At 64.2% G+C, this 57,671-nt stretch carries 49 protein-coding genes and 2 pseudogenes (2 of these 51 only partly in view); 42 read left to right on the top strand and 9 right to left on the bottom strand.

The features are described 5' to 3' along the window. A protein-coding gene (locus APZ15_RS14045) for an endonuclease/exonuclease/phosphatase family protein (RefSeq protein WP_027787231.1) crosses the window boundary here: on the bottom strand, window positions 1-192 show its start. The gene continues 663 nt to the left of window position 1, outside the view; 192 of the gene's 855 nt are visible here — the first part of the coding sequence; its start codon is at window positions 190-192; its stop codon lies beyond the left edge, outside the window. Between the two features lie 151 nt (window positions 193-343). Here APZ15_RS14045 and rlmD point away from each other — a divergent pair, with 151 nt between their 5' ends. Then, entirely contained in the window at window positions 344-1,798 is a 1,455-nt protein-coding gene (rlmD, locus tag APZ15_RS14040) for a 23S rRNA (uracil(1939)-C(5))-methyltransferase RlmD (protein WP_034195763.1), read from the top strand. Between the two features lie 65 nt (window positions 1,799-1,863). Here the strand turns inward: rlmD and APZ15_RS14035 are convergent, their stop codons facing one another. Beyond that, entirely contained in the window at window positions 1,864-2,562 is a 699-nt protein-coding gene (locus APZ15_RS14035; protein ID WP_006761414.1) for a Bax inhibitor-1/YccA family protein, read from the bottom strand. A gap of 249 nt (window positions 2,563-2,811) precedes the next feature. Here APZ15_RS14035 and ndk point away from each other — a divergent pair, with 249 nt between their 5' ends. The 17 genes from ndk to APZ15_RS13950 all read left to right on the top strand — a co-directional run bounded on the left by ndk (window position 2,812) and on the right by APZ15_RS13950 (window position 21,539). Further along, the gene (gene ndk / locus APZ15_RS14030; protein ID WP_011352265.1) at window positions 2,812-3,237 is read left to right on the top strand and encodes a nucleoside-diphosphate kinase; all 426 of its coding nucleotides are present in this window, start codon (window positions 2,812-2,814) and stop codon (window positions 3,235-3,237) included. A 55-nt stretch (window positions 3,238-3,292) separates the two neighbouring features. Next, window positions 3,293-4,432: a dual-specificity RNA methyltransferase RlmN gene (gene rlmN, locus APZ15_RS14025; protein ID WP_027787233.1), complete on the top strand. Its 1,140-nt coding sequence runs from the start codon at window positions 3,293-3,295 to the stop codon at window positions 4,430-4,432. A gap of 165 nt (window positions 4,433-4,597) precedes the next feature. After that, a complete protein-coding gene (locus APZ15_RS14020; protein ID WP_027787234.1) occupies window positions 4,598-5,626 on the top strand; it encodes a helix-turn-helix domain-containing protein in 1,029 nt (342 codons plus the stop codon). A gap of 112 nt (window positions 5,627-5,738) precedes the next feature. Beyond that, window positions 5,739-7,043, top strand: coding sequence for a flavodoxin-dependent (E)-4-hydroxy-3-methylbut-2-enyl-diphosphate synthase (ispG, locus tag APZ15_RS14015; protein WP_027787235.1), 1,305 nt, complete (start codon window positions 5,739-5,741; stop codon window positions 7,041-7,043). A 16-nt stretch (window positions 7,044-7,059) separates the two neighbouring features. Then, window positions 7,060-8,400, top strand: coding sequence for a histidine--tRNA ligase (gene hisS, locus APZ15_RS14010; protein ID WP_027787236.1), 1,341 nt, complete (start codon window positions 7,060-7,062; stop codon window positions 8,398-8,400). Window positions 8,401-8,455: 55 nt separating this feature from the next. Next, complete coding sequence (locus APZ15_RS14005) at window positions 8,456-9,085, top strand: tetratricopeptide repeat protein (RefSeq protein WP_027787237.1); 630 nt, start codon at window positions 8,456-8,458, stop codon at window positions 9,083-9,085. Between the two features lie 41 nt (window positions 9,086-9,126). Beyond that, window positions 9,127-10,272 carry an outer membrane protein assembly factor BamB gene (gene bamB, locus APZ15_RS14000; protein ID WP_027787238.1) on the top strand — a complete coding sequence of 382 codons (1,146 nt, stop codon included), beginning with the start codon at window positions 9,127-9,129 and terminating at the stop codon, window positions 10,270-10,272. 247 nt (window positions 10,273-10,519) lie between these two features. Continuing rightward, window positions 10,520-11,857 (top strand): ribosome biogenesis GTPase Der, encoded by a 1,338-nt coding sequence (gene der / locus APZ15_RS13995; RefSeq protein WP_027787239.1) that lies wholly within the window; start codon window positions 10,520-10,522, stop codon window positions 11,855-11,857. Between the two features lie 155 nt (window positions 11,858-12,012). After that, window positions 12,013-12,252 (top strand): RNA chaperone Hfq, encoded by a 240-nt coding sequence (gene hfq, locus APZ15_RS13990; protein WP_006399927.1) that lies wholly within the window; start codon window positions 12,013-12,015, stop codon window positions 12,250-12,252. Window positions 12,253-12,324: 72 nt separating this feature from the next. Then, on the top strand, window positions 12,325-13,500 hold the full coding sequence (gene hflX / locus APZ15_RS13985; protein WP_027787240.1) for a GTPase HflX: 1,176 nt from the start codon (window positions 12,325-12,327) through the stop codon (window positions 13,498-13,500). A 47-nt stretch (window positions 13,501-13,547) separates the two neighbouring features. Beyond that, complete coding sequence (gene hflK, locus APZ15_RS13980; RefSeq protein WP_021163120.1) at window positions 13,548-14,888, top strand: FtsH protease activity modulator HflK; 1,341 nt, start codon at window positions 13,548-13,550, stop codon at window positions 14,886-14,888. Window positions 14,889-14,903: 15 nt separating this feature from the next. Continuing rightward, complete coding sequence (gene hflC / locus APZ15_RS13975) at window positions 14,904-15,803, top strand: protease modulator HflC (protein WP_027787241.1); 900 nt, start codon at window positions 14,904-14,906, stop codon at window positions 15,801-15,803. A 36-nt stretch (window positions 15,804-15,839) separates the two neighbouring features. Next, complete coding sequence (locus APZ15_RS13970; protein WP_011352254.1) at window positions 15,840-16,031, top strand: DUF2065 domain-containing protein; 192 nt, start codon at window positions 15,840-15,842, stop codon at window positions 16,029-16,031. A 103-nt stretch (window positions 16,032-16,134) separates the two neighbouring features. Beyond that, complete coding sequence (locus APZ15_RS13965) at window positions 16,135-17,283, top strand: ATP phosphoribosyltransferase regulatory subunit (RefSeq protein WP_027787242.1); 1,149 nt, start codon at window positions 16,135-16,137, stop codon at window positions 17,281-17,283. Between the two features lie 113 nt (window positions 17,284-17,396). Next, on the top strand, window positions 17,397-18,743 hold the full coding sequence (locus APZ15_RS13960) for an adenylosuccinate synthase (RefSeq protein ID WP_011352252.1): 1,347 nt from the start codon (window positions 17,397-17,399) through the stop codon (window positions 18,741-18,743). A 6-nt stretch (window positions 18,744-18,749) separates the two neighbouring features. Then, on the top strand, window positions 18,750-19,346 hold the full coding sequence (locus APZ15_RS13955; RefSeq protein WP_021163124.1) for a phosphoribosyltransferase: 597 nt from the start codon (window positions 18,750-18,752) through the stop codon (window positions 19,344-19,346). Between the two features lie 276 nt (window positions 19,347-19,622). Next, window positions 19,623-21,539 carry a potassium transporter Kup gene (locus tag APZ15_RS13950; protein WP_027787243.1) on the top strand — a complete coding sequence of 639 codons (1,917 nt, stop codon included), beginning with the start codon at window positions 19,623-19,625 and terminating at the stop codon, window positions 21,537-21,539. Window positions 21,540-21,561: 22 nt separating this feature from the next. On the opposite strand, the gene APZ15_RS13945 is transcribed toward APZ15_RS13950, so the two are convergent. Further along, window positions 21,562-22,590 (bottom strand): terpene synthase family protein, encoded by a 1,029-nt coding sequence (locus tag APZ15_RS13945; protein WP_034195767.1) that lies wholly within the window; start codon window positions 22,588-22,590, stop codon window positions 21,562-21,564. Window positions 22,591-23,006: 416 nt separating this feature from the next. Beyond that, complete coding sequence (locus tag APZ15_RS13940) at window positions 23,007-25,331, bottom strand: Tex family protein (protein WP_027787245.1); 2,325 nt, start codon at window positions 25,329-25,331, stop codon at window positions 23,007-23,009. A gap of 160 nt (window positions 25,332-25,491) precedes the next feature. Here APZ15_RS13940 and APZ15_RS13935 point away from each other — a divergent pair, with 160 nt between their 5' ends. The 3 genes from APZ15_RS13935 to APZ15_RS13925 all read left to right on the top strand — a co-directional run bounded on the left by APZ15_RS13935 (window position 25,492) and on the right by APZ15_RS13925 (window position 28,839). Further along, the gene (locus APZ15_RS13935) at window positions 25,492-26,244 is read left to right on the top strand and encodes a hypothetical protein (protein ID WP_027787246.1); all 753 of its coding nucleotides are present in this window, start codon (window positions 25,492-25,494) and stop codon (window positions 26,242-26,244) included. A gap of 77 nt (window positions 26,245-26,321) precedes the next feature. Further along, window positions 26,322-26,537, top strand: coding sequence for an HP1242/YdcH family protein (locus tag APZ15_RS13930; RefSeq protein ID WP_006478692.1), 216 nt, complete (start codon window positions 26,322-26,324; stop codon window positions 26,535-26,537). A gap of 55 nt (window positions 26,538-26,592) precedes the next feature. Further along, the gene (locus tag APZ15_RS13925; protein ID WP_027787247.1) at window positions 26,593-28,839 is read left to right on the top strand and encodes a DNA repair helicase YoaA; all 2,247 of its coding nucleotides are present in this window, start codon (window positions 26,593-26,595) and stop codon (window positions 28,837-28,839) included. 104 nt (window positions 28,840-28,943) lie between these two features. On the opposite strand, the gene APZ15_RS13920 is transcribed toward APZ15_RS13925, so the two are convergent. After that, entirely contained in the window at window positions 28,944-29,768 is an 825-nt protein-coding gene (locus APZ15_RS13920) for an outer membrane protein assembly factor BamD (protein WP_021163132.1), read from the bottom strand. 41 nt (window positions 29,769-29,809) lie between these two features. Here APZ15_RS13920 and APZ15_RS13915 point away from each other — a divergent pair, with 41 nt between their 5' ends. The 8 genes from APZ15_RS13915 to APZ15_RS42680 all read left to right on the top strand — a co-directional run bounded on the left by APZ15_RS13915 (window position 29,810) and on the right by APZ15_RS42680 (window position 38,816). Beyond that, window positions 29,810-31,018, top strand: a complete 1,209-nt coding sequence (locus APZ15_RS13915; RefSeq protein WP_027787248.1) for an RluA family pseudouridine synthase — start codon at window positions 29,810-29,812, stop codon at window positions 31,016-31,018. 6 nt (window positions 31,019-31,024) lie between these two features. After that, the gene (gene pgeF / locus APZ15_RS13910; protein WP_027787249.1) at window positions 31,025-31,864 is read left to right on the top strand and encodes a peptidoglycan editing factor PgeF; all 840 of its coding nucleotides are present in this window, start codon (window positions 31,025-31,027) and stop codon (window positions 31,862-31,864) included. A gap of 359 nt (window positions 31,865-32,223) precedes the next feature. Further along, the gene (locus APZ15_RS13905) at window positions 32,224-34,089 is read left to right on the top strand and encodes a PHA/PHB synthase family protein (RefSeq protein WP_027787250.1); all 1,866 of its coding nucleotides are present in this window, start codon (window positions 32,224-32,226) and stop codon (window positions 34,087-34,089) included. Window positions 34,090-34,188: 99 nt separating this feature from the next. Next, on the top strand, window positions 34,189-35,370 hold the full coding sequence (locus APZ15_RS13900) for an acetyl-CoA C-acetyltransferase (RefSeq protein WP_027787251.1): 1,182 nt from the start codon (window positions 34,189-34,191) through the stop codon (window positions 35,368-35,370). A 134-nt stretch (window positions 35,371-35,504) separates the two neighbouring features. Beyond that, window positions 35,505-36,245 carry a 3-ketoacyl-ACP reductase gene (locus APZ15_RS13895; protein WP_006491801.1) on the top strand — a complete coding sequence of 247 codons (741 nt, stop codon included), beginning with the start codon at window positions 35,505-35,507 and terminating at the stop codon, window positions 36,243-36,245. Window positions 36,246-36,364: 119 nt separating this feature from the next. Beyond that, entirely contained in the window at window positions 36,365-36,931 is a 567-nt protein-coding gene (phaR, locus tag APZ15_RS13890; protein WP_006485265.1) for a polyhydroxyalkanoate synthesis repressor PhaR, read from the top strand. Between the two features lie 428 nt (window positions 36,932-37,359). Further along, window positions 37,360-38,190 (top strand): lysozyme inhibitor LprI family protein, encoded by an 831-nt coding sequence (locus tag APZ15_RS13885; protein WP_226153280.1) that lies wholly within the window; start codon window positions 37,360-37,362, stop codon window positions 38,188-38,190. A gap of 236 nt (window positions 38,191-38,426) precedes the next feature. Beyond that, window positions 38,427-38,816, top strand: a complete 390-nt coding sequence (locus APZ15_RS42680; RefSeq protein ID WP_201800275.1) for an FAD-dependent oxidoreductase — start codon at window positions 38,427-38,429, stop codon at window positions 38,814-38,816. Here the strand turns inward: APZ15_RS42680 and APZ15_RS13880 are convergent. Further along, window positions 38,755-39,009: a hypothetical protein gene (locus APZ15_RS13880; protein WP_027787253.1), complete on the bottom strand. Its 255-nt coding sequence runs from the start codon at window positions 39,007-39,009 to the stop codon at window positions 38,755-38,757. The two genes, APZ15_RS42680 and APZ15_RS13880, sit on opposite strands and share 62 nt — an antisense overlap. 509 nt (window positions 39,010-39,518) lie before the next feature. Here APZ15_RS13880 and tssG point away from each other — a divergent pair. The 8 genes and pseudogenes from tssG to APZ15_RS39240 form a co-directional block, all read left to right on the top strand. Further along, the gene (tssG, locus tag APZ15_RS13870; protein ID WP_080982084.1) at window positions 39,519-40,268 is read left to right on the top strand and encodes a type VI secretion system baseplate subunit TssG; all 750 of its coding nucleotides are present in this window, start codon (window positions 39,519-39,521) and stop codon (window positions 40,266-40,268) included. Then, window positions 40,265-41,617: a type VI secretion system-associated FHA domain protein TagH gene (gene tagH, locus APZ15_RS13865; protein ID WP_027787255.1), complete on the top strand. Its 1,353-nt coding sequence runs from the start codon at window positions 40,265-40,267 to the stop codon at window positions 41,615-41,617. Before tssG ends, tagH begins: the two co-directional genes overlap by 4 nt. Next, complete coding sequence (tssJ, locus tag APZ15_RS13860; RefSeq protein ID WP_027787256.1) at window positions 41,614-42,717, top strand: type VI secretion system lipoprotein TssJ; 1,104 nt, start codon at window positions 41,614-41,616, stop codon at window positions 42,715-42,717. The genes tagH and tssJ overlap by 4 nt, the downstream gene beginning before the upstream one ends. After that, window positions 42,714-44,051 (top strand): type VI secretion system baseplate subunit TssK, encoded by a 1,338-nt coding sequence (tssK, locus tag APZ15_RS13855; protein WP_027787257.1) that lies wholly within the window; start codon window positions 42,714-42,716, stop codon window positions 44,049-44,051. The genes tssJ and tssK overlap by 4 nt, the downstream gene beginning before the upstream one ends. Before the next feature lies 1 nt (window position 44,052). Next, the gene (gene icmH / locus APZ15_RS13850) at window positions 44,053-44,940 is read left to right on the top strand and encodes a type IVB secretion system protein IcmH/DotU (RefSeq protein ID WP_027787258.1); all 888 of its coding nucleotides are present in this window, start codon (window positions 44,053-44,055) and stop codon (window positions 44,938-44,940) included. Window positions 44,941-44,960: 20 nt separating this feature from the next. Beyond that, window positions 44,961-45,848 carry a type VI secretion system tip protein TssI/VgrG gene (tssI, locus tag APZ15_RS13845; protein ID WP_027787260.1) on the top strand — a complete coding sequence of 296 codons (888 nt, stop codon included), beginning with the start codon at window positions 44,961-44,963 and terminating at the stop codon, window positions 45,846-45,848. Between the two features lie 10 nt (window positions 45,849-45,858). Next, on the top strand, window positions 45,859-46,272 hold the full coding sequence (locus APZ15_RS41770) for a toxin VasX (RefSeq protein ID WP_138143283.1): 414 nt from the start codon (window positions 45,859-45,861) through the stop codon (window positions 46,270-46,272). Continuing rightward, window positions 46,196-47,072, top strand: a pseudogene (locus APZ15_RS39240) (IS3 family transposase); the annotation flags it as partial. The gene APZ15_RS41770 and the pseudogene APZ15_RS39240, both read left to right, overlap by 77 nt. Before the next feature lie 37 nt (window positions 47,073-47,109). Here APZ15_RS39240 and APZ15_RS13830 read toward each other — a convergent pair. Continuing rightward, on the bottom strand, window positions 47,110-48,369 hold the full coding sequence (locus tag APZ15_RS13830) for an IS256 family transposase (protein ID WP_027787261.1): 1,260 nt from the start codon (window positions 48,367-48,369) through the stop codon (window positions 47,110-47,112). A gap of 55 nt (window positions 48,370-48,424) precedes the next feature. Here APZ15_RS13830 and APZ15_RS13825 point away from each other — a divergent pair. Next, window positions 48,425-48,730, top strand: a pseudogene (locus APZ15_RS13825) (integrase core domain-containing protein); the annotation flags it as partial. Here APZ15_RS13825 and APZ15_RS13820 read toward each other — a convergent pair. Further along, a protein-coding gene (locus APZ15_RS13820; protein WP_088611304.1) for an IS3-like element ISBcen6 family transposase occupies window positions 48,722-49,932 on the bottom strand; the annotation gives its coding sequence in 2 pieces (ribosomal slippage) (window positions 48,722-49,617 and window positions 49,617-49,932; 1,212 coding nt in all). The pseudogene APZ15_RS13825 and the gene APZ15_RS13820 sit on opposite strands and share 9 nt — an antisense overlap. Before the next feature lie 410 nt (window positions 49,933-50,342). Between APZ15_RS13820 and APZ15_RS40905 the strand changes: the two genes are divergently transcribed. Then, the gene (locus APZ15_RS40905) at window positions 50,343-52,832 is read left to right on the top strand and encodes a hypothetical protein (RefSeq protein WP_138143282.1); all 2,490 of its coding nucleotides are present in this window, start codon (window positions 50,343-50,345) and stop codon (window positions 52,830-52,832) included. A 676-nt stretch (window positions 52,833-53,508) separates the two neighbouring features. Next, window positions 53,509-54,608, top strand: a protein-coding gene (locus tag APZ15_RS13800) for an IS3 family transposase (RefSeq protein ID WP_088611350.1) whose coding sequence is annotated in 2 segments (ribosomal slippage) — window positions 53,509-53,761 and window positions 53,761-54,608 — 1,101 coding nt in all. Because the reading frame shifts where the segments join, the coding sequence is not laid out codon by codon here. Window positions 54,609-55,136: 528 nt separating this feature from the next. Here APZ15_RS13800 and APZ15_RS42675 read toward each other — a convergent pair. Continuing rightward, the gene (locus APZ15_RS42675; RefSeq protein ID WP_366919119.1) at window positions 55,137-55,568 is read right to left on the bottom strand and encodes a transposase; all 432 of its coding nucleotides are present in this window, start codon (window positions 55,566-55,568) and stop codon (window positions 55,137-55,139) included. On the opposite strand from APZ15_RS42675, the gene APZ15_RS42165 reads away from it, so the two are divergent. Beyond that, on the top strand, window positions 55,527-55,895 hold the full coding sequence (locus APZ15_RS42165) for a hypothetical protein (RefSeq protein ID WP_226153307.1): 369 nt from the start codon (window positions 55,527-55,529) through the stop codon (window positions 55,893-55,895). The two genes, APZ15_RS42675 and APZ15_RS42165, sit on opposite strands and share 42 nt — an antisense overlap. Before the next feature lie 500 nt (window positions 55,896-56,395). Then, window positions 56,396-57,671: the 5' portion of a 30S ribosomal protein S12 methylthiotransferase RimO gene (gene rimO, locus APZ15_RS13785; RefSeq protein WP_027787268.1), read on the top strand. It continues 86 nt past the right edge of the window; the window shows 1,276 of its 1,362 coding nt (coding positions 1-1,276); it begins with the start codon at window positions 56,396-56,398; its stop codon lies beyond the right edge, outside the window.

Below are 57,671 nucleotides of genomic sequence, written 5' to 3'. Positions count from 1 at the left end.
CAGCAGCGCCGCGAGTTCGGCGAACTGGTCGGCGCCGGGCCGGCCGGGCAATGCGCCGAAGCCGCGCGTGACCTCCTGCAGGCACAGCACGTCGAAGTCGCCGAGCCCGCGGATCGCCGCGACGGCGCGCGAAAGATCGACGACGCCGTCCGCGTCCCGACCCCATTGGATGTTCCAGTCGATCAGTCGCATGGTCGAAACTCCTGCCGGGCGGATTCCAGGCCCGGGGGCACCCGCTCGGCTTCGCAGCGCCCGCCCGGGCGTGTTGTGTGCCTGGGCATTCCGGCGCAATGCCGTGCGGTCTATGCTCAAGTATGGACGCCTGCCTCATGCAAAGCGGGCGATGCGGGCCTTCGTCGTCTACAATCTCGCCTTCTTCAACGTTTGTCAGGAAAAGCTGGTGTCCGAAGCCGTCCCCACTTCTGCGCGCAAATCAAGAAATGCGCCCGTCGCGCCCGGAATCGCCCCGGTTCTCGAGATCGAATCGCTCGACATGGAAGCGCGCGGTGTCGGCCGCACGATTACCGAGGACGGCGAGCCGGGCAAGGTCATCTTCGTCGAGGGCGCGCTGCCGGGTGAGCGCGTGACCTATTCGAGCTTCCGCCGCAAGCCGAGCTACGAGCAGGCGACGGTTGTCGACATTCTGCGCCCGAGCGTGATGCGTACGAAGCCGAAATGCGCATTCTTCGGCACCTGCGGTGGCTGCTCGATGCAGCATCTCGACATGCGCGCACAGGTGGCGGTCAAGCAGCGCGTGCTCGAAGACAACCTGTGGCACCTGGCGAAGCTGCGCGCGGAAACGATGTTCGCGCCGATCCACGGCCCGTCGTGGGGCTATCGCTACCGCGCACGCCTGACCGTGCGCAACGTTGCGAAGAAGGGCGGCGTGCTGGTCGGATTCCATGAGAAGAAGAGCAGCTACGTGGCCGACATGACGAGCTGCGAAGTGCTGCCGCCGCACGTGTCGGCGATGCTGGTGCCGCTGCGCCGGCTCGTCGAGGGGCTGTCGATTCGCGATCGGATGCCGCAGATCGAACTCGCGGTCGGCTCGGAAGTCACGGCGCTCGTGCTGCGTGTGCTGGAACCGATCAACACGGACGACGAAGCGCTGCTGCGCGCGTTCGCGGACGAGCACAAGGTGCAGTTCTGGCTGCAGCCGAAGGGCCCCGATACGGTGACGCCGTTCTATCCGCTCGACGTGTCGCTCGATTACACGTTGCCGGAATTCGGTATCCGCATGCCGTTCAAGCCGACCGACTTCACGCAGGTCAATCATCAGATCAACCGCGTGCTGGTGGGCCGTGCGCTGCGCCTGCTCGCGCCGTCGCGCGACGACCGCGTGCTCGACCTGTTCTGCGGGATCGGCAACTTCACGCTGCCGCTCGCGCGGCTGTCGCGCGAGGTGATGGGCATCGAGGGCAGCGACACGCTGACGACGCGCGCGCTGGCGAATGCGCGCGAAAACGGTGTCGACGGTCACACGACGTTCGCGTGCCGGAACCTGTTCGAAGTGACGGGCGACGACATCCGTGCGCTCGGCGCATTCGACAAGTTCCTGATCGACCCGCCGCGCGAAGGCGCGCTCGCGGTATCGAAGGCGCTGGCCGAGATCGCGCAGAGCGGTGAAGGCCCGCTGCCGAAGCGCATCGTCTATGTGTCGTGCAACCCGTCGACGCTGGCGCGCGACGCGGGCCTGCTCGTGCACGAGGCCGGCTACCGCCTGAAGGGCGCCGGTGTCGTGAACATGTTCCCGAATACGTCGCACGTCGAATCGATCGCACTGTTCGAGCGCGACTGAGTTCCGGGCGGCGGACGAAAAAAAACCGGCCCGCGGGCCGGTTTTTTCATGATGCGTGGCGAACGTCAGTTGCGGTTGCCGCCGAAGATGCCGAGCAGCGCGAGCAGGTTCGTGAACACGTTGTACAGGTCGAGGTAGATCGCGAGCGTCGCCGAGATGTAGTTCGTCTCGCCGCCGTTCACGACGCGCTGGACGTCGAACAGCATGTAGGCGGAGAAGATCGCGATCGCGAGTACCGACACGGTGAGCATCAGCGCCGGGAGTTGCAGGAAGATGTTCGCGACCGATGCAAGCAGGATGACGATCACGCCCATGAACAGCCACTTGCCGAGCCCCGAGAAATCACGCTTGCTGACGGTGGCGATCGTCGCCATCGCGGCAAAGATGATGCCGGTGCCGCCGAACGCAAGCATGATCAGCGACGGGCCGTTCGAGAAGCCGAGGATGAAGCTCAGCAGCCGCGACAGCATCAGGCCCATGAAGAACGTGAAGCCGAGCAGCACGAACACGCCGGCCGCGCTGTTTTTCGTCCGCTCGATCGCGAACATGAAGCCGAACGCGATCGCGAAGAACGCGAGCAGGCTCATCATCGGGCTCGTGGCCGCGAACAGCGAGAAGCCCGTCGCGACGCCGACCCAGGCGCCCAGCACGGTCGGCACCATCGACAGCGCGAGCAGCCAGTACGTGTTCCGCAGCACGCGGTTGCGAACCTCGGCGGTGCTGACGGAACCGCCGCGGCCGAAATTGTACGGATAGTCGTTCATGGTTTCTCCTAACATTGAACGCGTGGGCGTCCGGGGCCGGTTCGGCGCGCGCGGTGTGCGGCGCAGCAAACCGGAGCAGCTATGGCTAAGATACGTTCCGTGCCGGGAGGTTTCAATGGCCGGGCGGCACAAAACATATGGATTCTGAACCTTTCATGCGTGTAAGGGTTCAATCGCAATGATACACGGGATCGTGCTACAATAGCGGATTCATTTGAACCTGTAACTTCTTAATTTCTTGGAGTTTTTATGGCAATCGAGCGCACCCTGTCGATCATCAAGCCGGATGCGGTGGCAAAGAACGTGATCGGCCAGATCTACAGCCGTTTCGAAGGCGCCGGCCTGAAGATCGTCGCATCGCGCATGGCACATCTGTCGCGTGCTGACGCAGAGAAGTTCTACGCGGTTCACGCAGCGCGTCCGTTCTTCAAGGACCTCGTCGATTTCATGATCTCGGGCCCGGTGATGATCCAGGTTCTGGAAGGTGAAGGCGCGATCCTGAAGAACCGCGACCTGATGGGCGCAACGGATCCGAAGAAGGCGGAAAAGGGCACGATCCGCGCCGACTTTGCAGACAGCATCGACGCGAACGCCGTGCACGGCTCGGACGCTGCGGAAACGGCAGCGGTCGAAGTCGCGTTCTTCTTCCCGGAAATGAACGTTTACTCGCGCTAAGCCCTGGCTGGCAGCAAGTAGGCAGGATTCAGCGCACGCGGCAAGGCAGCACATCATGACGAGCGAAACTTCCGTCAATCTTCTCGACTTCGATGCCGAGGGTCTTGTCGCGTACTGCGGCAGCCTTGGCGAGAAGCCGTTCCGCGCCAAGCAGTTGCAGCGCTGGATCCACCAGTACAACGCTGGCGATTTCGACGGCATGACCGATCTTGCGAAGTCCTTGAGAGAGAAGCTCAAGGGCCGCGCGTCGATCGTCATGCCCGAGATCGCCAGCGATCACGTTTCCACCGACGGCACGCGCAAGTGGCTGATCGACGTCGGAAACGGCAATGCGGTCGAAACCGTGTTCATCCCGGAAGAGACGCGCGGCACGCTGTGCGTGTCGTCGCAGGCCGGGTGTGCGGTGAACTGCCGCTTCTGTTCGACGGGCAAGCAGGGTTTTTCCCGCAACCTGTCGACAGCCGAAATCATCGGCCAGCTACGGATGGCCGAATTTGCATTGCGAGCGTCGCTGGGTCGCGCACCCGGCCCGAACGGCAAGGCCGAGCGGGTCGTCACCAACGTGGTGATGATGGGCATGGGCGAGCCGCTGTTGAATTACAGCGCGGTCGTGCCGGCCATGCGGCTGATGCTCGACGACAACGCGTACGGCCTGTCGCGCCGCCGCGTCACGCTGTCCACGTCCGGCGTGGTGCCGATGATGGACCGCCTTGGCGCCGAGTTGCCGGTCGCGCTGGCCGTTTCGCTGCACGCGCCCAACGATGCGCTGCGCGACGAGCTGGTGCCGCTCAACAAGAAGTATCCGCTGCGCGAGCTGATGGCGGCTTGCCAGCGCTACCTGAAAGTCGCGCCGCGCGACTTCATTACTTTCGAATACTGCATGCTGGACGGCGTCAACGACACCGAAGCGCATGCACGCGAACTGCTGGCCGTCACGCGCGACGTGCCGTGCAAGTTCAATCTGATCCCGTTCAATCCGTTTCCGGAATCGGGCCTCATCCGCTCGAAACCGGAGCAGATCAAGCGCTTTGCGCAGGTCCTCATCGACGCGGGTGTCGTCACGACCGTGCGCAAGACGCGCGGCGATGACATCGATGCCGCGTGCGGCCAGCTGGCCGGCGCAGTGAAGGATCGCACGCGCCTCGCGGAACGAACGGGCGCAGCAGGGAAAATCATCGAGGTTCGGGCGATTTGACAGGGGCGCCTGGCCGGGGATGCCAGCGCCTTTGGAGCGGTACAACACGCGAATAGCGATCGGTCGCGGCGCCACGGCGTCGCGCATGGTATGGACAGTTGCGGGTGCCGGCCGGCGGGAACCGGTGGCGGCCGCCAGTGAAGAAGAATCGACGCGAGGACAAGGATGAGTGAGCCGCAGCCGTCTAACGGCGCAGAGACGAATGGCGCGAAGCCGGCACCGGCAGGGTTGGAATCGCTTGCGGCGGTCGGCAGCCGACTGGCGCAGCTTCGGGAGGCAAGAGGATGGACCGTCGACGACGTGTCGGCGCGACTCAAGGTCGCACCGCAGAAGCTCCGGGCGCTCGAGGCGGGTGACATCAGTCATTTGCCCGGCGTGACGTTTGCACTCGGCGTCGTACGCAGCTACGCGAAGATGCTCGGCGTCGATCCGGAACCGTTCGCGCAGGCGTTGCGCCGTGAGCGCGGGGTGCCGGAAGTCGACCTGTCGATGCCCGCGTCGTCGGGGACGGATCTGCCGCGCGGCCGCGTGTCGATTCCGCTGGGCGGATCGTCGCGGCATCATCCGTGGCTGTGGGGCACGGCGATCGTCGTCGTCGCGGTGGTCGCCGTACTGATGTGGCACACTGGCGGCGATTCGTCGAGCCTGCTCGCGCGTTTCAAGAGCGGCGACGCGGAGCATGCGTCGGCCGCGAGCGTGCCGGCGGCGGCATCCTCGTCAACCGTTGAAGAAGCGGCCTCGAGCGGGGCGGCTGCCGTGGTCGCGAATGAGGTTCCGGCCCCGGCTGCTGCATCTGCTGCGCCGGCACCGGTTATTGCGTCGGCAGCTCCGGCGCCCGCGCCGGTGGCGCCGGCCGTGACGGCCGCCGCATCGCAGCCTGTCGTGGCGACGACGGCGGCAAGCGCTGCCGCGCCGGCTCAGCCGGCGAGCGTCGCGGTCGCGGCCGGCCAGTCGATGGTCGAACTGAAGGTCAAGCAGGACAGCTGGTTCAGCGTGCGCGACAAGAGCGGCAAGGAACTGTTCTCCGGGCTGGTGCGTGGCGGCGAGGCGAAGCAGGTCGCGGGCGACGGCCCGTTCAAGGTCACGATCGGCAACAAGGCGGGCCTCGACACCGTTGCGTTCGACGGAAAACCCGTCGATCCGGCAAAATATTCGGCAGCGCGGGGTAACGTGGCGCGGTTCACGTTGCCCTGACGTCAAGCGCCGTGGCGAAGGCCTGTCGTCGATATCGGCAGGCCGTGAGGGCACGGCGCTTTTTCAATTCATGCGCCGCGTCGCGGCGCATTCCGCGTAAATGGATCTATCGATGCAATCCGAAGCTCAATCCCCACGCAGCAGTCAGATTTGTTCAACCGAGCCGGTGTTCGGCGGGCATCAGCCGCGCCGCGTATCGCATGCGGTGGATGTCCGCTGGGGCGGGCAGCTCGTGACGATCGGCGGCGACGCGCCGGTGCGCGTGCAGTCGATGACGAATACCGACACGGCCGACGCGATCGGCACGGCAATCCAGATCAAGGAACTCGCGAACGCGGGCTCCGAACTGGTGCGCATCACGGTCAACACGCCCGAGGCCGCGGCCGCCGTGCCGGCGATCCGCGAGCAACTCGACCGCATGGGCGTGACCGTGCCGCTCGTCGGCGATTTCCACTACAACGGCCACCTGCTGCTGCGTGACTACCCGGGCTGCGCCGAGTCGCTGTCGAAGTACCGGATCAACCCGGGCAACGTCGGCCAGGGCGCGAAGCGCGATACGCAGTTCGCGCAGATGATCGAGGCCGCGGCCAAGTACGACAAGCCGGTACGGATCGGCGTGAACTGGGGCAGTCTCGATCAGGATCTGCTCGCGCGCATGATGGACGAGAACGGTGCGCGTTCGCAGCCGTGGGATGCGCAGAGCGTGATGTATGAGGCGCTGATCCAGTCGGCGATCGGCTCGGCCGAGCGCGCGGTCGAACTGGGCCTCGGCCGCGACCGTATCGTGCTGTCGTGCAAGGTCAGCGGCGTGCAGGACCTGATTGCCGTGTACCGCGAACTCGGCCGCCGCTGCGGCTTCGCGCTGCACCTCGGGCTGACCGAGGCCGGCATGGGCTCGAAGGGCATCGTGGCTTCGACGGCTGCACTCGGCGTGCTGCTGCAGGAAGGGATCGGCGACACGATCCGCATCTCGCTGACGCCGGAGCCGGGCGCATCGCGCACGGGCGAGGTGATCGTCGGCCAGGAAATCCTCCAGACGATGGGCCTGCGCTCGTTCGCACCGATGGTGATCGCGTGCCCGGGCTGCGGCCGTACGACGAGCACGCTGTTCCAGGAGCTCGCGATGCAGATCCAGACCTACCTGCGTGAACAGATGCCGGTCTGGCGCAAGGAGTATCCGGGCGTCGAGAAGATGAACGTCGCGGTGATGGGTTGCATCGTCAACGGCCCGGGCGAATCGAAGCACGCAAACATCGGCATCAGCCTGCCGGGTTCGGGCGAGAACCCGGCCGCGCCCGTCTTCATCGACGGCGAGAAGGTCAAGACGCTGCGCGGCGAGCGGATCGCCGAGGAATTCCAGCAGATCGTCAGCGACTACGTTGCACGCAATTACGGCCGTACCGAGGCCCTGAACTAATTCGTCCACACACACGATGACTGAACAAAAACGCAAGATCGAGAAGCTCACCGGCGTCAAGGGCATGAACGACATCCTCCCGCAGGATGCCGGCCTTTGGGAGTTCTTCGAAGCCACCGTGAAATCGCTGCTGCGCGCATACGGCTACCAGAACATCCGCACGCCGATCGTCGAGCACACGCAGCTCTTCACGCGCGGTATCGGCGAGGTCACGGACATCGTCGAGAAGGAGATGTACAGCTTCACCGACGCGCTGAACGGCGAGAACCTGACGATGCGCCCGGAAAATACCGCGGCCGTGGTGCGTGCGTCGATCGAGCACAACATGCTGTACGACGGCCCGAAGCGCCTGTGGTACATCGGCCCGATGTTCCGTCACGAGCGTCCGCAGCGCGGCCGCTATCGCCAGTTCCACCAGGTCGGCGTCGAGGCGCTCGGCTTCGCGGGCCCCGATGCGGATGCCGAGATCATCATGATGTGCCAGCGCCTGTGGGATGACCTCGGCCTGACCGGCATCAAGCTCGAGATCAACTCGCTCGGCCTCGCCGAAGAGCGTGCCGCGCACCGTGTCGAACTGATCAAGTACCTCGAGCAGTTCGCCGACGTGCTCGACGAGGATGCGAAGCGCCGTCTGTATACGAACCCGCTGCGCGTGCTCGACACGAAGAATCCCGCGCTGCAGGAAATCGCGCAGAACGCGCCGAAGCTGATTGACTTCCTCGGCGAAGAATCGCGCGCACACTTCGAAGGGCTGCAGCGCCTGCTGCTCGCGAACAACATCCCGTTCAAGATCAACCCGCGTCTCGTGCGTGGTCTCGACTATTACAACCTGACCGTGTTCGAGTGGGTGACCGACAAGCTCGGCGCGCAGGGCACGGTCGCGGCCGGCGGCCGCTACGATCCGCTGATCGAGCAGCTCGGCGGCAAGCCGACCGCGGCGTGCGGCTGGGCGATGGGCATCGAGCGGATCCTCGAACTGCTGAAGGAAGAAGATCTCGCGCCCGAGCAGGAAGGCGTCGACGTGTACGTCGTGCACCAGGGCGAGACCGCGCGCGAACAGGCGTTCATCGCGGCCGAGCGCCTGCGCGATACGGGCCTCGACGTGATCTTCCACTGCAGCGCGGACGGCGCGCCGGCGAGCTTCAAGTCGCAAATGAAACGGGCCGACGCCAGTGGCGCCGCGTTCGCGGTGATCTTCGGCGAAGAGGAGGTTGCGAACGGTACGGTGGGCGTGAAGGCGCTGCGCGGTGCGGGCGGAGACGGGGAAAAGAACGTTCAGCAGACCGTACCGGTCGAAGGCTTGACCGAATTCCTAATCAATGCGATGGTTGCATCCGCCGAAGACGGCGACGACTGATCGCGCTGGCATCCGCTCGACAAGAAAGGCCTGAACAGGAAGGAATCGCTCGCCGATGAGTTATCACGACGAACAAGAATCGATTGAAAGTCTGAAGGCGTGGTGGGCCCGCTGGGGCAACCTCACCACGTGGATCGTGCTCGCGGCGCTCGTCGTCGCGGCCGGTTTCAATGGCTGGAACTACTGGCAGCGCCGTCAGGCTGCCGAGGCGTCCGGGCTGTACGAACAGGTCCAGAAGGCTGCCGCCGCGAACGACAAGGCGACGATGGCTCGCGCGGCCGCCGACATGGAAGACAAGTTCGGCAGCACGCCGTATGCACAGATGACGGCGCTTTCCGCCGCGAAGACGCTGTACGCGGCCGGTGACACGGCAGGTGCGAAGGCGCAACTGCAATGGGCCGTCGATCACGCCAAGGATGACGAGTACAAGCAGATCGCGAAGCTGCGCCTCGCGTCGCTGCTGCTCGACGAGAAGGCGTACGACGCGGGCCTCGCGCTGCTGTCGGGTACGCCGGTCGATGCATTCAAGGGCCTCGTGGCCGATCGCCGCGGCGATCTGCTTGCCGCGCAAGGCAAGACCGACGACGCGCGCGCCGCATACAAGCTCGCGCTCGACGGCCTGTCGAAGGACGACCAGTCTGCCCGCCAGCTCGTGCAGTTCAAGCTGGACGCGCTCGGCGGCTGAACCCCGGTCCCCTCAACCTCTTAACTCTGCTTCGCTAACCGATGAATTTGCTGAAACGTTACGCTGTGCCCGTTGCCTGCGCGGCGGCTGTCCTCGCATTGGCGGCCTGCTCGTCGTCGAAGGACGCGCGCCGCGTGCCGACGCCGCTCACCGAGTTCAAGCCCGTGATGGACGTGCAACAGGTCTGGAAGGCGAGCGTCGGCAAGGGCGGGCGCTACCTGTTCTCGCCGGTGGCCGTGGGCGACGCCGTCTATGCGGCGGGCGAAAACGGTTCGGTGGAGAAGATCGACGCGAAGACGGGCCAGACGGTCTGGCGCGCGAAGGTCGGCTCCGACCTGTCGGCCGGTGTCGGCAGCGACGGCAACCTGACCGCGGTCGGCGCGCTGAAGGGCGGCGTGTTCGTACTGGGCCCGGACGGCAAGCAACTGTGGAAGACCAGCGTGCAGGGCGAGATCTTCTCGCCGCCGCTCGTCGGCAACGGCCTGGTGATCGTCCGCACGATCGACGGCCAGGTGGTCGCGTTCAACGCGCAGACGGGCGAGCAGAAGTGGAACTACCGCAACCGCGCGGTGCCGCTGAACCTGCGTGTGTCGGCCGGCATGACGTTCGCCGGTGACGCGGCGGTGCTGGCGGGTTTCCCCGGCGGCGGGCTGGTCGCGATCAACCTGCAGACGGGCGAGCCGTTCTGGCAGACGCCGGTGTCGTTCCCGAAGGGCGTGACCGAGGTCGAGCGCATCAACGACGTCAGCGGCCCGCCGACGCTCGTGGGCGCGGAAGCCTGCGCGGTGACGTTCCAGGGTCAGCTCGGCTGCTTCGATGCGAACTCGGGGCGCCCGCTGTGGGAAAAGCCGTTCTCGAGCCGCAGCGGCCTCGCGCAGGACGACTCGGTCGTTGCCGGCGGCGACGACTGGTCGGTCGTGACCGCGTACGATGCCGCTTCGGGCAACCAGCTCTGGCGCAACGACAAGCTGAAGAGCCGCGACGTCGGCGTGCCGTACCTGCTCGGGCACGCGGTCGTGATGGGCGATTACAAGGGCTTCGTGCACTTCCTGTCGCGCGAAGACGGCAGCTTCATCGCGCGGATGAAGACCGACGGCAGCGCGATCACGGCGGCGCCGGTCCTCGCGGGCAATACGCTCGTCGTGCAGACGAAGGACGGCGGCCTGTACGGATTCCGTCCGCGCTGACGCGCAGGAAACATGCGCGGCCGCGGCGCGACGGGCTTGTCCCGCGCGCCGTGGTCGCGCGACTTGAAGGCGGCCGGTGCTCCCGGCCGCTCGGTATTTGAAAGGCAGTTCGAGACGAAAGACGACGGCGCGCATCGCGCGCCAGGCGCGCGCATCCGGCGCGGCGCGAATTCGTGATATTTTCATTCAGCGCAGCCGCCCGCAGCAGCGGGCCTCCCGCTGCTGCGCTTCACCGTAGAAAACACAGATGAAACCGGTCATTGCCCTCGTTGGGCGCCCCAATGTGGGGAAATCCACGCTGTTCAACCGGCTCACGCGTTCGCGTGATGCGCTGGTCGCCGACTTGCCCGGCCTGACGCGCGATCGCCATTACGGCGAAGGGCGCGTCGGCGAGCGGCCGTACCTGGTCGTCGATACGGGCGGCTTCGAGCCCGTCGCGAAGGACGGCATCCTGCACGAGATGGCGCGCCAGACGCGCCAGGCCGTCGAGGAAGCCGACGTCGTCGTGTTCATCGTCGACGGCCGCAACGGGCTCGCGCCGCAGGACAAGTCGATCGCCGACTACCTGCGCAAGACCGGCCGGCCGATCTTCCTGGTCGTCAACAAGGCCGAGGGGATGAAGTACACGGCGGTCGCGACCGACTTCTACGAGCTCGGGCTCGGCGATCCGCGCGCGATCTCGGCCGCGCACGGCGACGGCGTGACCGACATGATCAACGAGGCGCTGGAGGTCGCGTACGCGGACCGGCCGGCGGAAGAGGACGACAACGATCCGTCGCGCGGCATCAAGATCGCGATCGTCGGCCGCCCGAACGTCGGCAAGTCGACGCTCGTCAACGCGCTGATCGGCGAGGATCGCGTGATCGCGTTCGACATGCCGGGCACGACGCGCGATTCGATCTACGTCGACTTCGAGCGTAACGGCAAGAAATACACGCTGATCGACACGGCCGGCCTGCGACGCCGCGGCAAGGTGTTCGAGGCGATCGAGAAGTTCTCGGTCGTGAAGACCCTGCAGTCGATCTCCGACGCGAACGTTGTCATTCTTCTGCTGGATGCACAGCAGGACATTTCCGACCAGGACGCGCACATCGCCGGCTTCGTCGTCGAACAGGGTCGCGCGCTCGTGATCGGCGTCAACAAGTGGGACGGGCTCGACGAGCATGCGCGCGATCGGGCGAAAGCGGATTTGACCCGCAAGCTGAAATTCCTCGACTTCGCGAAATCGCACTTCATTTCTGCCACGAAGAAGACCGGCATCGGCACGCTGATGCGCTCGGTCGACGACGCGTACGCGGCGGCAATGGCGAAGCTGCCGACGCCGAAGCTCACGCGCGCGCTGATCGAGGCAGTCGAGTTCCAGCAGCCGCGCCGTCGCGGCCCGGTGCGTCCGAAGCTGCGCTACGCGCACCAGGGCGGCCAGAATCCGCCGATCATCGTCATCCACGGCAACGCGCTCGACGCCGTGACGGAAACGTACAAGCGTTACCTGGAAAACCGGTTCCGCGAAACTTTCTCACTGACAGGGACTCCATTGCGCATAGAGTTCCGTTCGTCGAACAATCCGTACGCGGACAAGAGCTGAAGCACGCCTGTTACACGCGTTACACAAGGGGTAGGCCGCACGGCCTATGCCCCGGGTGGGCCAGGCAAAATCGGCTATAGTGTAGCGATTGGCGCCGGATCTCTTTTTCTTCGCCGCCAATCCAGATCAACCTGCAAAAAAAGATGGAGTACGCCATGAGCAACAAAGGGCAATTGTTACAAGACCCGTTTTTGAACGCACTGCGCAAAGAGCACGTTCCCGTTTCGATCTACCTCGTCAATGGCATCAAGCTTCAAGGGAACATTGAATCGTTCGACCAGTACGTCGTGTTGCTCCGTAATACGGTGACCCAGATGGTGTACAAGCACGCCATCTCGACGGTCGTGCCGGCGCGCCCGGTGAATTTCCACCCGGACGCGGAAGCCTCGTCCTAACCTATCGCAGCGGCCGGCATCCGGTCGCCGCGAGCGACCGATGCCAGCCGCCTTATCTTGACACCTGAAAATTTGATCAACGCAGCGCTCGTCGGCATCGATTTCGGCAAGACCGATTTCGAAGCCAGTCTCGAAGAACTCAGTCTTCTCGCCTCCAGTGCGGGGGCCCGTCCCGCCGTCACCCTCACGGGTCGTCGCTCCAGTCCCGATGCCAAGATGTTCATCGGCAGCGGCAAAGCCGAAGAACTCCGGCTCGCCTGCGACGCGCACAACGTCGAAATCGTCATCTTCAATCACGCATTGGCGCCGGCCCAGCAACGTAATCTGGAGCAGGCACTTAACAGGCGTGTGGTCGATCGCACCAGCCTCATCCTCGACATCTTCGCGCAGCGCGCCCGTAGCCACGAAGGCAAGCTGCAGGTCGAGCTCGCGCAGCTCCAGTACCTGTCGACGCGACTCATTCGCGCGTGGACCCACCTCGAACGGCAGAAGGGTGGTATCGGCCTGCGCGGCCCTGGCGAAACCCAGCTCGAAACCGACCGCCGGCTGATCGGCGAACGCATCAAGATGCTGAAGTCGCGGTTGGACCGGCTGCGCCGGCAACACAGCACGCAACGCCGGCAACGCGCGCGCAGCGGCACGATGTCGGTGTCGCTGGTCGGCTATACGAACGCGGGCAAGTCGACGCTGTTCAATGCGCTGACGAAAGCGCAGGCCTATGCGGCCGACCAGCTGTTCGCCACGCTCGACACCACGTCGCGGCGCGTGTACCTCGGCGACGAGGTCGGCCAGATCGTCGTGTCGGATACGGTCGGGTTCATCCGCGAGTTGCCTCACCAGCTGGTCGCCGCATTCCGCGCGACCCTCGAGGAAACGATTCACGCGGATCTGCTGCTGCACGTGGTCGATGCATCGAGCGCGGTCAGGCTCGAACAGATCGAGCAGGTCAACGGCGTGCTGCACGAGATCGGCGCGGACACGATCCGGCAGGTACTGGTGTTCAACAAGATCGACGCCGTGCCTGAGCTGGCGGCCCGCGGCGACGCGGTCGAGCGGGACGAGTATGGTAATATTTCGCGCGTCTTTTTGAGCGCGCGCACCGGTCAGGGTCTTGACGCGTTGCGTGCCGCCATCGCCGAAATCGCCTCCGCGGAACACCTTTCCGGCGCGACGTTACCCGACGGCGCGCTCGACGGCGCCCCCGCTGAACCACACGAAGACCACACGATTTCCGAACACGGGCGCTAACCGGTCCCGGCCGGTTCGCCGGCGTCTAATCTGGTGAACAAACTCTGGTGAACGAATACAACGAGCGGAGTACCTGGCGGCGGATGCGCGCCTTGCTGTCGATCAACGATCCCCGCTGGGGACGCGGCGAAGGCAATGGCAAAGACGGATCCCGTCCCCGTGCGAACGAATCGAAGCGTCCGCAAGGCGGCGACGGCGATGGTCCGCCCGATCTCGACGAGATGTGGCGCAACTTCAACCGGCGCCTGAACGGCCTTTTCGGCGGCAAGGGCGGCAACGGTTTTCGTCCTGACAACGGGCGAGCCGCGCGAGTCGGCGTAGGCATCGTGATCGGCGTGCTGGTCGCGGTCTACGCGGGCAGCGGGCTGTTCGTCGTGCAGGAAGGCCAGACAGGCGTCGTGCTGCAGCTCGGCAAACTGTCGGGTACGGTCGGTCAGGGCGTGCACTGGCGCGCGCCGTATCCGTTCGCGTCGCACGAGATCGTCGACACGTCGCAGGTCCGCTCGATCGAGATCGGCCGCAACAACGTCGTGCGCCTCGCGAACGTGAAGGAAGCCGCGATGCTGACGCGCGATGCCGATATTGTCGACGTGCGCTTCATCGTCCAGTACCGGATCCGTTCCGCGACCGATTACCTGTTCCGCAGCGTCGATCCGGAGCGCAGCGTGTCGCAGGCCGCGCAGGCTGCGGTGCGTGCGATCGTCGGTACGCGCAGCGCCGCCGACGTGCTGAACCAGGACCGCGACGCGCTGCGCGAGCAGCTTTCCACCGCGATCCAGCGCGATCTCGATCGCTACCAGTCGGGACTCGAGGTGACGGCCGTCACGATGCAGAGCGTTGCGGCGCCCGAGCAGACGCAGGCCGCGTACGGCGAAGTCGCCAAGGCGCGCGACGAGCGCGAGGCCGCGAAGCGTGCCGCGCAGGCGTATGCAAACGACCTGCTGCCGAAGGCGCAGGGCGATGCCGCGAAGCTCGTCGACGAAGCAAAGGCGTATGCCGATCGCGTGGTCACGGAAGCCGAAGGCGATGCCGACCGCTTCAAGCAGGTCTATGCGCAGTACTCGAAGGCGCCTGCGGTGATCCGTGAGCGGATGTATCTCGAGACGATGCAGGAAATCTATTCCAACTCGACGAAGGTGTTCGTCGGCAACAAGGGCGGCAACAGCGTCGTGTACCTGCCGCTCGACAAGCTCGTCGAGCAGGGGCGGCAAAACGCCGCGGCGTCCACGGGGGCATCCGCACCCGATGCGGCGTCGGCACCGGCGGCCGTCGCGCCGGCGGTAGCGGCGCCCGCGAGTGCGGCGTCGGCTGCGGCAGCGTCGGGCAACGACGTGCTGCGATCGCGCGAGGCGTTTCGCAGCCGGTCGCGCGAAGACGATCTGAAGTAACGGAGAGCGCAGAACATGAACCGAATCATTGCGCTCGTCGTCGCAATAGTGATCGTTGCCTTTGCGGCATCCTCGACAGTCCTTACCGTCGATCCGCGCCATGCGGCCGTGCTGTCGGGGCGCGACGGCGCCCAGCCTGAACTGGCGGGGCCCGGCATCCATTTCAAATTGCCGCCGCCGCTGCAGACGGCGACGCTGATCGACACGCGGCTGCAATCGCTCGAGTCGTCGGATCCGCTGCAACTGGCGACGGAAGACAAGCACGATCTGCTCGTCGCCTATGCGGTGAAGTACCGGATCGGCGATCCGATGAAGTATTTCACGGCGACGGGGGGCGACCCGGCGGCAGCCAGCGAACGGCTGGCCGGCGCACTGAAGGGCGCACTCGGCGACGCGTTCGGCAAGCGTGCGCTCGACGATGCGCTTGGCGGCCAGCGTGCGATCGCCGATGCGGCCCGCGACGAAGTGAAGGCAAAGGCGTCCGGTTTCGGCGTCGACGTGGTCGACGTCCAGCTGACGCGCGTCGACTTGCCCGCCGCGCAAACCGATGCCGTCTATCAGCGGATGATCGGCGCACTGCGCGATCAGGCCGCGCAGGTGCGTGCGCAAGGCGCGGCCGACGTCGAGCAGATCAAGGCCGACGCCGAACGCGAACAGCAGGCCGTGCTCGCGAACGCGTACAAGTCCGCGCAGACGATCAAGGGCGAGGGCGACGCGAAGGCCGCGACGATCGCTGCCGATGCGTTCGGCCGCGATCCGCAGTTCTATCAGTTCTACGCGAGCCTGCAGGCTTACCGGAACACGTTCAAGCGCAACGACATCATCGTCGTCGATCCCGACAGCGAGTTCTTCCGCTTCATGCGCAGCCCGACGGGCGGTGCCGCACCGGCGGCGGCTGCTCCCCGCAAACACTGACCTTGGGGCGCCGCGTCGAGCGGCGCCGTCGCTCGCATGGACCTGGCTGGCTCGTTGTTGCTCGCAGTAGCGCTGATGCTGATCATCGAGGGGGCGTTCCCCTTCGTGTTTCCCGTCGCCTGGCGCGACACGTTTCGTAGAATAGCTGAGCGGCCGCCGCATCATATCCGGATCGGCGGGCTGATCGTGATGGTGCTCGGGCTCATACTGTTGCTGCTCGCCACCTGATCCGGACGGCGCATCCGCCGTCCGTCCCGCCCGAATTCAGAATTTCCGATTCACATCGCGGCGCGCGTGGTCGCGCGCTGTTTCCCGTCGTAGGACCGTACCGATGTCGACCTGGTTACTTCCCGAGAATATCGCCGACGTGCTGCCGTCGGAAGCGCGCAAGATCGAGGAGCTGCGCCGCAGGCTGCTCGACCGCTTCCGTTCGTATGGCTACGAAATGGTGATGCCGCCGTTGCTCGAGTATCTCGAGTCGCTGCTGACGAGCGGCGGCGCCGACCTGCGCCTGCGCACCTTCAAGCTGGTCGACCAGCTGTCGGGCCGTACGCTCGGCCTGCGCGCGGACATCACGCCGCAGGTCGCGCGGATCGACGCGCACCTGTTGAACCGCCAGGGCGTGACGCGCCTTTGCTATGCGGGCCACGTGATGCATACGCGTCCGCGCGGCCTGCACGCGACGCGCGAGCAGATCCAGATCGGCGCCGAAATCTACGGGCATGCCGGGCTGGAAGCCGACCTCGAGATCCAGCAACTCATGCTCGATGCGCTGCATCTCGCAGGCCTGTCGCGCATCCGTCTCGACCTCGGCCACGCGGGCGTGCTCGCGGCGCTGCTGGCGCGCGACGCGCAGGCCGCGGAGCGTGGCGAGTCGCTGTACGACGCGCTGTCGGGCAAGGACGTGCCGCTGCTGAACGAACTGACCGACGATCTCGGCGCCGATACGCGCGCCGCGCTGCGCGCGCTGCCGCACCTCTATGGCGACGCGAGCGTGCTCGCCGAGGCGCGGACGCGGTTGCCGGTGCTGCCCGAAATCACGCGGGCGCTCGACGATCTGGCGCAACTCGCGGCGCAGGCGAAGGGTGCCGAAGTGGCGATCGATCTGGGCGATCTGCGCGGCTACGCGTATCACAGCGGCGCGATGTTCAGCGCCTACATCGACGGCGTGCCGAACGCGATCGCACGCGGCGGCCGCTACGACCACGTCGGCCAGGCGTATGGTCGCGCGCGTCCGGCCACCGGCTTCTCGCTCGACCTGCGCGAGCTCGCCCGGATTTCGCCGGTCGAGGCTCGCGGTACCGCGATTCTCGCGCCGTGGGCGCAGGACGACGCGCTGAGCGCGGCCGTTTCGGCGCTGCGCGATGCGGGCGAGGTCGTGATCCAGGCGCTGCCGGGCCACGATCACGTGCTTGACGAGTTCGCCTGCGACCGGTCGCTCGTCGAGCGCAACGGCGCATGGGTGGTCGAACCCCGATAAAGAGGCGTTCGCGGGACGTGCTTCGGCGTGCATATCGTTGAAGCGAAACGGAAAAATTCGGAATCGCCCGCGAACATAGGTAGAATACGTTTTTAACCAGCTAACGAATCAACATGTCTGCCAGCGCAGTGAACGTGACTCCCGGGCGCAATGTCGTCGTCGTGGGAACGCAATGGGGTGATGAAGGCAAGGGCAAGATCGTCGACTGGCTGACGGACCACGCTCAGGGCGTCGTGCGTTTCCAGGGCGGTCACAACGCCGGCCACACCCTCATCATCGGCGGCAAGAAAACGATCTTGCGCCTCATTCCGTCGGGCATCATGCGTGAAGGCGTCGCCTGCTACATCGGCAACGGCGTCGTCCTGTCCCCCGAAGCACTGTTCAAGGAAATCGGCGAGCTGGAAGAGGCCGGCGTGAACGTGCGCGACCGCCTGTTCATTTCCGAAGCGACGACGCTGATCCTGCCGTACCACATCGCAATCGACCAGGCGCGCGAAGCGCGCAAGGGCGCGGGCAAGATCGGCACGACGGGTCGCGGCATCGGCCCCGCGTACGAAGACAAGGTCGGCCGCCGCGCGCTGCGCGTGCAGGACCTGTTCGACGCGAAGACCTTCGCCGACCGCCTGCGCGAAAACCTCGATTTCCACAACTTCGTGCTGACCCAGTACCTGGGCGGCGCGGCCGTCGATTTCCAGGCGACGCTCGACACGATGCTCGGTTATGCCGACCGCCTGAAGCCGATGGTGGCCGACGTGTCGCGCCGCCTGTACGACGCGAACAATGCGGGCCAGAACCTGCTGTTCGAAGGCGCACAAGGCACGCTGCTCGACATCGATCACGGCACCTATCCGTTCGTCACGTCGAGCAACTGCGTCGCAGGTGCGGCGTCGGCCGGCGCGGGCGTGGGCCCGCAGAAGCTCAACTACATCCTCGGCATCACGAAGGCGTATTGCACGCGCGTCGGCTCGGGCCCGTTCCCGAGCGAACTGTACGATGCGGACAACCCGCAGCGTCAGGACCAGGTCGGCGTCACGCTCGCGAACGTCGGCAAGGAATTCGGTTCGGTCACCGGCCGTCCGCGCCGCACGGGCTGGCTCGACGCGGCCGCGCTGCGCCGCTCGATCCAGATCAACGGCGTGTCGGGCCTGTGCATGACGAAGCTCGACGTGCTCGACGGCCTCGACGAAGTCAAGCTGTGCGTCGGCTACAAGATCGACGGCAAGGATGCGGACATCCTGCCGCGCGGTGCCGCCGACGTGGCCCGTTGCGAGCCCGTATACGAAACGTTTGCCGGCTGGAAGGAAAGCACGGTCGGCATCAAGACGTGGGAAGCGCTGCCGGCGAACGCCCAGGCTTACCTGACCCGCGTCCAGGAAGTGGCCGGTGTGCCGGTCGACATGGTATCGACGGGCCCGGACCGCGACGAAACGATCCTGCTCCGCCATCCGTTCAAGGTGTAACCCCAGATGACGCAGCAAATCACGATGACGGCGGCAGACTTGATGACCGATCCGCGCAACGACGACAAGAACCTGTGGGTAGGCTGGGACGAGTATCACCGTCTCATCGAGTTGCTCGCCCTCCAGGTACATGCATCGGGCTGGAAGTTCGACCAGATCCTGTGCCTCGCGCGCGGCGGCCTGCGCGTCGGCGATCAACTGTCGCGCATCTACGACGTGCCGCTCGCGATCCTCGCGACGAGTTCGTACCGGGAAGCGGCCGGCACGGAGCAGGGCGAGCTCGACATCGCGCAGTACATCACGATGACGCGCGGCAATCTGGCGGGCAACGTGCTGCTGGTCGACGATCTCGTGGATTCGGGCGTCACGCTTGCGCGCGTGCAGGAGCACCTGAAGGAGCGCTACCCGTCCGTGACGGCCGTGCGTTCTGCCGTGCTCTGGTACAAGGGTTGCTCGAAGGTCAAGCCCGACTATCACACGCAGTATCTGCCGACGAATCCGTGGATTCATCAGCCGTTCGAGGAATGGGATACGGTTCGCCCGCACAACCTCGAGGCGTGGATCAAGCGCGGTCGCGCACAGCGCGACGGTTCGGGCGCGTAAGCGGCCGGCCAATCGAAGGAAAGCCTTGTACGGCGCCGCTTGCGGCGCCGTTTTTCATTGGGGCGCCATGCACGCTGGCGGCGCGCGGGCCGCGGATCCGGTAGGCAGACGGCGCTGCCCCGGCTATGATTGGCAGCCCTGCCACAGCTTGCGCCGGATTGCATGCATGGCGTGGCTCACGTGGTTCCAAGGCAACAGAGCAGGGCGGCGTTTCAAGGGGGCGCGAGTAGAATAGCGCTCGTTTTGTCCGACCCGGACCCGATTATTACGCTTCATATGAACGACACGATCCACGCGACCGACGCAGCACACGCGCCGCATTCGACGCAGCAACACTCGATGCGGGCGCTAGCGATAGCAGCCATCGGCGTCGTGTTCGGCGACATCGGCACCAGCCCGCTGTATTCGCTCAAGGAGGCGTTCAGCCCCGCACACGGTATCCCGCTCACCGAAGGATCGATTCTCGGTGTGATCTCGCTGCTGTTCTGGGCAATCATCCTGGTGGTCGGCATCAAGTACCTGCTGTTCGTGATGCGGGCGGACAACAACGGCGAAGGCGGCGTGCTCGCGCTGATGGCGCTGTCGTTGCGGCCGCTCGACTCGAAGACCCGCGTCGCGGGCGCGCTGATGGCGCTCGGGATATTCGGCGCATGCATGTTCTACGGGGACGCGGTGATCACGCCGGCGATCTCGGTGATGTCGGCGGTCGAAGGTCTCGAGATCGCGACGCCGCACCTGTCCCATCTCGTGATGCCGATCACGATCGTGATCCTGATTGCGCTGTTCTGGATCCAGCGCCACGGCACCGCGCTGGTCGGCAAGCTGTTCGGCCCGATCATGGTGCTGTGGTTCGTCGTGATCGCGGCGCTCGGCGTGTACCACATCGTGCGCGTGCCGGGCATCATCGCGGCAATCAACCCGTATTACGCCGCGTCGTTCATGTCGGAGCATGTGCTGCAGGCCTATGTCGTGCTCGGCTCGGTCGTGCTGGTGCTGACCGGTGCGGAAGCGCTTTACGCGGACATGGGCCACTTCGGCGCGAAGCCGATCCGCATCGCCGCGTACGGGCTCGTGATGCCGTCGCTCGTGCTGAACTACTTCGGCCAGGGCGCGCTGCTGATCCAGAACCCGAAGGCGATCGAGAACCCGTTCTTCCTGCTGGCACCCGAATGGGGGCTGCTGCCGCTCGTCGTGCTGTCGACGGTCGCGACCGTGATCGCGTCGCAGGCGGTGATCTCGGGCGCGTATTCGCTGACGTCGCAGGCCATCCAGCTCGGCTACGTGCCGCGCATGAAAGTGCTGCATACGTCCGATCTCGCGATCGGCCAGATCTACGTGCCGGTCGTGAACTGGCTGCTGCTGTTCGTGATCCTCTGCATCGTCATCGGCTTCAAGAGCTCCGACAACCTCGCGGCCGCGTACGGCATCGCGGTGACGGCGACGATGGTGATCACGACCGTGCTCGCCGCGGTCGTGATGGTGAAGGTGTGGAACTGGAACCGGCTGCTGGTCGGCGCGATCATCGCCGTGTTCCTCGCGGTCGACCTCGGCTTTTTCGGCGCGAACCTGCTGAAGGTTGCGCAGGGCGGCTGGCTGCCGCTCGGCATCGGCGCGCTGCTGTTCTTCCTGCTGATGACCTGGTACAAGGGGCGTCACATCGTCAAGGAGCGCACGGCCGCCGACGGTATTCCGCTCGAGCCGTTCCTGCAGGGCCTGCTCGCGCATCCGCCGCATCGTGTGTCGGGTACCGCGATCTACCTGACCGGCAACGACAAGCTCGTGCCCGTCAGCCTGCTGCACAACCTGAAGCACAACAAGGTGCTGCATGAGCGGACCATTTTCCTCACGTTCGTGACGCGCGATTTTCCCTACGTGCGCGACGACAAGCGCCAGACCGCGCGTGATGCGGGCGGTGGGCTGTATATCGTCAAGGCCGAGTACGGCTTCAACGAGACGCCGGACGTGAAGGCCGTGCTCGAGGAATTCGGGCGCACGCACGACATGACGTTCGAGCTGATGGACACGTCGTTCTTCCTCGCGCGCGAAACGGTCGTGCCGACGCATCTGCCCGGGATGTCGATCTGGCGCGAGCGCGTGTTCGCGTGGATGCACCAGAATGCCGCGAAGCCGACCGACTTCTTCTCGATCCCGGCGAACCGCGTGGTCGAGCTCGGGACGAAGATCGAGATCTGACCGGGGGCGGCGCGCGGGTCGTTCAGCCGCGCGCCGCCGAGTCCGCCGACCAGGCAATCAGGCCGCGATCGTCCGCATCGCCGGCCGCGGCCGCAGCCGTATAGCGCTGCGTATCCCGCGCGACCCAATCCAGATAACCGCGAATCCAGTATCGGCAGCCGTCGACAAGGCCGCGCACGCGCGTGTCGGCGTGCTGGGCGAGTGCATCGGCGCACAGGACGAATGCGCTGATCTCGGCGCGCACACGCTCGGCCGTGTAGTCGACGCTGGCCTGCAGCGTATGGCCGCGGGAAGCGTGGATCATCACCATGTTCCGGAACTGCCCGGGCTGGCCGGCCTCGACGCCGACGCTCTGGATGTCGTTGCTCCAGCAGACGATATGGTTCGCGTGCCGGAACAGCGTCTGGATTTCCGGCCGATGAAACGTATCGGGCGGGACGGCACCGGCATTGGCCGCGTCCGCCAGCGCGAGGCAAGGATTCATCCCGCTCGTGTGACGCCGGATCGTTTCGTATTGCTGCACTGCAATCGGCTCGGCCCTCAGGTGGCCGATAATCTGCAGTCCGGCCGTGGTGGCCCACAGGCGCATGCCTTGTGCGAAGCGCGCGAAATGTTCGGCCGACAGGCGGGCGCGCAGGCGCTGGCACACATCGAGCCATGCTCGCTCGCCATATATGGGCTGGGGGCCGGTACATTCGTAGTCGAGCACATCGATCATCGCGGTCAGATTGCGCAACGTATCGGGGCCGACCGGCTCGACGCGATCGACGAACAGGTCGTCGACGAGAAAGAACCACACGAAATAATCGGCGAGAGCCTGCAGCAGGGAAGGATCGGCGTTCGGGTAACAGCGCGCGGCGAGCCAGCCGTATCGGGTGCGTACGACGCGTTCCCGGTAGGCGTCGCTGATGAACAGGCCGTATGCGTCGGCCCACTCGAGCATGCGCGATTCGATTCGCTCGACGTGCGGTGAACAGGCGCCGGCCCACGGCACGTCGAAAACGGGCATGTGCAATGCGGCCAGTTCGGTTTTCAGATGGTCGTCTGTCATGGTTTCCCGATCCATTTTTCGCGAATCCGTCCCGGTTCGCCGGTCAGGCGAATACCGGATGCAATGCGTCGCGAATCGACTGCAAAAAAAAGCGAAACCGAAACACGGGAGGCAGGATATTCACCGTGCATGCGAGCGCCGCGGAGAACGCTGCCGCGGAACGGCAAGATCGCTGCCCAATACAGAAGCATCAAAATGCGGCCGTTCGAAAACTTATTTTATGTGTCGCTTGTGAAGCGTCAAGAAAACGCATGTCGCAACGCGGATTGTTTAATTTGCCGATTAAACGCAGGGGAATGGCGATGGAAACGCGCATATTCGGTTTTCATCCCGGAAATCGAAAATGCGGACGACGATTCAATAAAAAAAACCCGCCGGGAGGCGGGTTTTTTTGTGCGGTGACGCTTTTCGCGTGCTCAGCGCTTCAGCTTCGCGAACGCCGCGGCCATTGCGCCGGCCGGTTCCGGCTCGCGCGAACGCTGCGGGCGGGCGGCGCCGCGCCCCGCGTTGCCGCGATCCTGGCCGCCGCGCGACGGCGTGCCGGGCGCTGCTGCCTCGTCGTCGAGGCGCATCGTCAGCGCAATCCGCTGGCGTTTCACGTCGACGTCGAGCACCTTCACCTTGACGACCTGGCCGGCCTTCACGACTTCGTGCGGGTCCTTGATGAACTTCGTCGACATCGCGGACACGTGGACGAGCCCGTCCTGGTGAACGCCGATATCCACGAACGCGCCGAACGCGGCGACGTTCGTCACGACGCCTTCGAGCGTCATGCCCGGCACGAGATCCGACACCTTCTCGACGCCTTCGCGGAACGTCGCGGTCTTGAACTCCGGACGCGGATCGCGGCCCGGTTTCTCCAGTTCGGACAGGATGTCGCGCACGGTCGGCAGGCCGAAACGCTCGTCAACAAATTCCGTCGGGGACAGGCCCGACAGCGCTTCGCGGTTGCCGAGCACGTCGTCGATGCGCTTGCTGATCTTCGCGAGCATCCGCTCGACGACCGGATACGCTTCCGGGTGCACCGACGAGCGGTCGAGCGGATTCTCGCCGCCGTTGATGCGCAGGAAGCCGGCGGCCTGTTCGAAGGTCTTGTCGCCGAGGCGCGGGACCTTGCGCAGGTGCTCGCGCGACGGGAACGGGCCGTTTGCGTCGCGGTAGTCGACGATGTTGCGCGCGAGCGTCGCGTTCAGGCCCGACACGCGCGCCAGCAGCGCGGCCGACGCGGTGTTCGCGTCGACGCCGACCGCGTTCACGCAATCCTCGACGACCGCGTCGAGCGAGCGGGCGAGTTCGCGCTGGTTCACGTCGTGCTGGTACTGGCCGACGCCGATCGCCTTCGGCTCGATCTTCACGAGTTCGGCTAGCGGATCCTGCAGGCGGCGCGCGATCGACACGGCGCCGCGCAGCGACACGTCCATGTCGGGGAATTCCTTCGCCGCGAGTTCGGACGCCGAGTAGACCGACGCGCCGGCTTCCGACACGACGATTTTCTGCAGGCGCAGCTCCGGGTGTTTCGCGATCAGCTCGCTCGCGAGCTTGTCGGTTTCGCGCGAGGCGGTGCCGTTGCCGATGCTGATCAGCTCGGCCTGCGTCTGCGCGGCGAGGCGTGCGAGTTTCGCGATCGAGCCGTCCCAGTCGCGGCGCGGCTCGTGCGGGTAGATCGTATCGGTCGCGAGCACCTTGCCGGTGCGGTCGACGACCGCGACCTTCACGCCCGTGCGCAGGCCGGGGTCGAGACCGATCACGGCCTTCGGGCCGGCCGGCGCGGCCAGCAGCAGGTCGTTCAGGTTGCGCGCGAACACGCGGATCGCTTCGGTTTCGGCCGTTTCGCGCAGCTGCGTGAGGAGTTCGTTCTCGATGTGCGGCTGCACCTTCACGCGCCAGCACCAGCGGCATACGTCGGACAGCCATTTGTCGGCCGGACGGTTCTGGTTCGCGATGCCGAAATGGCGCGCGATCATCGCCTCGCCGGGATGCGGCACCTGGGCGTCGAGCTCTTCGCCGAGGCCGAGCTTGATCGTCAGCACGCCCGCGTTGCGGCCGCGGAACAGTGCGAGGGCACGATGCGACGGCACGGTCCTGATCGTTTCCGCGTAGTCGTAATAGTCGCGGAATTTCTCGCCTTCCTCGTTTTCCTTGCCCTCGACGACGGCCGACGACACGACGCCCTGGCTGTGCAGGTAATCGCGCAGCTTGCCGAGCAGTTCGGCCGTTTCGCCGAACTGTTCGGACAGGATGTCGCGCGCGCCGTCGAGCGCGGCCTTCACGTCGGCAACGCCCTTGTCGGCGTCGACGTAGGCGGCCGCCTCGGCCTGCGGGTCGAGCAGCGGGTTCGCGAGCAGGGCCTGCGCGAGCGGTTCGAGGCCGGCCTCGCGGGCGATCTGCGCGCGCGTGCGGCGCTTCGGCTTGTACGGCAGATAAAGGTCTTCGAGCACCTGCTTGCTGTCGGCCGCGTCGATCGCGGCGCGCAGCTCGTCGGTCAGCTTGCCCTGTTCGTCGATGCTCGACAGGATCGCCGCGCGGCGGTCCTCGAGCTCGCGCAGATACAGGAGGCGTTCCTCGAGCTGGCGCAACTGCGTGTCGTCCAGGTTGCCGGTCACTTCCTTGCGGTACCGGGCAATGAACGGAACGGTCGAGCCTTCGTCGAGGAGTTGCACGGCCGCCGCGACCTGGCGCGGCTGGACGGACAGTTCGGTGGCGATGCGCTGTACGATCTTGAGTGCTACGGTTTCCGTCATGTCGTGGATGATCTGCCTGCTGAAATCGCGGCGCGGGCCGGCAGGCCCGAAGCGGCGGGCTGCGTGGCGGGCCCGACGGGCCAGATGCCGCGGGTGAGTGAAGCGGGGCATTTTGCCATAAATGGCGGAGCGTCCAGCCGGGGGTGATAGAATTTGACACATGTCCCGCAGCTTTCCTACGACGTTGCCAACTTCCCGAATTTCTCTCGTCGCGCTCGGCGCAGCGCTCGCCGCGGCTTTGTCTGCCGGGCCTTCCAGCGCGTTCGCGCAAGCTTCGGGCGCCACCGCGCCGGCCGCCACCGCGGCCGCACCCGTGACGGCCGCGGCCGCACCGGATTTCGACGCCCGTCAAAAAGTGCTCAATCAACGCTCCGCGGAAAACGATTATCGTTATGCGGTGGCCGAGCACGATTGCTACAGTAAGTTCTTCGTCAATCACTGTCTCGGCAAGGCGCGTGACCAGATGCGCGACGAGCGGGCGAGCATCCGCCAGGAGCAGCTCGCGCTCAACGACGAGCAGCGGGCGGTGCGCGCGCAGCAGCGCGACCAGCAGCAGGCGCTGAAGCAGGCGCAGGACGCAGCGGAAGCGCCGCAGCGCGCGGCGAACGACGCGGCAAACGCCGCTGCGTTCCGCGACAAGCAGGAGCAGAATGCGCTGAAGCAGGCGCAGCGCGGCGCGGAAGGGCCGCAGCGCGCGGCGAACAAGCAGGCGTACGACCAGAAGCAGGGCGACTTCCAGCGCAAGCTCGACCAGGCGCACCAGCAGGCCGCGCAGAAGGCGCAGGAGCGGGCGGACAACGCCGCACGCTACGAGCAGAAGCAGAAGGAAGCCGTGCAGCACAAGGCCGATGTCGAGCGGCGTCAGAAGGAAGCGACCGAAAAGGCGCAGCAGAAGCAACAGCAGGGGCAGTAACGTGTTGGATTGATCCGGAATCAGTCTCGTGCGCGCTGGCACGCCAGCCGGCGCGCTGCTTCGATGAGGAGGCAAACATGCAAAACCGTCACACGGAACAGCAGCAGGAATTGCACAACCGTTTGGCTGCATTGCAGGAGCAGCACCAGCAGCTCGCTCGGGAGATCGAGCTGAAGGAAGGGCACTCCGACATCGACGACATCACGCTGCACCGGCTGAAGAAGGAAAAGCTGGCGGCCAAGGACAAAATCATTTTGCTGCAATCGCAGCTGGAACCGGATAAGCGCGCCTGAGCGCGGCCTGGCAAGCGCCGGCGCCGCCCGGGCGCTGGACACAGGAACGCTTGCCTTGAATTCACCGCTTGAAGCCACCCCCGATGCCCGGCGCGACGTGTCGTCCGCCGGGCGCGCTCGTGCGCCCGAAGGCACCTTTGAACTGAGCCGCAAGCGCGTCGACGAACTCGACACGATTTTCGGCGAGGGCGGATTGCTGGCGCGCGCGCTCGACGGCTATCGGCCGCGTACATCGCAGATCGAGATGGCGCGCGCCGTCGCGTCCGCGATGGAAGCGTCCGCTCGCCGGATGCCCGAGCCCGAGATCTTCGAAACCCGCAAGCGGCCGGCGCGTCGCCTCGGCGACGGCGACAAGGCGGCCGAGACGGGCGCGGACGCCGCCGCAGCCGAGCCCGACAGCGATGCCGGGGACAACACGCTGATCGTCGAGGCCGGCACGGGGACGGGCAAGACCTATGCGTACCTCGTGCCCGCGATGCTGTGGGGCGGCAAGGTGATCGTGTCGACCGGCACGAAACACCTGCAGGACCAGCTGTTCCAGCGCGACATCCCGACCGTGCGCAACGCGCTGGCGGTGCCGGTGTCGGTCGCGATGCTCAAGGGGCGCGCAAACTACCTGTGCCACTACTACCTGCAACGCACGGCCGACAACGGCCGGCTGCCGTCGCGGCAGGATACGGCCTACCTGCAGGAAATCGTCCGTTTCGCGAAGATCACGAAGAGCGGCGACAAGGCCGAGCTCGCGAGCGTGCCGGAAACGGCGCCCGTCTGGTCGATGGTCACGTCGACGCGCGACAACTGCCTTGGCCAGGAATGCCCGCACTACAAGGAATGCTTCGTGATGCAGGCGCGGCGCGAGGCGCAGCAGGCCGACGTCGTCGTCGTCAACCACCACCTGTTCTTCGCGGACATCATGCTGCGCGACACGGGGATGGCCGAGCTGCTGCCGAACGCGAACACGGTCATCTTCGACGAAGCGCACCAGTTGCCGGAAACGGCGACGCTGTTCTTCGGCGAGACGCTGTCGACGACGCAGATTCTCGAACTCGCACGCGACACGGTAGCTGAAGGCCTGAGCCATGCACGCGACGCGGTCGAATGGGTGAAGCTCGGCGGCGATCTCGAGCGCGCGGCGCGCGACTTGCGCCTGGCGTTCGCGAACGACCAGATCGTCCGGATGTCGCTCGCCCAGCTCGGCGACGATCACCCGATGTTCGGCGCGCTCGACGCGCTCGAGGCCGCGCTCGACGCGCTTGCGTCGGCGCTTGCCAGCCAGGCCGAACGGGCGGAATCGCTCGGCGCGTGCCTGCGGCGCGCACGCGAACTGCAGGACCTGCTGGCCGGCTGGGTCGCGCCCGGCGCGACGGAGGCGGCCGCGAAGGCCGATGCGGCGGCGGCCGGCGACAAGGCGGCATCCGACGGCGATCCGAACGAGAAGGTGCGCTGGGTCGAAGTGTTCGCGCATACGGTCCAGCTGCACGAAACGCCGTTGTCGGTCGCGCCGATCTTTGCCAAGCAGCGCGCGGGTGTGCCGCGTGCATGGGTGTTCACGTCGGCCACGCTGTCGGTGCGCGGCGATTTCACGCACTACGCGGCACAGATGGGCCTCAGCTCGCGCCGCTCGATGACGCTCGCGAGCCCGTTCGACTACCAGTCGCAAGGGCTGCTGTACGTGCCGCGCAACCTGCCGCAACCGTCTTCGCCGGCGTTTACCGATGCCGTCTTCGACGCCGCGCTGCCGGCGATCGAGGCGTCCGGTGGCGGCGTGTTCATGCTGTGCACGACGCTGCGCGCGGTCGACCGGATCGCGTCGAAGCTGCGCGACGTGATCGAATCGCGCGGCTGGAACACGCCGCTGCTCGTGCAGGGCGATGCGAGCCGTACCGAACTGCTCGATCGTTTCCGTGCATACGGCAATGCGATCCTGGTCGGCAGCCAGAGTTTCTGGGAAGGCGTCGACGTACGCGGTGATGCGCTGTCGCTCGTCGTGATCGACAAGCTGCCGTTCGCGCCGCCGGACGATCCGGTGCTCGCCGCGCGCCTCGATGCGCTGACGAAGAAGGGGCTGAGCCCGTTCGCCGTGCACCAGTTGCCGCAGGCCGTGATCACGCTGAAGCAGGGCGCGGGCCGGCTGATTCGCGCGGAGACGGATCGCGGCGTGCTGATGATCTGCGACACGCGGCTCGTCGACAAGCCCTACGGGCGCCGGATCTGGCAGAGCCTGCCGCCGTTCAAGCGGACTCGCGAGATCGCGGTCGTCCAGGACTTCTTCGACGAGCACCGTTCCGCAAAGCGCACGTGACGACGCGCGCTCGCACCGACGCTGCCTGAGCGCTGCGCCAATAAAAAACCCGGCTCGATGGCCGGGTTTTTTGTTCGCGCAGCGGGCGCTGCATGGTGCTTTCGTCAGAACTGCCACCACGACTTCTTCGCGCCGGGGCGCGAGTGGCCCGTGACGTACGGGCTGTCGGGGAACGTGCCTGCGAGCACGCGCTTCGTGTCCTCGGCGAGTTGCGGCTGGTTCAGCTTGCCGTACGACAGGATCATGATGTGCAGCGCGTCCTCGATCGCCGGGGCGCCCTTGTAGTCCTTGATCGCGAGCTGCGCACGGTTGATGGCCGCGACGTAGGCGCCACGCCGGTAGTAGTAGTCGGCCGCGTGCACTTCGTGCGACGCGAGCGCGTTGACGATGTAGCGCATCCGCGCGGCGGCGTCGGGCGCGTACTTGCTCTTCGGGAAGCGGTCGACGACGACCTTGAACGCATCGTACGATTCACGCAGTGCCTGCGGATCGCGCTCGCTCATGTCCTGGCCGGAGAACCGGCCGAACAGGCCGAGATCGTCGTTGAAGTGGATCATCCCCTTCAGGTAGTACGCGTAAGGGATATCTGGATGATCCGGGTGGAGCTGGATGAAGCGATCGACGGCCTGGTCGGCGGCGGCCGCTTCGTTGTCCTTCCAGTTGCAGTACGCAACGTTGATCTGCGCCTGTTGTGCGAAGTGGCCGAACGGATCGCGACCTTGCAGCGATTCGAAATATTTCGCGCACTTGCCCCAGTCGCCGCCGGACAGTGCGTCCTGGGCCTCTGAGTATAATTTGTTGTTCGACCAGGTAGCCGTCTCGTCCTGCTTCTGCGGCAAGCCGTGGCAGCCGGCGATGAGGGCCGCGGCCGCTACCGCCGCAGCCCGGGCGGCGACGGTTCTGGCCGTGCGTTTGGTCGAATTCATCATGCTCGCATGTCCTAGCTTCAAGTCTCGGTGACCCAGTCTAAATGACCCGTTCAAGTTCGCAGAATGCCCAGCCGGGCACACCAAATCGCGAAGATTATAGCCCAAGCGATCGGCCCGCCGACGCTGCGTCGGGGGATTCCCTCGATGACGATCTGGCCGGCGACGCCATGCAGGCGCCCGTCGTGCCGTCCGCGGCGGCCGACGACGCGCCGCGCGTCGTCGAAGTGCCGCTGTCGCTCGCGGGTGAGCGCCTCGACAAGGCGCTCGCCCAACTGTTCCCTGAATTCTCGCGCAGCCGCCTGCAGAGCTGGATCGAGGCGCAGCGCGTGCTCGTCGACGGCGCGCCGGCGAAGATCCGCCAGCCGGTGCCGCTCGGCGCCAAGATCGAGCTCGTGCCGGACCTGCTCCCCGAGCAGCTCGCCTTTACGCCGGAACCGGTGCCGCTCGACGTGATCTACGAGGACGACGCGCTCGTCGTCATCAACAAGCCGGCCGGCCTCGTCGTGCATCCGGCCGCCGGCAACTGGAGCGGCACGATCCTCAACGGGCTGCTGCATCGCTATGGCGACGCGGCGGCCGGCCTGCCGCGCGCGGGGATCGTCCACCGGCTCGACAAGGAGACGTCGGGCCTGATGGTGGTGGCGCGTACGCTGGCCGCGCAGACGGACCTCGTGCGCCAGTTGCAGGCCCGCACGGTGAAGCGCCGCTATTTCGCGCTCGTGTGGGGCACGATGCCCGAGGAGGGCACGATCGATGCGCCGATCGGCCGCGATCCGCGCGAACGCACGCGCATGGCCGTCGTCACCGGCGCGTCGGGCAAGCCCGCGCGCACGCATTTCCGCACGGTTGACACATGCCTGTGGCAACGTCAGCCGGTTTCGGCAATCCAGTGCGATCTCGAGACCGGCCGCACGCACCAGATCCGCGTGCACTGCGCGCACGCCGGGCACCCGCTGCTCGGTGACCCCGTGTACGGGCGCGCGCGCGGCAAGCGCTCGGTCGCGCCATTGCCGGACGGTTTCGCGCGACAGGCGCTGCATGCATGGCGGCTCGGTCTCGTGCACCCGGTCACGGGCAAGGCGATGCAGTGGCGCTGCCCGCTGCCGGACGACATGAACGCCCTCGTCGCGGCGCTCGGCTTCGGGCAGGGCGACGAGGAATTCGACGACGATGACGGTGTCTACGACGATGACGATTTCGGCGGCGAGTATCACGACGATGAGCCGTACCTGGACGACGAGGAGGAGTGAGTGCCGATGACGAACCTGGCGCCGTTGACGTGGCAGGACTGCGTACAGCCCGACTGGCAGGTGTCGCCGCGCGTGCGCGCGCTGATCACGACGCGCGACGGCGGGGTGAGCGAAGGCCCGTATGGGCGCTGGCAGGGCGCGGAAGCTCTGCCGGGCGGGATGAATCTCGGCCTGCACACCGGTGACGATCCGGCTCATGTCGCCGGGAATCGCGCGCGCCTGCTCGCGCTGGCTGGCCAGTCGAGCGCCGCTTGGCTCGAGCAGGTTCACGGCGCGCAGATCGTGCGCGCGGACGAGGTGATCGCGGCGGCACCCGCGGCGCTCGCGCCGGTGCAGGCCGACGCGAGTGTCACCGACCGTGCCGGCGCCGTCTGTGTCGTGATGGTCGCGGATTGCCTGCCCGTGCTGCTGTGCGACACGCAGGGCCGCGCCGTCGGCGCCGCGCATGCGGGCTGGCGCGGCCTGGCGGCCGGCATCGTCGAACAGACGGCGGCACGGGTCGCGGCACTCGCGGGCGGTGCGACGGACGCGCTTCATGCTTACCTCGGGCCGGCGATCGGCCCGCGGGCGTTTGAGGTCGGCGCCGACGTGCGTGATGCGTTTCTCGACACGGCCCCGCAGTCGGAGCATGATGAAACCCGGCTTGCGTTCGTCGCGATCGATGGCGCGCCCGGCAAGTTCCTGGCCGATCTCTACGCGCTCGCGCGCTTGCGTCTTGCGCGTGCGGGCGTGGCGCACGTGAGCGGCGGGACGGCCTGCACGGTCACCGAACAGGCGCGCTTCTATTCGTACCGGCGCGACCGCGTGACGGGCCGCATGGCGGCGGCGATCTGGCTGGCGGATTGACGGGATGCGCATGGGCGCGGGATTTGTCGCGCTGCAAAATCGGGTTATCTCGATTTTGCGGCGGCCATGCCGCGTTACATGCGCGGCTAAATGAAAAATGCGAAGTCAAGTCAATCAAAATGTTTTATGTTTCGCCGGAACCCTTGTCCCGCCTGTTGCGCGAGGATTATCTCCGTGCGGAATTGTTCAGCGGTTTGATATGGCGCTTCACATGGGGAAAACGATAATGATAAAAATACCGCACTGCGGCAGAATCTGGAGACGCCTCTCCAGAGCATGACGGCCCGGCTCGCAGCCGGCATGCCGCGCGCGAGCAGGATTTCACGACAGACGCTCACGAATCACCGGTAAGGCAGGTAATGACAGCATCGAAAAAATCGTCGACGTCCGCTCAGGCGGGCACTTCCACGGGCAGCATTGGTTTCGATCCGGCCGCCCAGCCGATGCAGCAGATGTTCGAGTCGTGGTTGAACGCGTGGCGCGGTTTTGCGGATCCGGCACGTGCCGCGACTGCGTCGGCCACCGTGAATCCGTTCGCGACATTCCAGTTTCCGACATCGTTTCCGTTCCAGGTGCCGTCGATGCCCGATTTCGGCGCGATGGCGTCGCCGTTCGCCGGGCTGAAGCTGCCGGCCGCCGCGATTCCCCCCGAGCGGCTTCAGGCGTTGCAGGCTGACTACGCGCGCGATTGCATGGCGCTGATGCAGCAGGCCGCCGCCGCGAAGCTCGAGTCGCCCGAACTGAAGGACCGCCGCTTCAGCGGCGATGCATGGAAGGCGTCGCCGGCGCATGCGTTCGCGGCGGCCTGGTATCTGCTCAACGCGCGCTATCTGCAGGAACTGGCCGACGCGCTTCAGACCGATCCGAAGACGCGCGAGCGCATTCGTTTCACGGTCCAGCAGTGGACGGCCGCCGCCGCGCCGAGCAACTTCCTCGCACTCAATCCCGACGCACAGAAATCGATTCTCGAGACGCAGGGCGAAAGCCTGCGGCAGGGGATGATGAACCTGCTCGGCGACCTGCAGCGCGGCAAGATTTCGCAGACCGACGAATCGCAGTTCGTGGTCGGCAAGAACCTCGGGTGTACTGAAGGTGCGGTCGTCTACGAGAACGACCTGATCCAGCTGATCCAGTACACGCCGAAGACGGACAAGGTGTTCGAGCGGCCGCTCCTGATCGTCCCGCCGTGCATCAACAAGTTCTACATCCTCGACCTGCAGCCCGAGAATTCGCTCGTCGCGCATGCGCTGTCGAACGGCCATCAGGTGTTCCTCGTGTCGTGGCGCAACGCGGACGCATCGGTTGCGCACAAGACGTGGGACGACTACATGAACGAAGGGCTGCTCGCGGCGATCGACGCCGTGCAGCAGGTGAGCGGCCGCGAGCAGATCAACACGCTCGGCTTCTGCGTCGGCGGCACGATGCTCGCGACTGCGCTCGCGGTGCTCGCCGCGCGCGGCGAACATCCGGTCGCGTCGATGACGCTGCTCACCGCGATGCTCGACTTCAGCGACACCGGCATCCTCGACGTGTTCGTCGACGAGGCGCACGTGCAGATGCGCGAGCAGACCATCGGCGGCAAGAACGGCACGCAGCCGGGGCTGATGCGCGGCGTCGAGTTCGCGAACACGTTCTCGTTCCTGCGGCCGAACGACCTCGTGTGGAACTACGTCGTCGACAACTACCTGAAGGGCCGCACGCCGGCGCCGTTCGACCTGTTGTACTGGAACGGCGATTCGACGAGCCTGCCGGGCCCGATGTACGCGTGGTACCTGCGCAATACCTATCTCGAGAACAAGCTGCGCGAGCCGGGCGCGTTGACCGTGTGCGGCGAATCGGTCGACCTGACGCTGATCGACGTGCCGACCTTCATCTACGGCTCGCGCGAGGATCACATCGTGCCGTGGCAGACGGCCTATGCATCGACGTCGATCCTGTCGGGCCCGCTGAAGTTCGTGCTCGGCGCGTCGGGGCACATCGCGGGCGTGATCAATCCGCCGGCGAAGAAGAAGCGCAGTTACTGGATCAACGACAGCGACCTGCCCGAATCGGCGGACGACTGGTTTGCCGGTGCGACCGAGCACCCGGGAAGCTGGTGGACGACCTGGGTCGAGTGGCTCGACCAGTACGGCGGCCGCAAGGTGGCGCCGCCCGCCCAGCCCGGTTCCGCACAGTTCCCGGTGATCGAGCCGGCGCCGGGCCGGTACGTATTGCAGCGCGATTGACGAAAGACGGACAGCGGCGCACGCTGTCCGATGCACCGCAGTTTTTTTAACAGGGCCGGTAGCGATGCGCCGTGTCGTGCGGGCCTGGAGGAAAGGGAAATGACGGACGTAGTGATCGTATCGGCCGCGCGGACCGCGGTCGGCAAATTCGGCGGTTCGCTTGCGAAGATTGCAGCACCCGAACTGGGCGCGACGGTGATCCGCGCAGTGCTGGAGCGCGCGGGCGTGAAGCCCGAGCAGGTGAGCGAAGTGATCATGGGCCAGGTGCTGACGGCCGGCTCGGGCCAGAACCCGGCGCGGCAGTCGCTGATCAAGGCGGGGCTGCCGACGGCAGTGCCGGGGATGACGATCAACAAGGTGTGCGGTTCGGGCCTGAAGGCCGTGATGCTGGCGGCGAACGCGATCGTCGCGGGCGACGCGGACATCGTGATCGCGGGCGGCCAGGAGAACATGAGCGCGTCGCCGCACGTGCTGCCGGGCTCGCGTGACGGCTTCCGGATGGGCGATGCGAAGCTGGTCGACACGATGATCGTCGACGGCCTGTGGGACGTGTACAACCAGTACCACATGGGCATCACGGCGGAGAACGTCGCGAAGGAATACGGGATCACGCGCGAAGAGCAGGATGCGTTCGCGGCGCTGTCGCAGAACAAGGCGGAAGCCGCGCAGAAGGCGGGCCGCTTCGACGACGAGATCGTGCCGGTGTCGATCCCGCAACGCAAGGGCGAGCCGCTGCAGTTCGCGACCGACGAATTCGTGCGTCACGGCGTGACGGCGGAGTCGCTGGCGGGGCTGAAGCCGGCGTTCTCGAAGGACGGCTCGGTGACGGCGGCGAACGCGTCGGGGTTGAACGACGGCGCGGCGGCGGTGCTGGTGATGTCGGCGCAGAAGGCGGCGGCGCTGGGTCTGACGCCGCTGGCGAAGATCAAGGCATACGCGAACGCGGGTGTCGATCCGAGCGTGATGGGGATGGGCCCGGTGCCGGCATCGCGCCGGTGCCTGGAGCGCGCGGGCTGGACGCCGGGCGACCTGGACCTGATGGAGATCAACGAGGCGTTCGCGGCGCAGGCGCTGGCGGTGCACAAGCAGATGGGCTGGGACACGTCGAAGGTGAACGTGAACGGCGGGGCGATCGCGATCGGTCACCCGATCGGTGCGTCGGGCTGCCGGATCCTGGTGACGCTGCTGCACGAGATGGCCAAGCGCGACGCGAAGCGCGGGCTGGCGTCGCTGTGCATCGGCGGCGGGATGGGCGTTGCGCTCGCGGTCGAGCGTCCGTAACCGGTCGTCCGTAACCGGCCGTTCGCCACCGGCGAACCAAATCCGTGCGCCGGCCGATTGCGGCTTCGGCCGGCGTCACGTGAAGTCAGAGGGGGCTCCGGCAGCTCTCGAAACCAAAAAATGGAGTGAGATTTATGTCTCAGCGAATTGCGTACGTAACGGGCGGGATGGGCGGCATCGGCACCAGCATCTGCCAGCGCCTGTCGAAAGACGGCTTCAAGGTGGTCGCAGGATGTGGCCCGAACTCGCCGCGCCGGGTGAAATGGCTCGAGGACCAGAAGGCGCTCGGGTACGATTTCATCGCGTCGGAAGGCAACGTCGGCGACTGGGACTCGACCAAGGAAGCGTTCGACAAGGTCAAGGCTGAAGTCGGCGAGATCGACGTGCTCGTCAACAACGCGGGTATCACGCGCGACGTCGTGTTCCGCAAGATGACGCACGAAGACTGGACCGCCGTGATCGACACCAACCTGACGAGCCTGTTCAACGTGACGAAGCAGGTGATCGACGGGATGGTCGAACGCGGCTGGGGCCGGATCATCAACATTTCGTCGGTGAACGGCCAGAAAGGGCAATTCGGCCAGACCAACTATTCGACCGCGAAGGCCGGTATCCACGGCTTCACGATGTCGCTCGCACAGGAAGTCGCGACGAAGGGCGTGACGGTCAACACCGTGTCGCCGGGCTACATCGGCACCGACATGGTGAAGGCGATCCGCCCGGACGTGCTCGAGAAGATCGTCGCGACGATCCCGGTGCGGCGTCTCGGCGGGCCGGAGGAAATCGGTTCGATCGTCGCGTGGCTCGCGTCGAACGATTCCGGTTTCGCGACCGGCGCCGACTTCTCGCTGAACGGCGGCCTGCACATGGGCTGAGCGTCCGCGCTGCGCGGGCCGGGTGGCCGCGCAGCCGGGCGTATTCCGAAGGCCCCCGCCTCCCGGATTCGGGCGGCGGGGATTCGTCACTTCCGCTACGCTGCACTCAAAGGCGTTACATGACTACTACAAAGAAGACGGCCGAACGGCTCATCAAGAAGTACCCGAACCGTCGGCTCTACGATACAGAGACAAGCACGTACATTACGCTGACCGACGTGAAGCAACTCGTGCTGGAGCAGGAGGACTTCAAGGTCGTCGACGCGAAATCCAACGAAGACCTGACGCGCAGCATTCTCCTGCAGATCATCCTCGAAGAGGAAAGCGGTGGCGTGCCGATGTTCTCGTCGTCGATGCTGTCGCAGATCATCCGTTTCTACGGGCATGCGATGCAGGGCATGATGGGCACGTACCTGGAAAAGAACATCCAGGCGTTCATCGACATCCAGAACAAGCTCGCGGATCAATCGAAGAACCTGTACGAAGGCAATGCGATGAATCCGGAAGTCTGGTCGCAGTTCATGAACATGCAGGCGCCGATGATGCAAGGGATGATGACCAGCTACATCGAGCAGTCGAAGAACATGTTCGTGCAGATGCAGGAGCAGATGCAGAACCAGGCGAAGTCGATGTTCAGCACGTTCCCGTTCAAGCAGCCGGGCGCGTCGGAGCCGGAGAAGAAGTAACGGTTTCGCGGCAGGCCGACCGCGGCGGGCAAACCGTCGGGCGTCGGTGCCGCGAAGCAAAGCGGTGCGGGCCGGCCGATCGTGCATTCGGGCGCGACGATGTGCGGCCGCCGCCAGCAGGATCATTTCGCCGACGGTCGTTCATGACCGTCGGTACCGAATGCGCGCCGGGTTCGGGCGTGCATGACCGTTGTCCAGTCGATCGAGATCCAGTCACCTGTGAAGGAACACCGGGGCGCGCCGCGCCGGACGGTGTGCGTTCGTGCAGGCGCGCGTACCATGAGCGGCGCTGCAAGGTGAAGCGTGGAGGCTGCCTTTGGCGACATGCGATACCGGCGCGCGGGCACGACAGGCTGTGACGGGCGATGCCCCACCGATGCGGTGCGACCAAGAAAAACCGACTGAGAGAGAGCATGCGAGGGATTCGAATGGCATCGGCCGGCAGGCTGGCGGGTCTTGCTTCGATGTTCATGATGAGCGCCGGCATGGCACTACCGGCCTTTGCGATGGATTGCGCGAAAGCGGTGCAGCCGATCGAGAAGCGCATCTGTACGAACTCCGTGCTGCGCGCGGCCGACGCGCGCATGAACTCGGCGTACTCGGGCGCACTGAAGGCCGCGCCGGACACGATGATTCGCGACATGCTGGTGCGCGGTCAGCGCCGCTGGATCGACGCACGCAACAACCGTCTCGACGCCGATTACGAAGGCCATCCGCTGGCCGTCGACGAAGTGCGCAAGGCCATCGATCGGCGCACCGCCGTGCTGGCCGATCGTTCGGACAAAGGGTTGATCGCGCGTGCGCTGGCCGAGCGCAAGTGGCTCGCGAATTACACGGGCGGCCCGCTCACCGGTTTCGATGCAAACTGCGATTTCATTCCCGACGATGCAAGTGGCGCGCACGTTTCCTATGCGTGTTTCGGTGCTGTCCATGTGCAGCATCGTGCACGGGTCTGCAGCCAGAGCGAGGACTGGGCGACCGGTGCGGTTTATCAGTACCGATCGGTGAGCGCGGCAGACGGCGGGAAGGTTCGACCCGTGGCATTTTGCGAAACACAGGCGCATGAGAATGCGTGCGACAACGGTGGAGCGCAATCGGCATGGGTGCGCGCAGGGGTGTCCGGTGGCGATAACCACGCGTCAGCGCCCGTAGCCGGGTTGCCGCAACTCGACGCGGAAATGTGGCCGATCGGCGATGGCGACGATGTGGTGTGGTTCGACCGATGCTTGAAGGCGGCGGTGTTTCCGGACGTGCGATGAAGTGTCGAGCCCGGTGTTTGAGTAAGGCCCGCCTCGGCGGGCTTTTCTGTATCGTCCGCCCGCCTCAAGTGCCGCGGATATCGATCGATTGTTTGTTTGCCGGGCGCGAGAGGACGACGCGATTCGCGATGATGGGCGGCAGGCGACCGCACAGCGGCGAAGCGCGGCGAACGGGATAGTCGGAACCCCGCAACTTCCGGATGTCACTCATGTGATTCAACCCGCTGCGCGTCGTCGTGGTCGGTGGAGGCATCGTCGGCGCGTCGATCGCGTGGCATCTTGCGCGATCGGGTGCGCAGGTCACGCTGCTGGAAAAGCAGCCGGCGGCCGCGGGCGGCGCGACTCACTGGTCGTTCGGCTGGGTGGGCACCGGTAGCGCGCTTCCGGAGTTTGCCCGGCTGGCGCGTGAACTGGGCCCGTTGCCGGTGACGACGCGCGGGGCGCTTGTCTGGCTGGACTCGGATGCGCAGACCGCCGCATTGATCGACGAGCAGCGCGCGGCGGGCGCTGCGTGGTCGTCGATTCAGGCGGGTGAAATGCGTGTAACGCGTCTCTCGTTGTCCGTCAGTGCGCCGGATCGAAATCCTGCTCGCCATCCGACGGAGGAAGGTCGAGCACGAGCTTGACGGCGCTGTAATTGGCCTTCAGCGAAAACACGCGGCCAATCACGAGAAACGTCTGGCGCGAATTCTCGAGTTCGACGAAGTCGCCCGGTTGCGGCACGTGCGCGCCCTGGTCATACGAAAAGCTGGTGCTGGTCTGCTCGCCGATGGCTTCGGCTGCGTGCTCGGTGAATTCGATTGTGATGTGCGTGGTCATGCGAACCCCGGTGGGTCGATTGAAAAGGATGGACGCCTGGATTTTCGCATAGCGGCCGGCTGTGCCCGGGGCGATTTTTGTGCGGTAGGTGGCATCGATGGAGTGCGAGGGTGCGCTTGCGGACGCCGCTGGCTGGGCTACGTGCGTCGCTGATTGTTGCCACGTGGCAAGTGAATTCTCTTTTCTCCCAGAGGCGAGGGGAACTCGATGAAGAGGCGATTTACCAACGAACAAATCATCCGGATCTTGCGCGAGATGGCCGAGAGCCGGAACGAGCCGGTGGAGGATCTGTGCAAACGCCCGGCGGACGGCCGCGCTCATGATCGGGCCATCCGTGGCCCGATCGAGCCCAAAATGGCCCGATTATTCCTATTCCTTTTCAATGATTTGCGATTTTTCGGGCCACGAATGGCCCGAAATGCCAGTCAAAAAATCAATTTTCGGGGCTTCGCGTTCCTCGTCGTCCGTCCGAAGCGTCTCGCATCCAGTTAATACGCTGAATTTAAAGGATTAAATGCCGATTTGAGAAAATTGGCACGGGCATTGCGGTACGTAGGCAGTCATCTCCCGATGGCAACACGGTCATCCGTCCGGCGTTCTTCGACGTATTCCATCACCGCCTGCTGACACTGCTGCACCAGGCCTGGCGCAAGTACCGGCACTACATCCGCTTCCGTCCCGGCGCCAGTGACCCGCTCTCGCAACGCCTGTTCGCGCTGATCGGTCTGGAGAACACCGCCATCCGCGGCGACACGCCCATTGCCTGGAGCCGCCTGCTCAGTTTCGCCGGCGCCGTGGTGCATCGTAGCCGTTCGCCCGCGATGGTCGCCGGGCTGATTGCGCACTGCTTCGACCTCAAGGACGTCGACATCCGCGATTTCGAACTGCGCCACGCCGACATTGACCCGGGCGATCGCGTCAAGCTTGGTTGCCTCAATGGCCAGCTCGGCGAGAGCTTCCGCGTGGGCGACAGCGTGCGCACGCGCCACGCCAAATTCACCATCGTCATCGCCAACCTCAGCCAGCAGCGGTTCCGCGAATTTCTTCCGCACGGCGAGAACTTCGAGCGTTTGCGGCTACTGGTCGCCTTCCTGTTGCGCGACCAAACCCCGTGCGACCTCGAACTGGCGCTGCGCGAAAACGAAATCCCTTCCTTCAACCTCTCGGGCGATGTCGGCACCGAATTGGGCTGGACCAGTTTTCTGGAGCAGCCTGCATTGCGCCGGCCCCCTCGCGTTCAACTGACGGTGCGCGCATGAATACGGTATCCACGGAACCCCGCCTGGCCTTGGTCGTCGACAACCCGGATGCCTTGCAGCAAGGCACGGCACCGCGCTACAGCTTCGACCCCGCCGGCGGCAGCATAGGCTCGCAGGGTGCAAGTTGGGTGCTGCACGACCGCGCCGGCTGGGTGCAGCCTCAACACTGCGAAATCCGCTTCGAAGATGGCGGCTATATCGTCATCGATCGCAGCGGCCACACCCGGCTGAACGAGCAGACCCGCCCCCTAGGCCTGCACGCCAGCGCGCGCTTGCGCGACGCGGACACCCTGCACGTCGGGCCGTACCGCCTCACGGTGCACGTGGACGAGGAGCAGCACGCGTTGCCGGATCCGTCGCGCGCGCTGGCTCAGCACGACGTCGAGGAGTTGATGCAGTTGCCCGACGACTACCTGGACGGCTTGCCAGCCGCGGCATCCGAGGGGCCGCACCCCGTTGAGCCGAATCCCGGCTGGGCCGCTTTCCAGGCCTTGAGCGAGCCGACAAGGCCGCAAGGCCAGCTCGACCCGTTGCACGCGCTGGATCTCGCGGCCCAGTGGAGCGGGGGCGCCGCCGCGCGCGCCTCGTTAGATCCGCTCGATCCCCACCACTACGGACTGTCGCCGCTGGCGGCCCAGGCCGACCTTGCCGCCACGGCGCAGGAAGCCGTTCACGGCAAGCCCATCCATGCATCAGGAGACACCATCATGTCGGAGCCCGACAGCCATAACCCCGCCGCTCGCGAGTGGCTGCGTGCACAGCAAGCGAACGGCCACGATCCGGCCGCCCTGGTCAATCCGCTGATCGAAGGGCTCGGCGCACCAGTGGGGGCGCTGGATGCGCAAACAACCTACGCGCTGCTCTACGAGGCAGGCCGCAGCCTCAGTGCGGCCATCGGTGGCCTGAGCGCTTTGCACGGCGGCGCGCCCGGACAGCGACAGCGCACCTTGCAGCCCATCGAAGACAATCCGCTGCGTCTGGGTCAAAGCTACCCGGACACCGTCCGCGCCATGTTCGCCGCCGACCGCAGTGTCGTGCATCTGTCGCCCGCGGCAGCGATCGAGGAATCGCTGGAGCAGATCCATCGCCAGCAGCGGGCCACCCATCAGGCCATCACCGCCGGTCTCAGCGCGCTGCTGCAAGCCTTCTCTCCGGAGCAGTTACAACGGCGCTTTACCCGTTATCGCCCGCCGCAGAGTGGCCAGGCGAACAGCGATGGTTGGGCGTGGCAAATGTATGGGCACTACTACGACGAGTTGATCTCTGGACGCCAGCAGGGTTTCGACAAATTGTTTTGGGAGGTCTTCGATCAAGCCTACGACCAGGCCTTGCGTGCGGAGGCGCCATGAAGCGAAGCCTCGCGCTTCTGCTCGCCGGCATGCTGCTCGCCGGCTGCAGCACCGTGGGCAACGTGTTCAAGAAGACGGGCCGGGTCTTGATGGACCCGTCCATCCCGGTGGGCGGGCCCGACGACCAGCCCACCCAGATCGCCCTCAGCCTGTACGCCAGCGCCTACGTCAATCCCAACCCGGTCAGCGCATCGGCCGCCGACAGCGCCGCCGTGGTCGATGAACCGACCGAGGAGAAGCTGATCGGGGAGGGTCCGTATTCCGTCAGCTTCAACGGCGCCACCAAGGGCGAACTCATCAGCGGCTTGCGCGCCTTGCTGGACCATTTGCAGGGCGAGGAGGGTGTGGTGCCGCTGCCGTCGCATGGCACAGGGCGCCAGCTTCCGAATTCCCTCACCGCCACGCTCAGCGGCAAGCCACCCTTGCCGCTGGATGGGCAGCTTCGCCGTAGCCCGTCGCTAGCGGACGCGCCCGGCGTCGCGTCAAACCTGGGCCAGTACCGCAAGGGCGACAGTCTGGCCACAGCCAGTGCACGGTCGCCAGAGTCACCAGCGCCGGCGTCCAGCGCCGCCGCCACCCCGGTCGCCTTCCAGGTGCTCCAACTCAAGGACGACAGCATGCTGGAAAACGCCGACCTCGACCTCGTCAGCCAGAATCCCAAGAAGGCGCTGGGCAGCACCTTCATTGCCGCGGACGACTACACCCTCGCGCCAGGCCAGTTCAAGTTCATCGAATTCAGTCCCGTCGAAGACAAGGCCCGCTACGTGGCCGTCGTAGCCGCCTTCCACGATGTCAATGCGACCCGCCGATACGACGTTTTCCAGCTCGAACCGCGCGGGCGCAAATACGCCTTGCTGGTCACCCTGCAAGACACCCGCGTCACCATTACCAACGAGGCCTATCGCGCGCCGGATCCGTTGCGCGAACCCGCCCGCGGCGCGCGGGATCCGCAACGCAAACCCGTTCGCGGCGCGCTGGGCGTGTTGCGCGAGCCGACCGATAGCGCGCCGGACCTGTTGCGCAAACCGGCCTCTCGTCCGCAGCAGCTGTTCCGCGGATTTTCCCGCGAGGCAGCCATCCAAACGAGCAAGCAACCATGACCACCCGCAATCCCGTTGCATGGAACGAAGGGCTCTTCGTCAAGCCCCAGCATTTCCAACAAACCAGTCGCTACCTCGAGCACTACGTCAACGTCCGTTTGGGTCGTAAATACGGCTACGGTTTCGCCGAGCTGGTGTTGAACCAGGACTTCCTCGCCATCGGCAAGATCGCGATCGTGCGTGCGCGCGGCATCCTGCCCGACGGCACCGCCTTCGACATCCCGCACGACCAGCCGCCGCCGGAGCCGCTAGACATCAGCGATGCCACGGCCGCCAACCAGACCGTCTATCTCACGCTGCCGCTGCGTTCCGACGGCATGGCCGAAATCCGCTGGCCGGACACCTACGCCAATGCGCGCTACGTAGCGCGTAGCGAAGACGTGCGCGATACCCACAGCCACCAGGGCAACCATGTCGCCGTGACCATGGCTGTACCCAACCTGCAACTGGCGCTGGAACGGGACGACCGTAGTGCCTTCACCGGGCTGGCCATCGGCCGCATTCTCGACCGGCGTCCCGATGGCAGCTTGCTGATGGATGGCGGCTTCCACATCACCGGCTTGCACCTGCGAGCCATCAGCCAGCTCGCGCATTTCATGGAAGAAATCGCCGCGCTGGCGCACGAGCGCGCCAAGAGCATCGCCGAGCGCATCGGCTCGCCTGGCCAGGCCGGCGTCGCCGACGTCACCGACTTCAACCTGCTGCAAGCGCTCAATCGTTGGCAGCACCTGTTCCGGCATTTGGCACGCGATAGCGACGTGCATCCGCTCGACGCCTACCTCGCATGCGGCCAGGCCTGCGGCGAACTCGTCACCTTTACCGACGAGGCGCGCGTACCGCCGGAGTTTCCGGCCTACCAGCACGACAACCCGCAGGCCACCTTCCACTTGCTGCAGGAAACCCTGCGCCGCGTGCTCAGCACCGTGCTGCAACCGCGCGCCGTGTCCCTGCCGCTGGTCAAGGAGCGCCATGGCGTGCTCACCGCCCAGGTCAACGACTCCAGCCTCATGCAAAGCGCGGAATTCATTCTCGCCGTGCGCGCGCGCATGCCGCTGGACCAGCTGCGCCAGCTCTTCCTGCAACAGGCCAAGGTCGCCTCCCAGCAGACGCTGCTCGACCTCATCCGTCTGCAACTGCCCGGCATTCCACTCAGCCCGCTGCCAGTGGCGCCGCGCCACCTGCCGTTCCATGCCGGCTTCACCTACTTCCAGCTCGATCGCACGCATCCGAATTGGCAGAAGTTGATGCAGAAGGGCGCCAACGGTTTCGGCTTCCACATCACCGGCGACTTCCCGGAACTGGAACTCCAGTTCTGGGCCATTCGGAGTCAATGACATGAACACCACCGTCGACATCGGCAACGACAGGATCGATCGCGAGCCGCGACTGCGGGCACAGCAATCGGCGCCCTATCCACCGGGAGCCACGTCGGGCGACTTCCTGCGCACACCGCCTGTCTCCCCGATGGGCGACAAGGACCGCATGCTGTTCGACTCGGTGCACCACATCGACTACGACGACGACCTGCAATTTCAGCTACGCGGCCACAGCCTCAACCCTCTAGTGGATGCCGCGCAGCCGCTGCTGGGGCTGGTCATTCGCCTGCGCCGCCTTGACCGCTGCGACGACATCCCCAGGCTCTACGCCAACGTGCGCGACCAGATCACCGCGCTGTCCGAGGAGGTGCGCCAGCTCGGTTACGACGGCGCCACCCAGTTGGCCTACCGCTATGCGCTGTGTGCGTTCATCGACGAAGCTGTCATGGCCACTCTCTGGGGCCACAGCTCGCTCTGGCGCGAACGCTCGCTGCTCAGCTACCACCACAACGAAACCTGGGGCGGCGAAAAATTCTTCACCGTGCTCGCGCGCATGCAGATGGAGCCGGAGAAGTACCACCACGTCCTGGAATTCAAATACCTCTGCCTTTGCCTGGGTTTCCAGGGCAAATACGGTCAGCAGCACAACCAGCAGGACACGCTCAACGCCATCATCGTCAAGCTCCATCGCATCCTGCGGCCGCTGCGTGGCGATGCGCCCGAGCGCCTCACCGATGCGCCGACCGTCGCCACGCACCGCTACCGGCTCAAGCGCCAGATGCCCCTCTGGACACCCTGGGCCATCGCGTTGGTCGTACTGGTTGGCGCCTACCTGTTCTTCTCGATCAGGCTAGGTGCCACCACCGACCAGGTCCTGCAATCGCTGGATCACATCCTCAAACCGTAATCCAGGCCACGGGAGCGACCATGCCCACGCAATCCGCCCTGCACTTTACCTTCACCGCTGGTGACGAGTCGTTCGAAGTGGTGGAGTTCACCCTGCACGAAGGCTTGTCCGAGACCTTCCTGTTGCAGGTGGAGCTTGCCAGCGCTAATCCCGCCATCGACTTCGGCCAGGTGCTCGACCGCAATGGCCTGCTCACGATTTGGCAGAGCGGCTCTCCCGTGCGCTACGTGCACGGCGCGGTGTCGAGTTTTGTGCAAGGCGATACGGGCATTCGACGCACTCGCTATTCCGCCGTGGTCGAGCCGCGCCTGGCACGCCTGAAATTGTCTTCCGACTGGCGCATCTTCCAGACTTTGAGCGTGCCCGAGATCGCCACGGCCGTGCTCAAGGCACACCATCAAACGCTGGACTACGAGCAGCGTGTCACCAACGAGCATCTGGCGCGCGAGTATTGCGTGCAGGCCGGCGACACCGACTACGACTTCATCGAACGCATCCTGCGCGAGGAGGGCTTCTTCTACGCCTTCCAGCACAAGGCCGACGGTCATCGGTTGATCCACTGCGATCGGCTGTTTATCTTCGGTCGTCAGCAGGGCGAGCCGGTGATCTACAACCCGACGCCCGGCGGCGACCAGCCGCAGCCCAGTTTGCGCACGTTCGCCTACACGGAGAACGTGCGCGCCGCGCGTCAGGTGCAGCGCGACTACACGTTCAAGAGTCCACGCTATCCGCACGAGTACCCGCGCGAAGGCACCGACCTCGATCACCAGGGCCGTGGCTACCCGCATGATTTCTTTGCCATGGATGCCACCTTGCGTGACATCTTGCTCCAGCGGCAGGTGAAGGGAAAGCAGCGGTTGTTCGACGCCGAGGCGCGATTGGTGGCGCGGGCCGCCGCAATGTCCTGAAGGAAACACTATGGAAACCACCTGTAAAAAAGCCCTATGCCCCGACCGTCCCGGTGAGAAAAAAATCGGCCAAGCTACCTCAGCACCGCCGTGCGAGAGGGGCGTGCCCATCTACCCGTTGCGCTATGGCATCGCGGATAGAGTTTTGGAAAAAAAGGTGTTTCCGACGCTCAGCACGGATGGCTATCCCGCCCTCACAGGTGGCAAAGCTTACGGTTTGCGCGTGCTGCGTCCAGGCACCTACGTCTACCTCTGCTATTTCGAGAACGGCCGCATGTGGACGTGTAGTGGTCTAATGAATCCGGACACTGATTTAGGCGAGAATGGTCGCCATGAAGAGGTGTCTGATGAGCAAGCAACGACGTACGTTTTCCCCGGAGTTCAAACAGCAAGCCGCCTGTCTGGTGCTCGACCAGGGTTATAGCCATATGGAAGCAAGCCGCTCGGTCGGCGTCGGCGAGACGGTGCTGCGCCGCTGGGTGCAGCAACTTCAGATGGAACGCCAGGGCGTCACGCCGCAGGGCAAGGCAATCACGCCGGATCAACAGCGTATTCAGGAACTCGAGGCGCGTATCGAACGCCTCGAGCGTGAGAAGGCCATTTTAAAAAAGGCTACCGCGCTCTTGATGTCGGAAGGCATCGAACGTACGAAGTAATTGATCAGATTGGCGCAAGCGAATCGGTCGAGCTGATCTGCGCGGTATTCGACGTGTCGCGGTCCTGCCTGTATGCCCACCGAGGGCGAGCCCGACGCGTTGATGCCGAGCGCATGGCACTGCGTAGCCGGGTACACGAGCTGTTCATTGAGAGTCGAAGCTCTGCTGGCAGTCGCAGCATCATGGGCATGATGCGCGAGGAAGGTACGGCGATTGGACGCATCAAGGTCAGCCGCTTGATGGAAGAACTCGGGTTGATCTGCAAGCAGCCGGGTCGCCATGCCTACAAGCAGGCCACGGTCGAGCGGATCGATATCCCGAACCATCTCAATCGCGAATTCGAGGTTGGTACGCCGAATCAGGTGTGGTGTGGTGTGGTGACATCACGTATGTCTGGGCGCAGGGACGTTGGCATTATCTGGCCGTAGTACTCGACCTGTTCACGCGTCGGGTTGTTGGCTGGGCGTTCTCGACACGCCCTGATGCCGATCTGGTCGTGCAGGCGTTGGAGATGGCCTATGAGCAACGTGGTCGACCGCAAGGCTTGCTGTTTCACTCGGATCAAGGGAGGTATCCGGAATTTCGTGTGTGAGGCAGGTTAAAACTCAGATTCCGATACTAAAGCGCTCTGGGTAAAGCAGCGCGAACTGGGTCATCGCGCTCTTCCAATCGTGCCGGGAGCCGGTCCACTTGGCAACGACGTTGCGCAGTGCCAGCCAGATCAGCTTCAGCGCGGCCTCGTCCGACGGGAAGTGGCCGCGTGCCTTGATGATCTTGCGAAGCTGCATGTGCAGCGACTCAATGGCGTTCGTGGTGTAAATGATCTTCCGTATGTCCGGCGCGAACGCGTAGAAGGGAATCACCTGCTCCCAGGCTCGCCGCCAGAGTGCGGCAATTGGCGGGTATTTCGTGCCCCACGGTCCAGCGTCGAACGCGTCCAGCGCCACGGCGGCCGCCTCGGCCGTCGGTGCTCGGTAGATCTCCTTGAGCGCGGCGGCAGCCGACTTGCGATCTTTCCAGCTCGCAAAGTCCAGCGAGTTACGGATCAGATGCACGATGCATGTCTGAACCGTCGTTTCCGGGAACACGGTGTTGATCGCTTCCGGGAAGCCCTTCAGGCCGTCAACCACGGCGATCAGGATGTCCTGCACGCCACGCAGTTTCAGGTCGTTGACGACCCGCAGCCAGAACTTAGCGCCCTCGGTCTGCTCGATCCAGAGGCCGAGCACGTCACGTGTGCCGTCGCGGCGCACGCCGAGCGCCAAGTAGATCGCCTTGTTGCGGACCACGCCTTCGTCGCGAATCTTGACGCGCAAGGCGTCAAAGAACACGACCGGATACATCGGCTCGAGCGGCCGCTGCTGCCATTCACGCACTTCGTCGATCACCGCATCGGTCACTGTACTGATGAAGTCCGGCGATACCTCGATGCCGTACATCTCCAGCAGGAACCCCTGAATCTCCCGCACGCTCATGCCGCGCGCGTACATCGCGATGATCTTGTCGTCGAAGCCGGTAAAACGTCGCTCGCCCTTGGCAATGAGCACCGGATCGAACGTCCCTTCGCGGTCACGCGGAATCTCGACGTCGAGCAGGTCGTCGTCGGTCGTGATGCGCTTGCGACTGGTGCCGTTGCGGTGGTTCGTGCTGTCCGACGGCTTGGCCTCGCCCTTCTCGTAGCCGAGATGGTGGGTCAGTTCGCCGCCCAGCGCCCGCTCGAAGATCGCCTTCTTGAGTGCGGCAAGCTGCTCGTTGATCGTCGCCCGGTCCAGCGTTCCGGGCACCAGTTGCTTGATCAGTTCCGGGTCCAGGTTCAAGCCCTTGCCCGGTTCGATCGTCACTTCTTCCTTGCGTTTGCGTGGCATAAAAGTGGCTCCTTGGTCGCCAGTTTATGCCTCGCACACAAAGTTTCGGATAGGCTCGGATCAAGGCGGCCAATATGCAAGCCGGAAATTCCGTCAGCGCCTCTGGCGCTATCGGATACAGCAGAGCATGAGCCGTCGAGGAAATTGTTGGGATAACTCCCCGATGGAGAGGCTGTTCCGCAGCTTCAAGACCGAATGGCTACCGTCAGTGGGCTACATGTCGGCGCAGGAGGCACACCGGGACATCAGCCACTACCTGATGCACCGGTACAACTGGATACGGCCGCATCAGTTCAATGACGGACTGGCGCCGGCGGTTGCTGGAGTTGACCCTGTAATACCGGACACAGCCTCACACTAAGGTTGCTGAATCCATCGAGCGCCGGAACTCGCGAGGCGAGCGGTATTTCAGCGCGCTATGGGGATGCTTCTCGTTGTAATGCTCGAACGCGATGGCCAGATTGCGTGCAGCAGTCGCTGCGTCCGGCTTCGGCATGAAGGCGACGTAGTCGCGTTTCATCGTCTTCACGAAGCTCTCGGCCATCCCATTACTTTGCGGGCTGCATACCGGCGTGGTCAATGGCTTCAGGCCGATGGCCACTGCGAACCGACGCGTGTCGTCGGCTGTGTAGCCCGAACCGTTGTCGCTCAGCCACTCGATTTCGGACGGCGTATGCAGCTCGATGCCAAACCGATTTTCCACTGCAGCCAGCATCACGTCGCGCACGATGTCGCCGCTGTGGCCTGCCGTCGTAGCCGCCCAGCTCATCGCCTCACGGTCACAGCAATCCAGCGCGAACGTTACGCGCAGCGGCTCGCCGTTGTCGCAGCAGAATTCGAAGCCGTCCGAGCACCATCGCTGATTGCTGCGCTCGACGGCTACCTTGCCGTCGTGTCGACGTTGGGGCCGAGGTGGAATCGGTCGGCGCTGCATCAGCAGCCCATGTGTGCGCATGACGCGATAGATTCGCTTGGCATTAAACGGCGCCAGTCCGACCGCAACGCGCTCGTTGCGCAAGATGCCCCAAACCCGGCGATAGCCATAGCTGGGCAAATCGCCAATGACCCGGCGGATCTCCTCGACCGCGTCCGCGTCGTCACTCTGCCTCGATTGACGGCCATCGCGCCACGTCGCCGGACGCGACAGTCGTGCCGATACGTTCGAGCGCGACACGCCGAGAACTTCACAAACCAGTTTCACTGGTCGTCCTCCGGCAGCGAGGGCGAGTGCGCTATCCATTTTTTTGCCCGGCCGTACTCGACTGCTTCGCGGAGAATCTCGTTCTCCATGGTCTTCTTGCCGAGCATCCGTTGCAACTCACGAATCTGCTTGAGTGCATCGGCCAGTTCCGAGGCCGGGACTACTTCCTCGCCGGCCTTGACCGCTGACAGGCTCCCATCCTGGTACAGCTTGCGCCAGTGGAACAGTTGGTTCGGATTCACGCCGTGCTGGCGCGCGACCATCGAAACCGATTTCCCCGGCTCAAAACTCTCGCGAACCATCGCCAGCTTCTGCTCCGCCGTCCAGCGCCGCCGACGCTCCGGGCCCGTCAACACTTCCATCACTTCCTGCCTAGTGTTAGTCAAAAACACAGTCCTATGCCTACCCGTTATTGTAAGTGGGTGACTGTGTCCGGCGTTTCAGGGGGCTGCTCCAGTTGCGGAAGAAAAACTTAACGCAGTGTCCGGGATTAGTTGACCACTACAGACGCAACACTACCAAGTCACCGACGACATGCGCTTTGCTCGCATTTGGTGGACTCGTGCCGATGACAACGACGCCACACCAGGTCGGCTCGCACGCCCCGATATGGCCGGTGCCAAACCATTCCTACTTGCTCCGGAGAGCAAAACCGCAGAGATCGTTTACCTGATGGTTAGCGAAACAATGCTAACCCACGCAAGGCTCTGGAATATCGAGATTGATAAAGGTGGCATCCGCACCAAGCTGGCGACAAAGGTGAAACCATCCGGTGGCATTGAACAAACGCATGCGTTCAATATCGCGACTAGTCGCATCCGCCGCACCGGAGCTCGTAAGGCCGACTTTGAATGGAAAATCGGGGTACTACAAATGGAGCGAAATAGCGGAGCCAGAAAAGTATGCGACCTACGACGTGGTGATTGCGGGTGCACATATGGCGCTTGCTCCGACAAAGGGCGTTGTTCCTTTGGCGGTGGTGCTGCACGATCCGATCGGCATCACCAGTGAATTGGCACATCTTGCTGCTGTTGCCGCAGCCGATCGTCAAGTGTACGAAGCTGACAACAATCATGCATACACCAGCGCGACGATGATCAAACAGTATTTGCAAAGCCTCCAGAAGCATGCAGGTGTGGAGGCCTATGCAAAGCGACAGAAGCTGGTTCGCTATTACGCGAACGATAATGCAGATCGCGCTCATGGGAATGCTATACCGTTCATGCTCTCCTATGAACGCGACATCAAGGCCAAGCAATCCGAAATTGAGACGCAAGTGAATGATCTGGAGGGTTGGATCAGAACAGCGGGTAGCGCCATGGGTGAGGAATGGCGGGAGGGGTGGTTTAGCAAGGCACTGTCCTGCTTCGACTTGGGCGCGAAAGAGAATGCTCAAGGCTATGAGCATGTTATCGCGCGTTGTGTCGGTAGTCTGACACTCAGTCAACGCGGTCGGTCAGCCTACCGCGATCTGCTGCTGGCCGCGCCGGGAAAAAGCCCGGTTTGGCTCGCTCTAGCACACGGTATTCCCGAACTGCACAACCATTTCGACAACCCGCCGGTACTAAAGAGCGTGCTTGACATTGGTGTCTCTGCCTTCGCGCCAATTTTTCAGCTAAATCTGTCATATCCGGCCACGCAACACTCCGATTTGTTGGCAAGCCAGATGCTGTCACAACTCGCTGATATGAACTTACCTGACACAACCGCTAGTGGCGTAGTGCGACGCTTGCGTTTATATGCAGAAGTCCGTGTGGGAAGCACCATCGTTACGTATCGAGTTACCAGCGCAGAGGCGAATTTTCAGTATGCCAAGTTCCGTGGCGAGCGAAGTATGAACACCGAGCAGCTAAGGAAGTGGGGAATCACGGTCATCAGGCCGTTGCGTAACCAGCCTGCTAACGTACTCCTATTTGAGGAGGTGCGTATCGGCGACAAGGCGAACCGCATATCGCCAGTACAACCAACAGCGAGCAATACTCAGAAGTTCAAACTTGAAGGAAACGTGTTCAAGCGCATGATGGAGCGCATGCGCCAGGGTCGTGCATACAGTGGCGCCCAAACAGGAATTGTACGTGGCGAGTATGCATTCACGGGTCTTGCTGCCGTTTCGGCCCTGATGGCACTAAGATCGTCGATCAAAGATATTACGAACAATAAAGTTGATAGGTCGGTTTCAGGTCTAGCCAACGGCGTCAATGCTTTTGCTGCAGCGGCAGCTGTGATCAGTGCGGGAATGTTCGTTCAGGGTGATCTGATCCAGCTACGTGCATTGGCGAGAGGGGAGTCGCTTGCCACGGCACGGAGGGCCGCAGTATCAGCGCGAACGCTTGCAACTAGGGTCGGTGCAATCACCGCCGCCTTGGGCGCAATTTCGGACGGAATACGTGCGTCTAACGCCTTCAATGTGCAACAAAATTCCGAGGCTGGCAGAATGTACTTGGCGTCCGCCGGAAGTGGCATGTTGGCGGCGGCTGGCCTGTTGCTAAATGCTGCTAGCGTCACGCTCGGCTTCATGGGCCCCGTTGGGTGGCTTGTCCTAGCATTGGTTGCCACGGTAGGGGTAGCATATTTCAGTTACCAGGCCGCGCTCGCCAAGTTTCAGCCCGACGAAGCCTGGCTGGCGCATAGCTATTGGAGCCTTGGCGATTCAAAGTATCGCTACAAATCGCTAGAGCAAGAACTTGTCGCGTTTCACGGCGCTGTCTACGGTGTCCGGGCAGTCGCGAACTGGGAGACTCCATCCACTTTGGCTCGCGATGTCGTTATACGAAGTATCTTCCCTATCTACGGAATTTGGCAAGACGGAATGGATCTGAAGCGCACCATTACCAAGGATGGTGTGGGGACGCTTTCCATATCACTAGTATTGCCTAATTATCCAACGCTAGAGCCAGATGCAACAGACTTGGAGCGTGCAGGTGTTTTCCAATACACACTGACAGTCCGGCGAAATGGCAGCGCTTTGAAGATGGTCCAAGGCCCTATTGCAGTAGCGCCGGGTTATCGCTTCCCCTATGACACGGAATGCATGGTCGTTAGTGAGGACATCATCCGAGAAGGCACCCGACAGTTGAGTTGGCGAATCACGATGCGCGCAGACACGGAAGTCATGCTGGACTATTGCTATAGGCCAGACGTCAGGAACCAGCCAAGCCTCGTATTGCTCCCGCAACGGGAGCCGCTTGTCTTTACGCGCGGGACGTGGTTCACAGATCCCATTGACGATGAGTTGATTGCTCCAGTTAAGGATCCCGAATGATGCGACGTCCCGTTCCCACGCAGCTTCAGCAACGTCGCCCAACATTTGCTGAAATTCAAGCAAAGTGGAAGATGTTCCGTTCTGCCAGCACGTTGTTGCCGTTGGAGCTCGACTCGCGCGTGGTGCCTGCCATTGAGGCAACGCGCTTCAACGAGCACTGCATCGAGATAGTATCGGATACCTTGCAAACTGAGCTTGAGGGAGTAGGCCTTCGAGCATTTGTTTTCTGTGGGTTAGTGTCATTTGTTATTGCGGCGATCGGAGACTCGGGCCCTTGGAGCGCCGGAATATGGATGCTCGTGTTCGGCTTGCCTGGCTTTGGATTGCTGTGCTTCTTTCTTGCTCGCGTCTTGGGGCCGCACTTTCGCTACCGCTGCTCTAGGGTACGTTTCGATCGCCGAAGCCGCCGTGTGTATTACGTACCCTATCCAGAGGAAAGCTCGGAGCCTATATGGGAACTTGAATGGGACGGACTGCAGGGAATCGAGCGGGCACCAGGTAGGGCGCAACTGTATCTCTACCTTGTGGGTTTTACCTGTAACCTGCCAGAGCCGCGGTTGGTCAAGATACCTGTGATCTGCAGCGACAAAATCTTTGGAGACCATATGACCTGGGACGTTTCTTGTAGCCGTTTGGCAAGTGAGTTCTCTCTTATCCTAGAGGCAAGGAGAACTCGATGAAGAAGCGATTTACCGACGAGCAGATCATCCGGATCTTGCGCGAGGCCGAGAGCCGGGACGAACCGGTGAAGGATCTGTGCAAGCGCCACAACGTCTCGGAACAGACGTTCTATCGTTGGCGCAACAAGTTCGGCGGCATGGATGTGGCCGATGCCCGTCGGCTCAAGGATCTGGAATCGGAGAACGAGCGGCTCAAGCGCCTAATTGCCGAGCAATTGCTGGTCATCGACGGACTGAAGGAATTCAGCCGAAAAAAATGAATACCCCAACGGGCCGGCGCGAAGCGCTGGAAGTCCTGACTCGGCGGGGTCTCTCGCAACGCAAGGCATGTTGTTATCTGGGACTGAGTCGCCGGGTGGCCACCTATACGCTCAAGCAACCGGAGAAGGATCGGAGGCTGGGCGAGCGGCTGATGGCGGCCGCGCAGGAAGTGCCGCGCTTCGGCTACCGGCGGATGTCGGCTTGGCTGGCGCTGGGCGAATCACGCGTGCGGCGAATGTGGCAAGCCTTGCGGCTCAACATTCCGCGGCGGCGTCCTCGCCGGCGTCGTTGTGGCAACGACATTCGCCTGCCCGGTGCGACACAACCGAATTCGGTATGGAGCTACGACTTTGTGCACGACCAGTTGGTGGATGGGCGGGCGTTGAAGATGCTTTGCGTGATCGATGAATACACCCGCGAGTGCCTGGCGATCGAGGTTGGCGCCAGCCTGCGGTCGCAGGACGTGATCCTGACGCTGTCGCGACTGATGCGGCTGTACGGCAAGCCCGCGTTCATTCGGTCTGACAACGGCGCGGAATTTACCGCTGCCAAGGTTATGCGCTGGCTGCGAGATGCTGCCATCGGTCCGGCCTTAATCGCACCGGGCAGTCCGTGGCAAAACGGGTTCGTCGAGAGCTTCAACGGCAAGCTGCGTGACGAATTGCTGAACCGGGAATGGTTCCGCAGCCGCGCCGAAGCCAAGGTGCTCATCGAACGCTGGCGGCAGTTCTACAACGAGCGCCGGCCCCATAGCGCGCATCGCTATCAACCTCCCGCCACGGTCCGTCGAGCCTGGCTGGATTCCGACAATATCGACACGAGACTCACTGCCTGACTGGCTACAAAATTCCGCCGCAGGTCACATAGATGGGCTTGGCTTCAGGGTTTTATGGCTAAGTCCGCAGATCTTCCCGCCCCTAAGATCACCTCTTTTCCCAGGACGTGGCGTGACGTACTTATGCGTTATGGCGGCCGCTGGATTGTGTGGTCTTTTACCACGAATAAGGGACGCTTGCTGTTGCCGCTGATGATTTGGGTCAACTTGGCAATTCTGCTGTGCTTTATGCCAGTCCTCGCGTTGCCGCAACTGATCATTCTCCTTTATTTGGAATTGCAGTTCCCACAGGAGAACGATCGACTCTGCGGCTTTACCAGTGATCCGCTATAGCAAGAACGATGTCAGGCTTACTTTCGACGGGGAAGAACGGGTTCCAAGAACGGGGCAGGTTTACTTCCGACGAGGTGTCGATGAGAGGGACGAATGCCAGCAAAACATTGGGTCTTGGCTTCGACCACGGCCTTGAACACATCGTTTCCCAAAGCACGCTGCTGTTGAAGATAGGTGCGGATGGCAAGCACGTTGTCATCGGACAGGGTTTCGTGCAGGTGCGTTCGATACGCGGCGCCGCGCTCGGATGTCGTGAGGCCCAAGGCCGCTTCGGAAGGATGCGGTGTCAGCAACGGATCGTAGCGATGCCCCGCGTGAGCTGCGGCGCTGGACCAGCGGTAAGTCGTCGGTCGTACGGGCACGGACCGGATTGAGGTCGATGTACCGGTAGCAGCGCAGGACATAGCTTTCGCTGTCGACCAGGCAGGACTTATATCGGCCTTCCCACAACGTTCCGGAACGTTGGTGTCGTGCATTGAATTGACCGACGTACTTACGCCCAAGTTTCTGCATCAGTCGCGCGGTCATGCCGGTATCGGGTGGTGTCAGCAAGAGGTGAACGTGATTGTCCATGAGCACGTAGGCATGAAGAAGGCAACCCGTGTGCAGCAACGCGTCGCGGAGCAGATGCAGATAACGCTGCCGGTCGGCGTCATCGAGAAAGCAGGGGAGGCGATTGTTACCTCGCCGCTCGACGTGCTGAGGAATGCCGGGCAAATCGAGTCGAGGAAGTCGGGCCATGAAGCCAGTATGGCGACACGGCCGGGATGCCGGAGTCGTCATGGGTGCGCGAATCGCGTCAGCTTTCGCCAAGCTGTTGCGCCAGAAGTAAACCTGACCCCGTTCTTGTTGCCTTGGATATCGATTACAAGCCCAACCAAGGATTGGACGAAGGCGCGGATGCCACCGCGCAGTTTGAGTTGGAGCGATGAACCCATGGCGACTGTTTGGTAGTTTTCGCATCAGGCGCGAACCGGCGCGGCGCCAGCCATCCGCGATCAACTGATCAGCGTTGACTGGGATGCCTGATGTACGGAGCGCACACCGGCAGAACGGTGTTGCGTTCTTTCGCCGCGAGGCTGTCGCCGGCCGCGTTGACCGTTATCCCGGTATTCGCGATCGACGTGGGTTGCTGCGCCAGCGACGAAACAAGTGTCGGCTCGACTCTGGCGGCTCAGGCCCTCGACAATCAGCGCAGGCCGTTCTGCACCTGACCATCCCCGATCCGCCTGCACGAACACGTCGAGTGCCCCTTCCAGACATCGCCGATGGTAAGCGGAAGACCCTTTGTCACGTAGTGAAAGGGTCGCATCAAGCTCGATCTTGCGCACGGCCGGTCGCCGCACGGCGTATCCGAGTTGAAAGCCTGCGCCGTCTCCAGCCGCTCCTTTTAGGCTGCTGACCCATAAATCGCTGTAAACTCACGCTTTTGCTGCCACGCCCCCACATTCCAGATGTCCCAATCCCCCAAAGTAGGGTTCGTTTCGCTTGGTTGCCCGAAAGCCCTCGTCGATTCCGAACAGATCATCACGCAACTGCGTGCCGAAGGTTATGAAATCTCCGGCACCTACGACGGCGCCGACCTCGTCGTCGTGAACACCTGCGGCTTCATCGACGAAGCCGTGCAGGAAAGCCTCGACGCGATCGGCGAAGCGCTGACCGAGAACGGCAAGGTGATCGTCACCGGCTGTCTCGGCGCGAAGTCGAGCGCCAGCGGCTCGAACCTGATCGAGGAAGTCCATCCGAAGGTGCTCGCCGTCACCGGCCCGCACGCGGTGGGCGAAGTGATGCAGGCCGTGCATTCGCACCTGCCGAAGCCGCACGACCCGTTCACCGACCTCGTGCCGGCGGCCGGCATCAAGCTCACGCCGCGCCACTACGCGTACCTGAAGATCTCCGAAGGCTGCAACCACCGCTGCACGTTCTGCATCATCCCGTCGATGCGCGGCGACCTCGTGTCGCGCCCGGTCGCCGAAGTGATGCTGGAAGCCGAGAACCTCTTCAAGTCGGGCGTGAAGGAACTGCTCGTGATCTCGCAGGACACGAGCGCGTACGGCGTCGACGTGAAGTACCGCACGGGCTTCTGGAACGGCAAGCCGATCAAGACGCGCATGACCGACCTGGTCGCCGCGCTCGGCGAACTCGCGGCACAGTACGGCGCATGGGTGCGCCTGCACTACGTGTACCCGTACCCGAGCGTCGACGAAGTGATTCCGCTGATGGCCGAAGGTCCGTTCAAGGGCCACGTGCTGCCGTATCTCGACGTGCCGTTCCAGCACGCGCATCCGGAAGTGCTGAAGCGCATGAAGCGTCCGGCGAACGCCGAGAAGGTGCTCGAGCGCGTGCAGAAGTGGCGCGAGATCTGCCCGGACCTGACGATCCGCAGCACGTTCATTGCGGGCTTCCCCGGCGAGACGGAAGAGCAGTTCGAAACGCTGCTCGACTTCATCCGCGAGGCGGAACTCGATCGCGTCGGCTGCTTCGCGTATTCGCCGGTCGAAGGCGCGACGGCAAACGAACTCGACGGCGCGCTGCCGGATGAGGTTCGCGAGGAGCGTCGCGCACGCTTCATGGAAGTCGCCGAGGAAGTGTCGGCGAACCGCATTCAGCGCAAGGTCGGCAAGACCCTCAAGGTGCTGATCGACGAAGTCAGCGAGGAAGGCGGGATCGGCCGCACGGCGGCCGATGCGCCGGAGATCGACGGCGTCGTCTATGTCGAGCCGGCGGCGA

It is taken from the genome of Burkholderia cepacia ATCC 25416 (assembly GCF_001411495.1).
GTDB classification, from domain to species: domain Bacteria; phylum Pseudomonadota; class Gammaproteobacteria; order Burkholderiales; family Burkholderiaceae; genus Burkholderia; species Burkholderia cepacia.
The sequence above is the reverse complement of the archived record's forward strand: the minus strand, read 5'-3'. Positions and strand labels throughout refer to the sequence as shown.

Coding starts and splice junctions, on each gene's coding strand:
- rlmD (WP_034195763.1), top strand. CDS start 344: ATGCGGGCCTTCGTCGTCTACAATCTCGCCTTCTTCAACGTTTGTCAG.
- APZ15_RS14035 (WP_006761414.1), bottom strand. CDS start 2,562: ATGAACGACTATCCGTACAATTTCGGCCGCGGCGGTTCCGTCAGCACC.
- ndk (WP_011352265.1), top strand. CDS start 2,812: ATGGCAATCGAGCGCACCCTGTCGATCATCAAGCCGGATGCGGTGGCA.
- rlmN (WP_027787233.1), top strand. CDS start 3,293: ATGACGAGCGAAACTTCCGTCAATCTTCTCGACTTCGATGCCGAGGGT.
- APZ15_RS14020 (WP_027787234.1), top strand. CDS start 4,598: ATGAGTGAGCCGCAGCCGTCTAACGGCGCAGAGACGAATGGCGCGAAG.
- ispG (WP_027787235.1), top strand. CDS start 5,739: ATGCAATCCGAAGCTCAATCCCCACGCAGCAGTCAGATTTGTTCAACC.
- hisS (WP_027787236.1), top strand. CDS start 7,060: ATGACTGAACAAAAACGCAAGATCGAGAAGCTCACCGGCGTCAAGGGC.
- APZ15_RS14005 (WP_027787237.1), top strand. CDS start 8,456: ATGAGTTATCACGACGAACAAGAATCGATTGAAAGTCTGAAGGCGTGG.
- bamB (WP_027787238.1), top strand. CDS start 9,127: ATGAATTTGCTGAAACGTTACGCTGTGCCCGTTGCCTGCGCGGCGGCT.
- der (WP_027787239.1), top strand. CDS start 10,520: ATGAAACCGGTCATTGCCCTCGTTGGGCGCCCCAATGTGGGGAAATCC.
- hfq (WP_006399927.1), top strand. CDS start 12,013: ATGAGCAACAAAGGGCAATTGTTACAAGACCCGTTTTTGAACGCACTG.
- hflC (WP_027787241.1), top strand. CDS start 14,904: ATGAACCGAATCATTGCGCTCGTCGTCGCAATAGTGATCGTTGCCTTT.
- APZ15_RS13970 (WP_011352254.1), top strand. CDS start 15,840: ATGGACCTGGCTGGCTCGTTGTTGCTCGCAGTAGCGCTGATGCTGATC.
- APZ15_RS13965 (WP_027787242.1), top strand. CDS start 16,135: ATGTCGACCTGGTTACTTCCCGAGAATATCGCCGACGTGCTGCCGTCG.
- APZ15_RS13960 (WP_011352252.1), top strand. CDS start 17,397: ATGTCTGCCAGCGCAGTGAACGTGACTCCCGGGCGCAATGTCGTCGTC.
- APZ15_RS13955 (WP_021163124.1), top strand. CDS start 18,750: ATGACGCAGCAAATCACGATGACGGCGGCAGACTTGATGACCGATCCG.
- APZ15_RS13950 (WP_027787243.1), top strand. CDS start 19,623: ATGAACGACACGATCCACGCGACCGACGCAGCACACGCGCCGCATTCG.
- APZ15_RS13945 (WP_034195767.1), bottom strand. CDS start 22,590: ATGACAGACGACCATCTGAAAACCGAACTGGCCGCATTGCACATGCCC.
- APZ15_RS13940 (WP_027787245.1), bottom strand. CDS start 25,331: ATGACGGAAACCGTAGCACTCAAGATCGTACAGCGCATCGCCACCGAA.
- APZ15_RS13935 (WP_027787246.1), top strand. CDS start 25,492: ATGTCCCGCAGCTTTCCTACGACGTTGCCAACTTCCCGAATTTCTCTC.
- APZ15_RS13930 (WP_006478692.1), top strand. CDS start 26,322: ATGCAAAACCGTCACACGGAACAGCAGCAGGAATTGCACAACCGTTTG.
- APZ15_RS13920 (WP_021163132.1), bottom strand. CDS start 29,768: ATGATGAATTCGACCAAACGCACGGCCAGAACCGTCGCCGCCCGGGCT.
- APZ15_RS13915 (WP_027787248.1), top strand. CDS start 29,810: ATGACCCGTTCAAGTTCGCAGAATGCCCAGCCGGGCACACCAAATCGC.
- pgeF (WP_027787249.1), top strand. CDS start 31,025: ATGACGAACCTGGCGCCGTTGACGTGGCAGGACTGCGTACAGCCCGAC.
- APZ15_RS13905 (WP_027787250.1), top strand. CDS start 32,224: ATGACAGCATCGAAAAAATCGTCGACGTCCGCTCAGGCGGGCACTTCC.
- APZ15_RS13900 (WP_027787251.1), top strand. CDS start 34,189: ATGACGGACGTAGTGATCGTATCGGCCGCGCGGACCGCGGTCGGCAAA.
- APZ15_RS13895 (WP_006491801.1), top strand. CDS start 35,505: ATGTCTCAGCGAATTGCGTACGTAACGGGCGGGATGGGCGGCATCGGC.
- phaR (WP_006485265.1), top strand. CDS start 36,365: ATGACTACTACAAAGAAGACGGCCGAACGGCTCATCAAGAAGTACCCG.
- APZ15_RS13885 (WP_226153280.1), top strand. CDS start 37,360: ATGGCATCGGCCGGCAGGCTGGCGGGTCTTGCTTCGATGTTCATGATG.
- APZ15_RS13880 (WP_027787253.1), bottom strand. CDS start 39,009: ATGACCACGCACATCACAATCGAATTCACCGAGCACGCAGCCGAAGCC.
- tagH (WP_027787255.1), top strand. CDS start 40,265: ATGAATACGGTATCCACGGAACCCCGCCTGGCCTTGGTCGTCGACAAC.
- tssJ (WP_027787256.1), top strand. CDS start 41,614: ATGAAGCGAAGCCTCGCGCTTCTGCTCGCCGGCATGCTGCTCGCCGGC.
- tssK (WP_027787257.1), top strand. CDS start 42,714: ATGACCACCCGCAATCCCGTTGCATGGAACGAAGGGCTCTTCGTCAAG.
- icmH (WP_027787258.1), top strand. CDS start 44,053: ATGAACACCACCGTCGACATCGGCAACGACAGGATCGATCGCGAGCCG.
- tssI (WP_027787260.1), top strand. CDS start 44,961: ATGCCCACGCAATCCGCCCTGCACTTTACCTTCACCGCTGGTGACGAG.
- APZ15_RS41770 (WP_138143283.1), top strand. CDS start 45,859: ATGGAAACCACCTGTAAAAAAGCCCTATGCCCCGACCGTCCCGGTGAG.
- APZ15_RS13830 (WP_027787261.1), bottom strand. CDS start 48,369: ATGCCACGCAAACGCAAGGAAGAAGTGACGATCGAACCGGGCAAGGGC.
- APZ15_RS42165 (WP_226153307.1), top strand. CDS start 55,527: ATGAAGAAGGCAACCCGTGTGCAGCAACGCGTCGCGGAGCAGATGCAG.